The sequence below is a fragment of the Amycolatopsis sp. NPDC047767 genome (assembly GCF_040704195.1).
Lineage (GTDB): Bacteria > Actinomycetota > Actinomycetes > Mycobacteriales > Pseudonocardiaceae > Amycolatopsis.
Genome location: NZ_JBEYSJ010000003.1, coordinates 226,132 through 280,934 on the forward strand (window position 1 = coordinate 226,132; position 54,803 = coordinate 280,934).

General features: G+C 69.8%; 60 protein-coding genes (2 of these 60 only partly in view). 23 read left to right on the top strand and 37 right to left on the bottom strand.

Translation table 11 applies throughout. The annotated features are described in order from the left end of the window. On the top strand, positions 1–1,771 hold the 3' portion of the coding sequence (katG, locus tag AB0878_RS07195; RefSeq protein ID WP_366577367.1) for a catalase/peroxidase HPI. It extends 467 nt beyond the left edge of the window; the window shows 1,771 of its 2,238 coding nt (coding positions 468–2,238); its start codon lies beyond the left edge, outside the window; the stop codon is at positions 1,769–1,771. 18 nt (positions 1,772–1,789) lie between these two features. Here katG and AB0878_RS07200 read toward each other — a convergent pair whose 3' ends face one another. The 4 genes from AB0878_RS07200 to AB0878_RS07215 all read right to left on the bottom strand — a co-directional run bounded on the left by AB0878_RS07200 (position 1,790) and on the right by AB0878_RS07215 (position 6,036). After that, on the bottom strand, positions 1,790–1,996 hold the full coding sequence (locus AB0878_RS07200) for a recombination activating protein 1 (RefSeq protein WP_366577369.1): 207 nt from the start codon (positions 1,994–1,996) through the stop codon (positions 1,790–1,792). Between the two features lie 142 nt (positions 1,997–2,138). Then, positions 2,139–3,818: a PQQ-dependent dehydrogenase, methanol/ethanol family gene (locus tag AB0878_RS07205; RefSeq protein WP_366577371.1), complete on the bottom strand. Its 1,680-nt coding sequence runs from the start codon at positions 3,816–3,818 to the stop codon at positions 2,139–2,141. A 16-nt stretch (positions 3,819–3,834) separates the two neighbouring features. Next, positions 3,835–4,290: an MSMEG_3727 family PQQ-associated protein gene (locus AB0878_RS07210; protein ID WP_366577373.1), complete on the bottom strand. Its 456-nt coding sequence runs from the start codon at positions 4,288–4,290 to the stop codon at positions 3,835–3,837. Between the two features lie 351 nt (positions 4,291–4,641). Beyond that, a complete protein-coding gene (locus AB0878_RS07215; RefSeq protein WP_366577375.1) occupies positions 4,642–6,036 on the bottom strand; it encodes a LytTR family transcriptional regulator DNA-binding domain-containing protein in 1,395 nt (464 codons plus the stop codon). Between the two features lie 657 nt (positions 6,037–6,693). Here AB0878_RS07215 and AB0878_RS07220 point away from each other — a divergent pair. Next, on the top strand, positions 6,694–8,145 hold the full coding sequence (locus AB0878_RS07220) for a LytTR family transcriptional regulator DNA-binding domain-containing protein (RefSeq protein ID WP_366577377.1): 1,452 nt from the start codon (positions 6,694–6,696) through the stop codon (positions 8,143–8,145). A 25-nt stretch (positions 8,146–8,170) separates the two neighbouring features. Here the strand turns inward: AB0878_RS07220 and rpe are convergent, their stop codons facing one another. Further along, entirely contained in the window at positions 8,171–8,866 is a 696-nt protein-coding gene (gene rpe, locus AB0878_RS07225; RefSeq protein WP_366577378.1) for a ribulose-phosphate 3-epimerase, read from the bottom strand. 179 nt (positions 8,867–9,045) lie between these two features. On the opposite strand from rpe, the gene hxlA reads away from it, so the two are divergent. The 5 genes from hxlA (at position 9,046) to AB0878_RS07250 (ending at position 14,973) form a co-directional block, all read left to right on the top strand. Further along, complete coding sequence (hxlA, locus tag AB0878_RS07230; protein WP_366577379.1) at positions 9,046–9,675, top strand: 3-hexulose-6-phosphate synthase; 630 nt, start codon at positions 9,046–9,048, stop codon at positions 9,673–9,675. Between the two features lie 113 nt (positions 9,676–9,788). Beyond that, positions 9,789–11,918 (top strand): transketolase, encoded by a 2,130-nt coding sequence (gene tkt / locus AB0878_RS07235; RefSeq protein ID WP_366577380.1) that lies wholly within the window; start codon positions 9,789–9,791, stop codon positions 11,916–11,918. Between the two features lie 37 nt (positions 11,919–11,955). Further along, a complete protein-coding gene (gene hxlB / locus AB0878_RS07240) occupies positions 11,956–12,543 on the top strand; it encodes a 6-phospho-3-hexuloisomerase (RefSeq protein ID WP_366577382.1) in 588 nt (195 codons plus the stop codon). A 53-nt stretch (positions 12,544–12,596) separates the two neighbouring features. Further along, the gene (glpX, locus tag AB0878_RS07245) at positions 12,597–13,565 is read left to right on the top strand and encodes a class II fructose-bisphosphatase (protein ID WP_366577384.1); all 969 of its coding nucleotides are present in this window, start codon (positions 12,597–12,599) and stop codon (positions 13,563–13,565) included. A gap of 31 nt (positions 13,566–13,596) precedes the next feature. Beyond that, a complete protein-coding gene (locus AB0878_RS07250) occupies positions 13,597–14,973 on the top strand; it encodes an ATP-dependent 6-phosphofructokinase (protein ID WP_366577385.1) in 1,377 nt (458 codons plus the stop codon). Positions 14,974–15,017: 44 nt separating this feature from the next. On the opposite strand, the gene AB0878_RS07255 is transcribed toward AB0878_RS07250, so the two are convergent. The 4 genes from AB0878_RS07255 to AB0878_RS07270 all read right to left on the bottom strand — a co-directional run bounded on the left by AB0878_RS07255 (position 15,018) and on the right by AB0878_RS07270 (position 17,582). Further along, a complete protein-coding gene (locus tag AB0878_RS07255) occupies positions 15,018–15,728 on the bottom strand; it encodes a flavin reductase family protein (RefSeq protein WP_366577387.1) in 711 nt (236 codons plus the stop codon). After that, the gene (locus AB0878_RS07260) at positions 15,729–16,571 is read right to left on the bottom strand and encodes an MBL fold metallo-hydrolase (RefSeq protein ID WP_366577389.1); all 843 of its coding nucleotides are present in this window, start codon (positions 16,569–16,571) and stop codon (positions 15,729–15,731) included. 206 nt (positions 16,572–16,777) lie between these two features. Next, positions 16,778–17,032: a hypothetical protein gene (locus AB0878_RS07265; protein WP_366577391.1), complete on the bottom strand. Its 255-nt coding sequence runs from the start codon at positions 17,030–17,032 to the stop codon at positions 16,778–16,780. A 13-nt stretch (positions 17,033–17,045) separates the two neighbouring features. Further along, the gene (locus AB0878_RS07270) at positions 17,046–17,582 is read right to left on the bottom strand and encodes a CGNR zinc finger domain-containing protein (protein ID WP_366577393.1); all 537 of its coding nucleotides are present in this window, start codon (positions 17,580–17,582) and stop codon (positions 17,046–17,048) included. A 128-nt stretch (positions 17,583–17,710) separates the two neighbouring features. Between AB0878_RS07270 and AB0878_RS07275 the strand changes: the two genes are divergently transcribed. Both AB0878_RS07275 and AB0878_RS07280 read left to right on the top strand, forming a co-directional pair. Beyond that, positions 17,711–18,688: a zinc-dependent alcohol dehydrogenase family protein gene (locus tag AB0878_RS07275; RefSeq protein ID WP_366577395.1), complete on the top strand. Its 978-nt coding sequence runs from the start codon at positions 17,711–17,713 to the stop codon at positions 18,686–18,688. Positions 18,689–18,812: 124 nt separating this feature from the next. Beyond that, a complete protein-coding gene (locus AB0878_RS07280) occupies positions 18,813–19,829 on the top strand; it encodes an alcohol dehydrogenase catalytic domain-containing protein (protein WP_366577397.1) in 1,017 nt (338 codons plus the stop codon). 442 nt (positions 19,830–20,271) lie between these two features. On the opposite strand, the gene AB0878_RS07285 is transcribed toward AB0878_RS07280, so the two are convergent. The 4 genes from AB0878_RS07285 to AB0878_RS07300 form a co-directional block, all read right to left on the bottom strand. Further along, positions 20,272–20,850, bottom strand: a complete 579-nt coding sequence (locus AB0878_RS07285; RefSeq protein ID WP_366577399.1) for a hypothetical protein — start codon at positions 20,848–20,850, stop codon at positions 20,272–20,274. A 65-nt stretch (positions 20,851–20,915) separates the two neighbouring features. Beyond that, positions 20,916–21,452: a sigma-70 family RNA polymerase sigma factor gene (locus AB0878_RS07290; protein WP_366577401.1), complete on the bottom strand. Its 537-nt coding sequence runs from the start codon at positions 21,450–21,452 to the stop codon at positions 20,916–20,918. Positions 21,453–21,526: 74 nt separating this feature from the next. Continuing rightward, on the bottom strand, positions 21,527–21,934 hold the full coding sequence (tsaA, locus tag AB0878_RS07295) for a tRNA (N6-threonylcarbamoyladenosine(37)-N6)-methyltransferase TrmO (RefSeq protein ID WP_366577403.1): 408 nt from the start codon (positions 21,932–21,934) through the stop codon (positions 21,527–21,529). Positions 21,935–22,084: 150 nt separating this feature from the next. Then, positions 22,085–23,095, bottom strand: coding sequence for a carbon-nitrogen hydrolase family protein (locus AB0878_RS07300; protein WP_366577405.1), 1,011 nt, complete (start codon positions 23,093–23,095; stop codon positions 22,085–22,087). Positions 23,096–23,248: 153 nt separating this feature from the next. Here AB0878_RS07300 and AB0878_RS07305 point away from each other — a divergent pair, with 153 nt between their 5' ends. Next, positions 23,249–24,178, top strand: coding sequence for a helix-turn-helix domain-containing protein (locus AB0878_RS07305; protein ID WP_366577407.1), 930 nt, complete (start codon positions 23,249–23,251; stop codon positions 24,176–24,178). 4 nt (positions 24,179–24,182) lie between these two features. Then, complete coding sequence (hypF, locus tag AB0878_RS07310; protein WP_366577409.1) at positions 24,183–26,435, top strand: carbamoyltransferase HypF; 2,253 nt, start codon at positions 24,183–24,185, stop codon at positions 26,433–26,435. Here hypF and hypB read toward each other — a convergent pair. The 16 genes from hypB to AB0878_RS07390 all read right to left on the bottom strand — a co-directional run bounded on the left by hypB (position 26,365) and on the right by AB0878_RS07390 (position 39,552). Then, positions 26,365–27,009, bottom strand: a complete 645-nt coding sequence (gene hypB / locus AB0878_RS07315) for a hydrogenase nickel incorporation protein HypB (RefSeq protein WP_366577411.1) — start codon at positions 27,007–27,009, stop codon at positions 26,365–26,367. The two genes, hypF and hypB, sit on opposite strands and share 71 nt — an antisense overlap. An 85-nt stretch (positions 27,010–27,094) precedes the next feature. Beyond that, positions 27,095–27,424: a hydrogenase maturation nickel metallochaperone HypA gene (locus tag AB0878_RS07320; RefSeq protein ID WP_285971027.1), complete on the bottom strand. Its 330-nt coding sequence runs from the start codon at positions 27,422–27,424 to the stop codon at positions 27,095–27,097. Beyond that, positions 27,424–28,500 (bottom strand): hydrogenase expression/formation protein HypE, encoded by a 1,077-nt coding sequence (hypE, locus tag AB0878_RS07325; protein ID WP_366577414.1) that lies wholly within the window; start codon positions 28,498–28,500, stop codon positions 27,424–27,426. Before hypE ends, AB0878_RS07320 begins: the two co-directional genes overlap by 1 nt. Then, positions 28,497–29,624: a hydrogenase formation protein HypD gene (gene hypD / locus AB0878_RS07330; protein WP_366577416.1), complete on the bottom strand. Its 1,128-nt coding sequence runs from the start codon at positions 29,622–29,624 to the stop codon at positions 28,497–28,499. The genes hypE and hypD overlap by 4 nt, the downstream gene beginning before the upstream one ends. A 16-nt stretch (positions 29,625–29,640) precedes the next feature. Beyond that, positions 29,641–29,913, bottom strand: coding sequence for a HypC/HybG/HupF family hydrogenase formation chaperone (hypC, locus tag AB0878_RS07335; RefSeq protein WP_366577418.1), 273 nt, complete (start codon positions 29,911–29,913; stop codon positions 29,641–29,643). A 112-nt stretch (positions 29,914–30,025) separates the two neighbouring features. After that, a complete protein-coding gene (locus AB0878_RS07340; RefSeq protein WP_366577420.1) occupies positions 30,026–30,526 on the bottom strand; it encodes a hydrogenase maturation protease in 501 nt (166 codons plus the stop codon). Beyond that, positions 30,523–31,845, bottom strand: a complete 1,323-nt coding sequence (locus tag AB0878_RS07345) for a hypothetical protein (RefSeq protein WP_366577422.1) — start codon at positions 31,843–31,845, stop codon at positions 30,523–30,525. The genes AB0878_RS07340 and AB0878_RS07345 overlap by 4 nt, the downstream gene beginning before the upstream one ends. Beyond that, positions 31,842–32,480 (bottom strand): DUF6084 family protein, encoded by a 639-nt coding sequence (locus AB0878_RS07350; protein WP_366577424.1) that lies wholly within the window; start codon positions 32,478–32,480, stop codon positions 31,842–31,844. The genes AB0878_RS07345 and AB0878_RS07350 overlap by 4 nt, the downstream gene beginning before the upstream one ends. Further along, positions 32,473–33,090, bottom strand: a complete 618-nt coding sequence (locus AB0878_RS07355) for a DUF5947 family protein (protein WP_366577426.1) — start codon at positions 33,088–33,090, stop codon at positions 32,473–32,475. Before AB0878_RS07355 ends, AB0878_RS07350 begins: the two co-directional genes overlap by 8 nt. Next, positions 33,087–33,653 (bottom strand): NifU family protein, encoded by a 567-nt coding sequence (locus AB0878_RS07360; RefSeq protein ID WP_366577428.1) that lies wholly within the window; start codon positions 33,651–33,653, stop codon positions 33,087–33,089. Before AB0878_RS07360 ends, AB0878_RS07355 begins: the two co-directional genes overlap by 4 nt. Positions 33,654–33,656: 3 nt before the next feature. Beyond that, positions 33,657–35,453, bottom strand: coding sequence for a nickel-dependent hydrogenase large subunit (locus AB0878_RS07365; protein ID WP_366577430.1), 1,797 nt, complete (start codon positions 35,451–35,453; stop codon positions 33,657–33,659). Positions 35,454–35,466: 13 nt separating this feature from the next. Next, positions 35,467–36,516, bottom strand: coding sequence for a hydrogenase expression protein HypE (locus AB0878_RS07370; RefSeq protein WP_366577432.1), 1,050 nt, complete (start codon positions 36,514–36,516; stop codon positions 35,467–35,469). Further along, a complete protein-coding gene (locus AB0878_RS07375; protein WP_366577434.1) occupies positions 36,513–37,211 on the bottom strand; it encodes an SIS domain-containing protein in 699 nt (232 codons plus the stop codon). Before AB0878_RS07375 ends, AB0878_RS07370 begins: the two co-directional genes overlap by 4 nt. Before the next feature lie 19 nt (positions 37,212–37,230). After that, positions 37,231–37,419: a HypC/HybG/HupF family hydrogenase formation chaperone gene (locus tag AB0878_RS07380; protein WP_366577902.1), complete on the bottom strand. Its 189-nt coding sequence runs from the start codon at positions 37,417–37,419 to the stop codon at positions 37,231–37,233. A gap of 47 nt (positions 37,420–37,466) precedes the next feature. Further along, the gene (locus tag AB0878_RS07385) at positions 37,467–38,081 is read right to left on the bottom strand and encodes an SIS domain-containing protein (protein ID WP_366577436.1); all 615 of its coding nucleotides are present in this window, start codon (positions 38,079–38,081) and stop codon (positions 37,467–37,469) included. 418 nt (positions 38,082–38,499) lie between these two features. Then, complete coding sequence (locus tag AB0878_RS07390; protein WP_366577438.1) at positions 38,500–39,552, bottom strand: tetratricopeptide repeat protein; 1,053 nt, start codon at positions 39,550–39,552, stop codon at positions 38,500–38,502. A 272-nt stretch (positions 39,553–39,824) separates the two neighbouring features. On the opposite strand from AB0878_RS07390, the gene AB0878_RS07395 reads away from it, so the two are divergent. The 3 genes from AB0878_RS07395 (at position 39,825) to AB0878_RS07405 (ending at position 42,032) form a co-directional block, all read left to right on the top strand. Further along, positions 39,825–40,475 (top strand): HNH endonuclease family protein, encoded by a 651-nt coding sequence (locus AB0878_RS07395; RefSeq protein WP_366577440.1) that lies wholly within the window; start codon positions 39,825–39,827, stop codon positions 40,473–40,475. Between the two features lie 44 nt (positions 40,476–40,519). Then, positions 40,520–41,173, top strand: a complete 654-nt coding sequence (locus AB0878_RS07400) for an alpha/beta hydrolase (protein WP_366577442.1) — start codon at positions 40,520–40,522, stop codon at positions 41,171–41,173. Between the two features lie 112 nt (positions 41,174–41,285). Continuing rightward, positions 41,286–42,032 (top strand): 3D domain-containing protein, encoded by a 747-nt coding sequence (locus tag AB0878_RS07405; protein ID WP_366577444.1) that lies wholly within the window; start codon positions 41,286–41,288, stop codon positions 42,030–42,032. Between the two features lie 70 nt (positions 42,033–42,102). On the opposite strand, the gene AB0878_RS07410 is transcribed toward AB0878_RS07405, so the two are convergent. From AB0878_RS07410 to AB0878_RS07425, 4 genes are all read right to left on the bottom strand, one after another. Beyond that, a complete protein-coding gene (locus AB0878_RS07410) occupies positions 42,103–43,083 on the bottom strand; it encodes an aldo/keto reductase (protein ID WP_366577446.1) in 981 nt (326 codons plus the stop codon). 48 nt (positions 43,084–43,131) lie between these two features. Beyond that, positions 43,132–43,554, bottom strand: a complete 423-nt coding sequence (locus AB0878_RS07415) for an ATP-binding protein (protein ID WP_366577448.1) — start codon at positions 43,552–43,554, stop codon at positions 43,132–43,134. 67 nt (positions 43,555–43,621) lie between these two features. Beyond that, complete coding sequence (locus AB0878_RS07420; protein ID WP_364044307.1) at positions 43,622–44,395, bottom strand: SigB/SigF/SigG family RNA polymerase sigma factor; 774 nt, start codon at positions 44,393–44,395, stop codon at positions 43,622–43,624. Then, positions 44,392–44,808: an anti-sigma factor gene (locus AB0878_RS07425; RefSeq protein WP_366577451.1), complete on the bottom strand. Its 417-nt coding sequence runs from the start codon at positions 44,806–44,808 to the stop codon at positions 44,392–44,394. The genes AB0878_RS07420 and AB0878_RS07425 overlap by 4 nt, the downstream gene beginning before the upstream one ends. Positions 44,809–44,959: 151 nt before the next feature. Here AB0878_RS07425 and AB0878_RS07430 point away from each other — a divergent pair, with 151 nt between their 5' ends. The 3 genes from AB0878_RS07430 to AB0878_RS07440 all read left to right on the top strand — a co-directional run bounded on the left by AB0878_RS07430 (position 44,960) and on the right by AB0878_RS07440 (position 46,721). Next, a complete protein-coding gene (locus AB0878_RS07430; protein WP_326567734.1) occupies positions 44,960–45,268 on the top strand; it encodes a WhiB family transcriptional regulator in 309 nt (102 codons plus the stop codon). Between the two features lie 254 nt (positions 45,269–45,522). Then, a complete protein-coding gene (locus tag AB0878_RS07435) occupies positions 45,523–45,876 on the top strand; it encodes an STAS domain-containing protein (RefSeq protein WP_220245742.1) in 354 nt (117 codons plus the stop codon). Positions 45,877–45,935: 59 nt separating this feature from the next. After that, a complete protein-coding gene (locus AB0878_RS07440; RefSeq protein ID WP_366577904.1) occupies positions 45,936–46,721 on the top strand; it encodes a metal-dependent hydrolase in 786 nt (261 codons plus the stop codon). On the opposite strand, the gene AB0878_RS07445 is transcribed toward AB0878_RS07440, so the two are convergent. Next, a complete protein-coding gene (locus AB0878_RS07445; protein WP_366577453.1) occupies positions 46,687–47,481 on the bottom strand; it encodes a nuclear transport factor 2 family protein in 795 nt (264 codons plus the stop codon). The two genes, AB0878_RS07440 and AB0878_RS07445, sit on opposite strands and share 35 nt — an antisense overlap. A gap of 104 nt (positions 47,482–47,585) precedes the next feature. Here AB0878_RS07445 and AB0878_RS07450 point away from each other — a divergent pair, with 104 nt between their 5' ends. The 3 genes from AB0878_RS07450 to AB0878_RS07460 all read left to right on the top strand — a co-directional run bounded on the left by AB0878_RS07450 (position 47,586) and on the right by AB0878_RS07460 (position 49,836). Next, a complete protein-coding gene (locus AB0878_RS07450; protein ID WP_366577455.1) occupies positions 47,586–48,146 on the top strand; it encodes a TetR/AcrR family transcriptional regulator in 561 nt (186 codons plus the stop codon). Between the two features lie 844 nt (positions 48,147–48,990). Next, positions 48,991–49,359, top strand: a complete 369-nt coding sequence (locus AB0878_RS07455) for a hypothetical protein (protein ID WP_366577457.1) — start codon at positions 48,991–48,993, stop codon at positions 49,357–49,359. A gap of 36 nt (positions 49,360–49,395) precedes the next feature. Continuing rightward, positions 49,396–49,836 (top strand): hypothetical protein, encoded by a 441-nt coding sequence (locus tag AB0878_RS07460; RefSeq protein WP_366577459.1) that lies wholly within the window; start codon positions 49,396–49,398, stop codon positions 49,834–49,836. On the opposite strand, the gene AB0878_RS07465 is transcribed toward AB0878_RS07460, so the two are convergent. Further along, entirely contained in the window at positions 49,833–51,461 is a 1,629-nt protein-coding gene (locus AB0878_RS07465; RefSeq protein WP_366577461.1) for an ABC transporter permease, read from the bottom strand. The two genes, AB0878_RS07460 and AB0878_RS07465, sit on opposite strands and share 4 nt — an antisense overlap. Beyond that, entirely contained in the window at positions 51,458–52,351 is an 894-nt protein-coding gene (locus AB0878_RS07470; RefSeq protein WP_366577463.1) for an ABC transporter ATP-binding protein, read from the bottom strand. The genes AB0878_RS07465 and AB0878_RS07470 overlap by 4 nt, the downstream gene beginning before the upstream one ends. Before the next feature lie 94 nt (positions 52,352–52,445). On the opposite strand from AB0878_RS07470, the gene AB0878_RS07475 reads away from it, so the two are divergent. Next, positions 52,446–52,934 carry a MarR family transcriptional regulator gene (locus tag AB0878_RS07475; protein WP_366577465.1) on the top strand — a complete coding sequence of 163 codons (489 nt, stop codon included), beginning with the start codon at positions 52,446–52,448 and terminating at the stop codon, positions 52,932–52,934. 4 nt (positions 52,935–52,938) lie between these two features. On the opposite strand, the gene AB0878_RS07480 is transcribed toward AB0878_RS07475, so the two are convergent. Beyond that, positions 52,939–53,511: a TetR family transcriptional regulator gene (locus AB0878_RS07480; RefSeq protein WP_366577467.1), complete on the bottom strand. Its 573-nt coding sequence runs from the start codon at positions 53,509–53,511 to the stop codon at positions 52,939–52,941. Positions 53,512–53,601: 90 nt separating this feature from the next. On the opposite strand from AB0878_RS07480, the gene AB0878_RS07485 reads away from it, so the two are divergent. Together AB0878_RS07485 and AB0878_RS07490 are read left to right on the top strand one after the other, a co-directional pair. Next, positions 53,602–54,225 carry an NAD(P)H-binding protein gene (locus tag AB0878_RS07485; protein WP_366577469.1) on the top strand — a complete coding sequence of 208 codons (624 nt, stop codon included), beginning with the start codon at positions 53,602–53,604 and terminating at the stop codon, positions 54,223–54,225. A gap of 87 nt (positions 54,226–54,312) precedes the next feature. Beyond that, positions 54,313–54,803 carry the 5' portion of an SGNH/GDSL hydrolase family protein gene (locus tag AB0878_RS07490; protein WP_366577471.1) on the top strand. The gene runs 265 nt beyond the window's last position, so 491 of the gene's 756 nt are visible here — the first part of the coding sequence; it begins with the start codon at positions 54,313–54,315; its stop codon lies off the right edge, out of view.

Consider the following 54,803-nt stretch of genomic DNA (forward strand, 5'->3'; position numbering starts at 1 on the left):
GCGCAGGATCTCCTGGGCGGACCTGATGGTTTTCGCCGGCAACCGGGCACTGGAGTCGATGGGCTTCAAGACCTTCGGGTTCGGCGGCGGGCGGGCCGAGGTGTGGGAGCCCGACGAGACGTACTGGGGGCCGGAACGCAAGTGGCTGGCGGACGACCGGCACAGCGGCCGCCGTGACCTCGACGAACCGCTGGCGGCCAGCGACATGGGGCTGATCTACGTCGATCCCCAAGGCCCCGCCACCAACCCCGACCCGGTGCTCGCGGCCCGCGACATCCGGCAGACGTTCCGGCGGATGGGCCTGAACGACGAGGAGACGGTCGCGCTGATCGCCGGCGGCCACACGTTCGGCAAGACCCACGGGCTGGTGGACCCGGCCGTGCGCCTCGGTCCCGACCCCGAAGCCGCGCCGCTCACCGCGCAAGGCCTGGGCTGGGCCAACGAGCACGGCACCGGCAAGGGCCCCGACACCACGAGCAGCGGACTGGAGGGGATGTGGACGCGCACGCCCGTGACGTGGGACCACACCTTCTTCGAGACGCTGTTCGAGTACAAGTGGGACGTCGAGCTCAGCCCGGCCGGGCTGTGGCAGTGGATCCCGGCCGACGGCCAGGGTGAGGGCACCGTGCCGGACCCGTACGACCCGGACGAGAAGCACCACCCGGTCATGCTGACCACGGACCTGTCCCTGCAGGAGGACTCGGCCTACGAGTCGATCTCCCGACGGTTCCTGGAGCATCCGGACGAGTTCGAGGACGCGTTCGCGCGGGCCTGGTTCAAGCTGACGCACCTCGACATGGGCCCGATCGAGCGTTACCTGGGGCCGCTCGTCCCGGCCGAACGGCTGATCTGGCAGGACCCGGTCCCGGAGCCGGACCACGAGCTCGTGGACGCGGCCGACGTCGCGGCTCTCAAGCGCGAGGTCCTCGATTCGGGTCTGACGGTCGCGCAGCTCGTCGCCACGGCGTGGGCCTCGGCGTCGACGTACCGCGACAGCGACAAACGCGGTGGTGCGAACGGGGCGCGGCTGCGGCTCGAGCCGCAGCGCGGCTGGGCGGTCAACGAACCGGAGCAGCTGGCCGTCGTCCTGCCCGTGCTGGAGGCGATCCAGGAGCGGTTCAACGCCGCGCAGCCGTCGGGCAAACGGATTTCGCTGGCCGACTTGATCGTGCTCGGCGGGTGCGCCGCGGTGGAACACGCCGCCGCGGCCGCCGGCCACGTCGTCGACGTCCCGTTCCGCCCCGGGCGCACCGACGCCACGCAGGACTGGACCGACGTCGAGTGGTTCGACGCGTTGCGGCCCCTGGCCGACGGCTTCCGCAACTACCTCGGCGACGGATTCTGGATGTCGCCGGAGCACCTGCTGGTGGACCGGGCGAACCTGCTGACCTTGACCGCACCCGAGATGACCGTGCTGGTCGGCGGACTGCGCGTGCTGGGCGCCAACCACCGCCGGTCGCCGCTGGGCGCGTTCACCTCGGCGCCCGGGACGTTGACGAACGACTTCTTCGTCAATCTGCTGGACCTGGGCACGCAGTGGGCGCCGAGGCGGAACGCCGACGTCTGGACGGTCGTCTACGAAGGCCGCGACCGGGGCACCGGCGAGCTGAAGTGGATCGCGAGCCGGGTCGACCTCATCTTCGGGTCGAACTCCGAGCTGAGGGCGCTCTCGGAGGTCTACGCCGCCGAGGACGCCGGCGCGAAGTTCGTGCGCGACTTCGTGTCCGCGTGGGTCAAGGTCATGGAGCTCGACCGGTTCGACCTGCGCTGACCGGCCGACCCCGCTCGCTCAGCCGCGGAACTTGTGCACGTCGCACGCGCAGTACATGAGCCGGCAGGTGAAGCACGCGGGCCGGTCGACGCACGCGATGCACGGCCCGCAGTGCACCGGCTCGGTGTGCCGCGCGAGATCGCCGGACTCGTAGGACTCCCCGCAGTTGAAGCACGGCAGACGCTCGATTTCCGCGTCGTGGGTGGGTGTCGACGACTGGCTCATCGGATCGCCTTTCGTTGTGTTCCCAAAGACCGAGGGATTTTCCCGGCAACGCAAAGGAACCCGTCCGGTGATCGAGGAGCCTCGATCACCGGACGGGTGTCAGGGGGACCGTCGGGAAGTCACCCCGGGTTGCGCTTTCCGATCACAGGGAGAACGTGATCAGCGCGGCACCGTGACCCTGGCCGGACATGCCGGGGACGATGCCTTCGAGCCAGCCACCCCAGCCGACCGGGACCGAGATGTACTGCTTGCCATCAAGGGACCACGTCGACGGGCTGCTGTGGTGACCACTGCCGCACTGGAAGCTCCAGAGCTTCTCGCCGGTCTCGGCGTGCAGCGCCATGAACTCGCCCGCCGGCGTGCCGGCGAACACCAGGTTGCCCGCGGTGCTCAGGGTCGAGGCGGCCATCGGGAAGGGCAGCCGGTAGCGCCACTTCTCCTCACCGTGGGAGTCGAACGCGCTGACCGACCCGGCCATGTTGTCGACGTCGACCTCGACGGCGGCACCCCAGTAGGGCATGCCTTCCTTGAACTCGCGACGACGCCGGGTGGCCGTGGCGCCCACGTCGGCGACCGGAACGTAGAACAGGTCGTGCTCCGGGTTGTAGGAGGCGTGCGTCCACTCCTTGGCACCGGCGGGGCCGGGGTAGAAGTGGCAGGGCTCGCCTTCCTTGTCCGGGTACTTGCGCGGGGTCACCTTGCCGTCGCGGGTGATCACGCCCCAGTCGATGCGGTCGACGAACGGCGTCACGTGCTGCAGCTCGCCGTTGGTGCGGTCCAGGACGAACATGTACCCGTTCTTGTCGAAGTGGGCCAGCAGCTTCTTGCCGTCCCGCTCGAACAGGGTCATCTCCATCGTGGAGTCGTAGTCCCACAGGTCGTGCGGCGTGAACTGGTAGTGCCACTTGATCTCGCCCGTGTCGACGTCCAGCGCGACCACGCTGTCGGTGTAGAGGTTGTCCCCTTCACGGACCTCGCCGTCGAAGTCGGGAGCCGGGTTGCCGGTGCCCGCGTAGTACAGGTTCAGCTCCGGGTCGAACGTTCCGGTGACCCAGTGGTTCGCGCCACCGCGCTGCCAGGCCTCGCCGTCGGCGGGCCAGGTCTCGGAGCCGGGCTCACCCGGCTTCGGCACGGTGTAGGTGCGCCAGCGCCGCTCGCCGGTCTCGAGGTCCCAGCAGTCGATGTGCCCGCGGACGCCGTACTCGCCACCGGCGGAACCGGTGATGAGGGTGTCCTTGACGACCAGCGGAGCGATGGAAGCGCTCTCTCCGGCGCGCACGTCACCGATGGTCTTCTGCCAGACCTTCTGCCCGTTGGTGGCGTCGAGCGCCACCAGCTGGGCGTTCTGGGTCACCATGTACACCTTGCCGTTGGCCACCGCGCAGCCGCGGTTGACGTTGGCACAGCACAGGGTCACGTCGATCGGGATCGCGTGCTTGTAGCGCCACAGCTGCTCGCCGGTCCGGGCGTCGAGCGCCCAGAGCCAGCCGTCCCAGCCGGTGACGAACATGACGCCGTCGATCATCAGCGGGCTGGCCTCGAAGGCGTAGGTCGACGTGGAGGCGATCATGCCCGTCGCGCTCGCCTGGTGGATCCAGGCGACCTTGAGGTTCTTGACGGTGTCGACGTTGATCTGGTCGAGCAGGCTGTGCCGCTTGCCGTCGTAGGCGCCGTAGTACGTGATCCAGTTCTGGGATTCGTTGCGCGCGTCGAGGATGCGCTCGTAGTTGACGCCGCGCGTCACGTCCGGCGCGCTGTGCGGCAGGTTGGAGAGCTTGTTGTGGTTGAACGCCTTGCCGGCGTCGATGTATTCGAGGGTCATGGTGAGTCCTGCCTTTCTACGGCCGCGGCTGGGCGGGTCGGTCGAGCTTGGCTTCCGGCGGCACTTCGCCGGACACGACGATGGCGCCCTGCAGGCCTCGACCCTCGTCGTTGCCGGCCGGCGAGCCGTACCAGTAGCAGCCGGGACCGTCCAGCTCGAGCGTCGCGGAACCCTTCGAGTGGTTCAGCAGACCGATGAACTGCCGGTCGCCGTTGCTGGGCAGCAGACAGGCGTGGGTGTTCTTGTCGTCGTTGATGATCGTGAGCTCGAGGATGCCGCCGTGCGGCATGATCAGCACCCCCGGTTCCCACGCCATCGCGTCCTCCGGGATCCGGATGGTCCCCTCCATCGTCCCGTCCGGACGCTCGGTCGCCTTGGCGATCGAGCCGGTCCCGAGTACGGCACCGATGGTTGCCTTGTTCTGTCCGCTGAGCTCGGCCAGGAGATCTTCACGATCCTGAGTAGCCGTCATCGGACGTCACCTCCTCGTCAGCAAAAATGAAACTTCTGACAGATTTCGCGGGAGTGCGCACGCGAAAGCGCCGGCTCGTCGACGGCGAAATCGCATACTTTCCCAGTGCCGCGCCACCATTGGGCTCAGCGCGGCGGTTACCGGTGTAGATCGGGCTCCGTATTCCACTGCCCGGATCGTTTTTCTTACCCTGTAACGAGTTTGGACTCTACTCCCGGGCAAGCCGTTCCGATATGCGTCACCACAGATCGGCCGGACGCCGCCGTTCTCCCGGTGGGAGGTACCGTTCGTTCACCGGGAGAACTCCCGTTCTGCGGAAAGGGAAACCACGCCGGGCCACGACGGGGGCCATCAGATCTCCAGCGCCCGGCGCACCGCGGGGGTGTTCCGCCGGGAAACCGGCACCATCGTTTTCGCCTGGTCGTCCATGACGAGGACCAGCTCGCCCTTGTACCGGCGCTCGACTTCCCTGATGCGGCTGAGGTTCACCACGTACTGGCGGTGCACGCGCAGGAAACCGGAATCGCCCAGCTCGGTCTCGAGCTTGTCGAGGCCCGGCAAGGCGGATCGCAAGCGGCCCTGGTCGGTGGACAGCCACACGTCGCTGCCGTCCGATTGTGCGAACGAGACCTCGGGGAGCCGCAGCAGGACCATGCGGTTCTCGCGCGTCGCGACCATTCGGTGCGGCTGCGGCCGAAGCGGGCTGTCGCCTCCGGACCGGGGGAGCGGATCACCTTCGGACACGCCGAACGAGACCAGGGTGCCGACCAGGTGCCCGGACAGGAACACCGGCCGGATGCTGATCGAGGTCGGTTCGTTGGAGAGCCGGGTGAAGATCTGCGTCGAACCGGTCCAGTCGCGGTTGCGGGTCGCCTGCTTGGCGGCGTACCGGGTGGCCCGGATGAACTCCGGCAGCTCCGGCTTCCACCGCACCGCGGGATCGGGCGCCGGCGTGGAGCCGGGGATGCCGAGGAGCACACCTGCCGTGTCGTCGGCGAGCACCACCCGGCCGGCGGGATCGACGGCCGCGAGCGGCGCGATCGAGCGGGATCGGGCGTGGTTGAAGGCGGCCATCAGTTCGGCACCGTCGTCCTGGGCGCGCTGGCGCAGGATGCGCTGCGTCATCGTGGCGGCCTTGCCGAGCCACGCACCCGTCGCCGCGGGGGGCTCGCTGCGCCAGCACGAGATGTTGAGGACGGCGACCGGTTCCCTGGTCACGACGTCGCGGACCGCGACACCCGCGCAGGTCCAGTCGTGGAAAGCCTGGCACCAGTGCTCCGCACCGCGGATCAGCACGGGGGTGTAGGACATCAGCGCGGTGCCCATGCCGTTCGTGCCGGTGGCACCTTCCGCCCAGCAGAACCACGGCGCCAGGTTGGCGTCGGCGGCGACGTTGCGCGTGGCCTGGTCGCCCCACTGGGCCAGGACGCGGCCGGAGGCGTCGGTGATGGTCACGATGCCGCCGACGTTGCCGACCTCGCGGGCCAGCGAGGCGGCGCGGAAGCCGAGCTCCGCGATGACGACGTCGTGCTCCAGCGCGTGGTCGACTTCGGCGACGGCCACGGGGGCTTCGGTGAGGTACGGGTCGACCCGGTACTGGTCCCGGCACCGCTGCCAGGAAATCGCTATCTCGGGCCGCACCCCGCGCAGGTCGTCCTCGCCCCGCACGAACCGCTCCCACGCTCCGTGCACCGTGGAGTCACCGCAGCTGCGAGAGGTCGGGTCGAGCCGGCGTACCTGTGTCATCTGAGACCGCCTTTGGTCTGGTACCACCCCGGACGGCACCCCCGCGCTGGGGTGCCGCTGACCGCTCGGGTGCTGCCCGACGTATCGGGTCGCACCGCGTCGCTTCGCCGCCGACGCAAACTAAACTCTTCGCCGATTCGAGGGCAAGCAGCTTGTGCTGACTGTGGGCGATTGACGCACGAACGGTCGCGCGGCGGCGATTATCGGTGGCCATCCGCCCATCAACGGTCACCGGGTTTCGGCGCCGATGATCGCTGTTCCGTATTCTGCACAAGATCATTTTCGACAGGGCCGACTTCCGGGACGCGGCGCTTTGTCTTGTGGCTTTCCACAAACACCCTCGGCGAGCGGACCGGCGGCACGGTTTTCGCTGCTGACCAGGGAAAACCAAGGCATCCGGCCAGGTCGGATCGATCAATTGACGTTGTACCACAAGGTGTTTCAGGCCGGTAGGAGCCGCCCGCTTTGCCAGTTGTACAGCCGGATTGCACCGTTGATCCGGCGTGGTCGAGCTGGTCGTGTTATGTCTACAGCTATGTGGCTGAACGCTGCGAAGCTGTCTTGAAATGCTTGCGGCATCGCGTTAGTTTGTAACTTCCGTCACTGCCCGGGTGGTCCCGCTGGGGCCCCGGCGTGCCTGGCGACAAGGAGGTCGCGATGACCGGGAGAGTGCCGCCGCTGGCGATCGCGCCGAGCCGGCCGAGCGGACGTGCCGACGTGTCGGATGGTGCCCTGGTGACCACCTCGTCGGCGCGAGAAGTCGCTCGCGCTTGGGAAAGTTTTGCCGCAGGTGAAGACATCGAGACGGGGGTCCGGCCCGAGATCCTCGCTTCGTGGTACAGGTGCCGCGATCGGTACGAGGTGGATCGGCGGCTGGACGTCGCGCCGGGGGCACGGGGCGACGACGCCCCGAGGATCGACAACGGCGTGATCTTCACGGCGCTCGGCGGTCTCGGTGCGCTGGCCGGTCAGGAAGTGGAACGGGACGGCGCCGTCGTCACCGTCACGGACGGGGACGGGCGGGTCCTGGGGGCCTGGGGTGATCCCTCCGCGCTGCGGCGGGCCGAGCTGCACAACCTCGCTCCGTGGTCGTCGTGGTCGGAGGAGTGCACCGGCACGAACGGGATGGGAACCTCGTTCGAGGTGTCCGGCCCGGTGACGGTGACCGGGCCGGAGCACTGGTGCGAAGCCTTCCACCAGTGGGCCTGCGCGGGGATTTCGATCCGCGACGTGGTGACCGGAGTGCCGGTCGCGTCGATCAACATCTCGCGGTGGAACGCGTCGCTGTCCAAGCTCGTGCCGGCGTGGCTGACGACTGCCGTCACGTGCGTCGAACAGGAGATCTACCGGCGTGCCGTCTACGAGGCGGACAAGGTGATCGCGGAGTTCAACCGGAAGTGCGCCCAGGCCAGCGGTCCCTTCATGGCGATGGACCGGGGCGGAAACGTGATCACGGCGAACGAGGCCGCGGTCGCGTTGCTCGGGTTGGCCGGCGAAACCCCCATCGTCGCGGGCGCGATCGAGCCCGCACAACGCTGGATGCCTGATATTTCCGGGCTTCCCGAGGTGGTTCGCTGGGCCAAGGAGCGGGCGCAGGGAAGTACACAATGGAGCGGCTACGCGTATCTGCCGGTGAGCCCGGGGGAGGACGCGACGCCGGTGACCATGCGGCCCGTCGTCGACGCGAACCACGTGGTGGGCATGCTGTGCGTGTTCGGGGTGCAGGAAGGCGAGCCGTACGAGAGCACTTCGGCGTCGGACGTCGGGCCGCTGCCCCGGCGGGTGATCGGGATGCGCAACGACCGGCTGGTTCTGCTTGCCCCGTCGGAGATCCGCTACGCCGAGGCCGACCGGAACATCGTGTGGCTGGTCACGGAACGGGGGAGGATCCAAGCGGCGACCCGGGGCCTGGAAAACGTCGAGCGGTTGCTGACGCCCCACGGGTTCAGCCGGGTGCACCGGCGCTTCCTCGTGAACCTTCGCCGGGTGGCGGAGCTTGAGCGGGGCATCAAGGGCGAGCTGTTCCTGATCATGGATTCCCGCTCGCACGAGTTCGTTCCGGTTTCGCGGCGCCACGCGCCGGAGCTGAGGCGACTGCTGGGCGTCTGATCGAAACCGGCTCACGCCAAGGGAATCACCGCCGGGCGTGGGCGGAAACGGCCTCCGCCTGGCTGCGCAGCCCCGCCACGGCGCGGGCCGGATCGTCGGCGGCGTAGACGGCCGAGCCGGCGACGAAGCAGTCGACGCCGGCCTCGGCCGCCTGTTCGATCGTGTCGCGGTTGATGCCGCCGTCGATCTCCACGACCAGGTTCAGGTGGCCGGTGTCGACCATCCGGCGGGCCGTGCGCACCTTGGCGAGCACGTCGGCGATGAACTTCTGCCCGCCGAAACCGGGTTCCACCGACATCACCAACAGGGTGTCGTAGTGCTTGAGCACGTCGACGTAGGGCTCCAGCGGTGTGTTCGGCTTGATCGCCAACCCCGCCTTCGAACCCGCGGCGCGCAGGTCCTTCGCGAGCTTGACCGGGTCGTCGGCGGCCTCGACGTGCACGGTCACGTTGTAGGAACCCGCTTCCGCGTAACCGATCGCCCAGTGGTCCGGGTTCTCGATCATCAGGTGGCAGTCCAGCGGTAGGTCCGTGGTGGCCAGGAGCGACTGCACGACCGGCAGGCCCAGGGTCAGGTTCGGCACGAAGTGCGCGTCCATCACGTCCACGTGCAGCCAATCCGCGCCGTGGCCCGGTTTTCCTTGCACGGCAGCCACTTCGTCGGCGAGCCGGGCGAAGTCGGCGGAGAGGATGGACGGCGCGATCAAGGGCTGGTTCGACACGTCGCCAAGCGTAAGCAGCCGGGGCCGGTGGATGGGTATTTGTTGTGCGCATTGGGGGATTGGGTTTTTGCATGTGGTGAGGTGTTGCCGGTTTTCGGGTGGGTGGGGAACTGTTGTGGCAGTTGTTTACCGGTCTTTCGCTCGGCGGGTGTTCCGTCGCTGGTTGTGAGGAGTGGGTTGTGCGGTTGCAGGTGGCGTTGGATGTGCTGGATCTGCCGGCGGCGTTGACGTTGGCGAATCAGGTGGCCGAGCATGTGGATATTTTGGAGTTGGGGACGCCGTTGGTGAAGGCGGCGGGGATCGGTGCGGTGAGCGCGATCAAGGCGGCGCATCCGGACAAGCTGGTGTTCGTGGACTTGAAGACCGCGGATGCCGGTGAGCTGGAAGCGGCGCTGGCGTTCGAGGCGGGCGCGGACCTGGTCACCGTGATGGGTGCGGCCGATGACGACACCGTGCGTGGTGCGGTGGCTGCGGGACGCAAGTACGGCAAGCAGGTGGTGGCGGACATGATCACCGTGGTCGAGGGCCGGGTCGCACGGATCCGGGAAGTCTCCAAGCTGGGTGTGTCCTTTGTGGAGATCCACGCCGGCCTGGACGAGCAGGCCCGCCCGGGTTACACGATCGACACGCTGCTGGAGGACGGGCGTGAGGCGGGTGTGCCGTTCTCCATCGCGGGCGGCATCAAGATCGACACCATCGGCGCCGTCCGCGACGCCGGAGCCACCGTCGCCGTGGCCGGGGGCGCGATCTACAACGCCGCCGACCCGGGCGCCGCGGCCAAGGAACTCAAAAAGCGCGCCACCGCCTGACCGAACCCATTCGCTGTGTGCCGGGCCCTGGCTCGGCACACAGCGGAAATGACCCGAAATCACATTTTTGGCGCCGGAATGTGCCGAGTGAGAATTATCAGGAGTGCGCGTCCATGGCAGCAAACGGATCGATCTCCCGTTCCCGTGCGATCGAATCAGCCGAAGAGCTCGTTCGGTTGACCACCAAGCGACTCCCGGAAGACTGGACCGAGCTGGACCGGCGCGCGGTCGACACCGCCCGCGTGCTGGCGGCGGACGCGGTCGAGCACTGCGGGAGCGGGCACCCCGGCACGGCCATGAGTCTCGCGCCCGTCGCCTACGCGTTGTTCCAGCGGGTCATGCGGCACGACCCGGCCGACGCGCAGTGGCTCGGCCGCGACCGGTTCGTGCTGTCGGCCGGGCATTCGAGCCTCACCCTGTACGTCCAGCTGTTCCTCTCGGGCTACGGCCTGGAGCTCGACGACCTGAAGGCCTTGCGCAAGTGGGGTTCGCTGACCCCGGGGCACCCCGAGTACGGGCACACCAAGGGCGTGGAGACCACCACCGGCCCGCTGGGCCAGGGCCTGGCCAACGCGGTCGGGATGGCCATGGCCGCCCGCCGCGAGCGTGGCCTGTTCGACCCGGACGCCGAGCCGGGCAAGAGCCCGTTCGACCACCAGGTCTACGTGATCGCCTCCGACGGCGACATCGAGGAGGGCGTCACCTCGGAGGCGTCGTCGCTGGCCGGCACGCAGCAGCTCGGCAATCTCACGGTGATCTACGACAGCAACGAGATCTCCATCGAGGACGACACCCGCATCGCGTTGTCCGAGGACACCGCCAAGCGCTACGAGTCCTACGGCTGGCACGTCCTCACGGTCCACGGCGGGGAGGACGTGGCGGGGTTCCTCGCCGCGATCGAGCAGGCCAAGGCCGAGACCGCCCGCCCGACCCTGATCGTGCTGCGCACCGTGATCGGGTACCCGGCCCCGACCAAGATGAACACCGGCAAGGCGCACGGTGCCGCGCTGGGCGCCGACGAGCTCGCCGCGGTCAAGCGCGCCGTGGGCCTGGACCCGAAGCAGAGCTTCCAGGTCGACGACGAGGTGCTGCGCCACACCCGTGAAGTGGCCGAGCGCGGGCGGGCCGACCGCGAGAAGTGGCAGCTCGAGTTCGACGCCTGGGCGAAGAGCAACCCCGAGCGCAAGGCGCTGCTCGACCGCATCGGCAGGCGCGCGTTGCCGGCCGGCTGGGCCGACGATCTGCCCACCTGGCAGCCCGACGCCAAGGGCATCGCCACCCGCAAGGCGTCGGCCGCGGTGCTGGCCAAGATCGGCGCCGTGCTGCCGGAGCTCTGGGGCGGGTCGGCCGACCTGGCCGAGAGCAACAACACCACGATCAAGGGCGCGGATTCCTTCGGCCCGGTCGAGATCTCGACCAACGCCTGGCAGGCCAACCCCTACGGCCGCACGCTGCACTTCGGCATCCGTGAGCACGCGATGGGTTCGATCCTCAACGGCATCGCGCTGCACGGCGGAACCCGCCCGTACGGCGGCACCTTCCTCATCTTCAGCGACTACATGCGCCCGGCGGTGCGCCTGGCCGCCCTGATGCGGCTGCCGGTCATCTACGTGTGGACGCACGACTCGATCGGCCTCGGTGAGGACGGTCCGACGCACCAACCGGTCGAGCAGCTGGCCTCCCTGCGTGCCATCCCCGGGATGTCGGTGGTCCGCCCGGCCGACGCGAATGAGACCGCGTACGCGTGGAAGGCGGTGCTGGAGGACACCGCCGGTCCGGCCGGGCTGGCGCTCAGCCGCCAGGACCTGCCGACGCTGGAGGGCACCTCCGCCCAGGGGGTGGCCCGCGGCGGCTACGTCCTCGCCGAGGCGTCTTCGGGGCGCCCCGAGGTGCTGCTCGTCGGCACTGGCTCCGAGGTCCAGCTGGCCGTCGCGGCCCGGGAGGTGCTCGAGGCCGAAGGGGTGCCCACGCGGGTTGTGTCGATGCCGTGCGTGGAGTGGTTCGACCGGCAGGACCGGTCGTACCGGGACAAGGTGCTGCCCCCGTCGGTGCGCGCGCGGGTGGTCGTCGAAGCGGGGACGGCGCAACCGTGGCACCGGTTCGCCGGCGACGCGGGAGAAATCGTGTCGCTGGAGCACTTCGGTGCTTCGGCCGACTTCAAGACCCTGTTCAGCCGGTTCGGCATCACCGCCGAGGCCGTGGCCGAAGCGGCCCGGCGGAGCGTGCGGGCCGCGCGGTCGTGAATTCGTTGTCCTACTTGAGTTGTGGAGGAAGATCCCGGTGACGCACTCGATTTCGACCAAGCTCGACGCCGGCCTGTTCGTGGACGCAACGCGTGCGGTCATCGGCGAGGTGGACCGCGTGAGCACGGGGGTGCAGTCCCCGTCCTGGATCCGGGCCGGCGCGTTGCTGCTCAAGGCCCCGGCCGTGTTCACGATCGGCACCGGCCGCAGCGGGCTCGCCCTGCAGATGGCCGCGATGCGGTTCATGCACCTCGGCCTGCCCACCCACGTCGTCGGTGAGGTGACCGCGCCGGCCATCGGCTCGGGCGATGTTCTCGTGGCGGCCTCGGGCTCGGGGAAGACGGCGCGCGTGGTGCGAGCCGCCCAGACCGCCCGTGACCAGGGCGCGGACGTGATCGCGCTGACCACGGCGCCGGAGTCGCCGCTGGCCGAGACCGCGACCGAGGTGCTCATCATCCCGGCCGCGGACAAGCAGGATTTCGACGGGAACGCCTCCGTGCAGTACGCCGGCAGCCTGTTCGAACAGTCCGTGCTGCTCACCACCGACGCACTGTTCCACACGTTGTGGAAGACCACCGGCAGCCAGGCCCGCGAACTCTGGCGGCTGCACGCGAATCTCGAGTGACCGGCGCCGCGATCTCACCGTCCTGATGCTTCAGCCGAAAAGAGGAGTCCCCGATGCAGGGTCAGAGTGAGGTCGAAGCGCGGGCCTGCGTTGACATCCACACGTTGGAGGGGGCGGCGCTGGCCGCCACGTCCCGCGCCGCGGTGGCCAGCTACGCCTGGGTGGGCCGGCACGACCAGAAAGGCGCCGACGCGGCCGCGACCACGGCCATGCGCGCGGCGCTGGCCGACGCACCCGGGCGCGGGACCGTCGTCATCGGGGAGGGCGAGAAGGACGACGCCCCCATGTTGTTCAACGGTGAGGTCGTGGGTAACGGTCACGGCCCGGATTTCGACATCGCCGTCGATCCGCTCGAGGGAACGTCGTTCTGCGCGAAGGACCTGCCCGGCGCGCTGGCCACGATCGCGTTCGGCGAACGGGGAACGCTGTGGTCGCCCGGGCCGGGGTTCTACATGGACAAGATCGTGGTGCCCGCCGCGGCGAAGGACGTCATCGATCTCGACGACCCCGCCGAGGTCACCTTGGCCAACGTCGCCAAGGCGCTCGGCAAGCAGGTCAGCGAGCTGCGCGTGGTCATCATGGACAAGCCGCGGCACAAGGACCTGATCGCCCGGGTGGTGCGGGCCGGCGCGGCCGTGCAGACGCCGGCGGGCGGCGACGTCGGGGGAAGCCTGGCGGTGCTCCTGCCGACGCTCGACGTCGACCTGCTCATCGGTGTCGGCGGCACGCCCGAAGGAGTGCTGACCGCCGCGGCCGTCCGGGCACTGGGCGGCGGGATGCTGGGGCGGCTGGCGCCGCAACGCACCGAGGAAGCCGACGCCATCCGTGCGGCGGGCATGTCCCTCGACCGCGTTTACGAGTGCTCCGAGCTCGTGGCCGGCGACGCGTTTTTCGTGGCCACCGGCGTGAACGGCGGGCCGCTGGTCGGGCGTCCGCGCAAGGGTGCCGGGACGACCGTCACGGAATCGCTCGTGATTTCCCGCGGCCAGGTTCGGCACGTGACACACACGACCTTCGAATGACCCCGTTTCGCGACAAGATCAAGGAGATACGGTGACGTTGCACTTGGACGACCTCGGCGTGCGCCGCCTCGGCGAGTGCCGTTACGACTCGCCGTTCTCCGAGATGCTCTCCACCAAGCAGACCTCCCCGCACTACGTCGCGGAAGGCGACCGGGTCCTGCTCGAGGACACCGTGTCCATGCTCGCCGAGCACAGCCTCCCGCCCGGCGAGGTGCCGAGTTTCGAAGCCGCCGGGCCGCGGCGGAAGATCTACTTCGACCCCGCACGCGTGACCGCCGGAGTCGTCACCTGTGGCGGGTTGTGCCCCGGGCTCAACAACGTCATCCGCGGTCTCGTGCAGGAACTCGCGGTGCACTACAAGGTCAAGCGGATCCTGGGGTTCCGCAACGGTCTGCAGGGCCTGACGGAACAACACCGCTACGACACCATCGAACTGACGCCCGAGCGCGTTCGCGACATCCACAACGCCGGCGGCACCATCCTGGGCAGCTCACGCGGCGGCCAGGACGCCGACGAAATGGTCGACAGCCTCGTCCTGCGCGGCGTCGACATCATGTTCGTCATCGGCGGCGACGGCGGGATGCGCGCGGCGACCTTCCTCGGCAAGGCGATCCGGGCGCGCGGTCTGGACATCGCCGTCATCGGCGTGCCGAAGACGATCGACAACGACCTGCCCTTCACCGACCAGTCGTTCGGGTTCCAGAGCGCGTTCGCTCGCGCCACCGACTTCATCTCCGCGGTGTCCGTCGAAGCCGCCGCCAGCCCCAACGGCGTCGGCATCGTGAAGCTGATGGGCCGGCACTCGGGGTTCATCGCCAGCTACGCCGCGCTGTCCGCCAACTCCGCGGACATCGTGTTGATCCCCGAGGTCCCCTTCGCCCTCGAGGGTGAAGACGGCTTGCTGGCCCACGTCGAGCAGCGCGTGAGAGCCAAGGGCTACGTCGTCATCGTCCTCGCCGAGGGCGCGGGCCAGGACCTCCTCGAACAACACGGCCTGCCCCAGCTCAACGGCACCGACGCCTCCGGGAACGTCAAACTCGGCAACATCGGGGAACTGCTCAAACAGCGCATCACCGCCCACCTCCAATCGGTCGGCCTTCCCCCCACGATGCGCTACATCGACCCGAGCTACGCGGTCCGCAGCATCGCCGCCAACGCCTACGACGCCGTCTACTGCCTGCGCCTCGCCCACGCCGCGGTCCACGCCGCCATGGCCGGCCACACCGAAGCCGCCGTCGCCCGCTGGCGACGCCGCTTCGTCCACGTCCCCCTGTCCCTCATGACCAGCCGCCGCAACCAAGTCGACCCCGACGGCGACCTGTGGATGTCGGTTCTGGAGACCACCTGCCAACCGGCGGAGTTCGGTTCGGCGCCGGATCGGGTACGGGTGCGTTCAGGGTTCTGCTGACGTTCCGGAACCGGGTTGTGGCAAGGGGAACGAGCGCTGAAACCTCAGGCTTGCACGGAGCCCGACGCCGACCACGTCGGGGACTCGACCGCGGAGTATTCCTCGCCCTGGCCGTCGAGGCGGCGCATGCGGCGGGAGGCGCGGTCGGTGAGGACGGTGGGGTCCAGGGGAGGCACGAAGGCGTTGTCCACCACCGTGTATTCGGCGGCGAGGCGGCCGATGGGGGCGATGGCGCCGAAGTCGATGCGGCCGTTGAGGTACAGGTCGTCGCGGACGTAGAAGTTGACGACTTCGCCCCAGACGACGTGGTGGAGGCCGTCGGGGGCGGAGAAGATCTGGTCCACTTTGCACTCCAGCGCGACGGGTGCGTCCTTGATGCGTGGGGGTTTCACGAGGGCCGAGGCGACCTTCTCGACGCCCACCGCGTCGAACTCGTCGACGTCGGGATCGAACTCCTTGGCGCTGCGGTGGAGGGCGAAGGCCTGGGGCAGCGTGGCCATGTTGGTGACGAACTCGCCGGTGTCGCGGATGTTGACGAAGCTGTCCTTGAGGGTGGCGCCGTCGGATTTCGGTTGCATGGACAGGGAAACCTTGGGTGGTTTGCGGCCGATGCAGGTGAAGAACGACACGGGCGCCAGGTTGCCGACGCCGGACGTCGACTCCGTGCTGATCCACGCGATGGGCCGCGGGATGACGCTGCCGATGAGGAGCTTGTACGCGGACTTCGCGTCCAGGCCGGCGGATTCGATGTTCATTCAGTCCCCCAACAGCGCGACGGCGCCGTACCAGACCGGGCCCGGGTTGAGGCGGTCCGGGTGCAGGCGCAGGATTTCGTCGTAGAACTCGCGGGCGGTCGGCCGCGTGTCGAGCAGGCGGATGACGTCGTGCAGGTAGGCGCGCGTCCGGTCGATGGTGAGCGGGTCGTCGGGCAGGGCCTCGTTCTTGTGGCCCGCGACGACGGCGCGCGGCTCCAGCGCGGCGATCCGGTCCAGCGCGCGGAGCCATTCCTGCAGGCCGCCGTCTCCGCCTTCGAGGATGTACTGGTGGATTCCGTTGTAGACGGTGTCGCCGGCGACGACGAGGCCGAGGTCCGGCACGTGCAGCACCGAGGTGGCGTCGGTGTCGGTGTGGCCGACGTCCACGGCGCGGACGACGTGGCCCTCCAGCAGAAAGCCGTCTTCGGGAATCGGGTGCGCCAGCACGGGTGACGGCGGGATGTGGCCGGGGAAGTCGAGGTCCCACATCTGCGCGCGGCCGTCGGTGGCCTGCTTGTGCATCACGTCGATGGTGCCGGGCGTCGCGTAGACCTGGGCGCCGGGGAACCGCTTGAGCAGCTCGGCGGTGCCGAACCAGTGGTCGCCGTGGCCGTGGGTGGCGAAGACGTGGGTCAGGCGCTTGCCGCTGCGGGCGACCCAGTCGGCGACCTCGCGGATCTGGAAGTCGAGGAACGGCGGATCCACGAGCACGGCGTCCTCGGCCCCGGTGATGAGCGTCGTGGAGACCGGCGAGGAGATGATCGGCTCGCCCGTCGGCAGCGTCTGGCCGCGTTCGCGTCTCGCGCCGGCGGTGACCAGGACGTCGTAGGACAGGGTGGTCATGGGGTTCGCCTCTCGACATATCCGTAGCTCAGTTAGCTCTGTCTAAACACAGTATGCATCCAGGTGAACACGACGGAAGGACGGAGTGACCGAGGTAACTGCTGACAGATATGACAGTGGTCAGCGAACTACAGCTCTGTCTTCGACCTCACGAGGTAACCCGCTTGACTACGTCGGCCACGGGCTGATCTGTCCACAAGGGACAATCAGTGTCGCGTGACCTCCGCCAGCTCGAACTCCATCAATCCGAGTGAGACGAACGGCAGCTGGGCCAGCTTGGCTTCCGCGTCTTCGCGTGAGGCGGCTTCGACGACGTTCACCACGCCCGGGCCGGGCTGCAGGAAGAAGACTTCCTGGATGAAGCCCTCGGCGCGCAGGCGGTCGAACACGCGGACCTCTTCGGGCATGTGGGCGGCGGTGTCTTCGGGACGGAGGATCCGGCCCGTCGCGAGGAAGTGCATGGGTTTCTCCTGGTCAGTGGTCGGACTTGCGCGCGCGGTGGTTCGCGACGTTGGCGCGGTTGCCGCACAGCTCGTACGAGTGCCAGCGGCGCGTGCGGCTGCGGGTGGTGTCGTAGAAGACCTTGGTGCACTCGTGGTTGGCGCAGATGCGCAGGCGGGACCAGGTGCCGTTCGCCACGAGTCCGGCGACGTGCAGCGTGATGCCGCCGACGACCGTGTCGCCGGTGATCTGGTGGGGGACGACCTTGCCGGGTGTTGAGAAGTCCTGCGTGAAGGCGGCGCCGGACGTGCGTTCGGTGAACATCATCCAGGCGGCCGGATCTTCGGTGGTCAGGAGCGTCATCAAGTTGCCCCGCAGGCCGCGGACGAGGTCCAGGCGCTGGGGCGGGATCGTGCCGGCGTCCTGGCCGAAGGGGGCCAGCAGGGTGTGGGCGAGGGCGGGGTCGTCGAGTTTGTCGGTGTGGATGGCGTAAGCGCGGGAGTTGAGCAGGTCCACGACCGCGGCCGCGGTGGCCGGGACGCTCGCCTCCGAGGCGGCAGTGGTGGTCATGGCGCCAGCGTACGTGAAAGGGTCTTTTATGAAAAGACCTTTACAGGTTCGCTGGAAAGCTGCTAGAACGGTAATCGTCAAAGTTCCGAAGACGATTACGGAACACCTTCACTGCAAGGGGAACTCCCATGAGTCAGCTCATCCTCACCGGCGTCGGCGAGGCCAACATCCGCATCGAGCGCGACGCCGATCTGACGCTCGGCGACGGCGACGTGCTGGTGACCCTCGAGGCCGCGCCCGTGAACCCGGCCGACTTCCTGCTCGCCAACGGCTGGTACGGCGTGCAGCCGCGGATCCCGAGCGTGCTCGGTTCGGAGGGCGTCGGCCGCGTGGTCAGCGTCGGCCCGAACGCGGACGCGGCGCTGGCCGGCAAGCGCGTGGTCATCCTGCCGACGTACGAGCAGGGCACCTGGGCCGACCAGGCTGTGGTGCCGGCGCGCAACGTGGTTGTCGTCCCCGACGACGCCGACGCGCGGCAGCTCGCGATGCTCGCCATCAACCCGGCGACGGCGTACCTGCTGCTCGGCCGCTACGTCGACCTCAAGCCGGGCGACTGGATCGGGCAGAACCTCGGCAACTCGGCCGTCGGGCAGGCCGTGATCGCGCTGGCCAAGCGAGCCGGCGTGAAGACGCTCAGCGTCGTGCGGCGCGAGGACGCCGCCCAGCAGTTGCGGGACCTCGGCGGCGACGTCGTGCTGGTCGACGGCGACGACCTCGGCGAGCGCATCGCCGGCGCGTTGGACGGTGGGCAGCTGAAGCTCGTGCTCGACGGCGCGGCCGACGCCACCGTCGGTGCACTGGCCGCGGCGCTCGAGTCCGGCGGCACGGTCGCCGCGTACTCGTCCGCGACGGGCACGGCGGCCCAGCTGCCGCTCGGCGACCTGATCTACCGCGAGCTGAACCTGCGCGGCTTCTGGCTGATCAACTGGATTCGCAGCGCGCCGCGGGAAGAGATCCAGCGCGTGTACAGCGAGCTGGCCGACCTCGTCGCGAAGGGTGTGCTGAGCGCGAACGTCGAGGCGACGTACCAGATCGAGGACTACCAGGCCGCGTTCGACCACGCCCGCAAGCCCGGCCGGGCGGGCAAGGTGCTGTTCACGTTCTGAGAGTGGTGCTTCGGATGTCGGGATCTCCTTGACATCCAGCAAGACGACCGGTCATATTTAATCCCGGTGCGGGCGCGGCCGACCTCCAGCGGCGGCGCCCGCACCCACCCTTCACGGAGAAGAAATGCCTACCTACCAGGCGTTCCAAGTCACCGGGACGCGCCAGTTCGAGCTGGTCGAGCGCGCTCTCGTCGAGCCGTTGCCGGGCCAGGTCCGGATCCGCGTCGAAGCGTGCGGCATCTGCCATTCCGACGTCGCGGCCGTCGAGGGGATGCGCGAAGACCCCTCGACGCCGATCGTGCCGGGCCACGAGGTCGTCGGCGTGATCGACGCGGTCGGGGCCGGGGTGCACGCGTGGCATGTCGGTGACCGCGTCGGCGTCGGGTTCCTCGGCGGCCACTGCGGCGAATGCGAGCGGTGCCGCCGTGGCGACTTCATCAACTGCACCGACCAGCCCTACACCGGGACCACAGTGGACGGTGGCTACGCCGAATACGCGTACGTGCGTGCCAGCGGCCTGGTGCGCGTGCCCGAAGGGATGGACGCGATCACCGCCGCGCCGCTGCTGTGCGCCGGACTGACCACGCTCACCGCGCTGCGCTTGGCGGGTGGGCGCCCGGGGGCTTTGGTTGCGGTGCAAGGGATCGGCGGTCTGGGGCACCTCGCGGTGCAGCAGGCCAAACACCTCGGCTTCCGCGTCGCCGCCATCGCGCGCGGCACGGACAAGGCCGAGCTCGCGGCCGAACTGGGCGCCGACGTCTACCTCGACAGCACAGTCGAAGACCCCGGCACGGCCCTGCAGAAGCTGGGCGGCGCGGAAACGATCGTCGCGACGGCGGTCAGTGGCGCGTCGATGTCTCCGCTGGTCACAGGCCTCGCGCCGCAGGGCCGTCTCATGGTGGTCGGCGCCGCACCCGACCCGATGTCCGTGCAGACCATGGACCTGATCTTCGGCACCCGCACGATTGCCGGCAGCCTCACCGGCAGCGCGATCGACAACGAGGACAACCTCGCCTTCAGCCTCGCGCAGGGCATCCGGCCCTACACGGAGGTCCGCCCGTGGGCCGACGCTCCGAAGGCGTACGACCACATGATGACGGGCCACGCCCGGTTTCGGGTCGTGCTCGACCACGCTGCTTGACCGGCTGGTCGGGAAACCGCGGGGACGCCTGAGGTTCCCGACCAGCGGAACGCGCCGACGGAGTGACCGCACGGGCATGGCGTCGGCGAGTCCCACGACCGTGCCGGCTCAGCGGCCGGCCGGGGCATTCCGCGGACGCCCGGAATTTCCGGTCGGGGGAGTGACCTGCGTGGGTGTGGTGTCGGGGAGCACCAGACCGCGTTGCACAGCCCGCAGGCCGGAGAACCACGGGGACGCCTGGGGTTTCCCGGCCGGCGGCGTTTCAAGCCGTTGCGCGAGGCGCATCGGTGGTGGCCGTGACGTTGCCGCGGAGTGCCGTGGGCCGAGGTGCCCGCCTGCGGTGGTGCGCCAGAGGCTTCGCCGCTCGGGAGGTGCGGCCGACCCTCGACCATCACCGGCCCGCGAGCCCGGTTTCTCCGGCGGACTGCGACGAATCGCCGACTCACACCCCCGTTCGCACGAACTCGTGGCCCGACATGTCCTCCAGGGTCACCGCGGCGACTTCGGACGCGGGCATGCTGGCGGAGCCGTACAGCTCGGCCCCTTGACCCGTGGCCGACGCCGAGAACTGCCAGCCGCCCGTGAGCTGGCGGGTGCCGTCCTTGCCGAGGACGACCAGGCGGCACTGGGTGCCGTCCGGAAGGCCGCGGACGTGGGCTTCCACGCGGACCCAGCCGCGCGCCGGGGTGACGGCGGCGGAGAGGTGCATGGGGCCGGCGGAACCGGTGAGCATCAGCGGGTCGGGCCGTGGTGCGACGGCCAGGTCCGGGTCGGGGGCAGCGGCCGGGAGCAGGGGCGGCGCGGTGCCGGCGTGGCCGATCAGCGCGCCGAGGCCGAGCGCGGCGGCCGCCACGGCCACGGCAGCCGTGGCGGCCAGCGTTCTGCCGCGCCGGCGCGCGCCCGACGCTTCGGCGCGCACCTGCCGCAACGTGCGTTGCAGCAGGAGGTCCGCGTCGTCGGGTGGGCCGTCGAGGAGCAGTTCGGGCGGGATCGCCTCGAGGAACTCCTGCATCTCGCGCACTGATTCCACCTCCTTCCGGCAGTGCTCGCAGGTCAGCGCATGGGCGGGGTCGAGAGGGTCGTGGTTCACGCGGCACCCGCCGGCTGCGGGCCGCCGAACGATTCGCGCAGCAGGCGCAGGGCGCGGTGCGAGCGGGACTTCACCGTGCCCGCCGGGATGCCCAGCTGCGCCGCCGCCTCGGGCACCGTGTGGCCGCGCAGGTACACCTGCTCCAGCACCTCGCGGTGTTCGGGCGACAGGCCCTCGAGCGCCTCGCGCACCACGATCGAGTCGACCACCGCCGACGAGTGGTCGCGCGAGACCGGCACGGTCGTCGGCGATTCGGCGACCTCCGTCGGCCGGGCCGCGCGCGCCCGGACCTTGTCGACGACGAGGTTGCGCACCACCGTGAGCAGCCACGCCCGCACGGAACCCTTGCCGTTGACCAGGCTGTCCGGGTTGCGCCACGCGCGGACCAGCGCCTCCTGCACCACGTCCTCCGCGGCTGCGCGGTCGCCGAGCAGCCGCGTGGCGTAGGCGAGCATCGCCTTGCCGTGTTCGGCGAACAACGTCCGCACGAGTGCCTCGTCGGCCACCTGCCGGCGGGCTCGCATCCCGGTCATCCGTCACCACCCTCTCGTCCGTTGCTCTGAAAACGGACGCCGACCTGGGGGCGGTTCACCGATCGCGAAGATTTCTACCCGTCGTCCGGCGAGCGCACCGGCTTCACGTCCACCACGGGGGTGCCGTCGATCGCTTCGAGCTGCGAGACGAGCACCCGCAACCCGTCGACCTCGATGATCTCCACGCGGTGCAGCCCGATCGGGTTCGGCCGCGCGGGCGAGCGCGTGCTGAACACCCCGGCCATCGCGCGCGTCGGATCGCTGCGCGGGCGCACCGACAGCACCGAGCGGTCGGCCAGGTGGAGCCAGGTGAACACCAGCACCTGCTGACCGGCCTTCAGATCACGCAGGCCTTCGCCGACAGACGGAGAAAACACGAGCCACGCCGAAGGCGCGCCCTCATCAGGTTGTTTCGGCGCCCCGTCGAGGTCCTTCAGCGAGGATTCGACGTGGGCGATCGGCCGGAGCTCGAAGTGGGTCATGCCTCGGAAGCTACCGCCGCCGCCCGACGACAACCGGCCCCCAAGGCGAAATGGACCAAGGTTGTCCACAACACCGGAACGGCTGTGGACAACCTTGGGAACCCGGTGGTGACGGGGGATGAGCGCGCCACCGCCGGGGGGTCGAAACGGTCAGACGGCCGCCGGCTCGGCGGGGATTTCCTCGATCTGCTCAGGCGCCGGCCGCGTTTCCTCCACCGGACGACGCGCGGTGCGGTTCAGCAGCAGCCGCGTCACATCGGGGCGCGAGTAGTGCCCGACCGGGTCCGCGGCCGCCTTCGCCAGCGGGATCGCCGAAAGATCGATGTCCGCGTACAGAATTCCTTCCTCGTCCTCCGCCAGCGGCTCGGCGAGCGGGCTGCCGTCCGGGCCGAAGATGCGCGCGAACCCGCCGCCGCGCTGCAGCAGCTGCTCCTTCATCGGGGTGTCGCAGAACAGCTCCATCCCGGCGTCACCCACGAGCGCGCACGGAGCGATCACGAAACACTGGCCCTCCACCGCGTACATGCGCGAGGCCGACGTGTTCACCTCCGGCCCGAGCGCGTACGCCGCTCCCTTGTAGACGGAGAAGCTCGGCCACGAAGCCACGTGCACCTGCTCGTCCATGCCGTACATCGCGTACTTCGTGAGCGGCTGCAGGTGCTCCCAGCAGCACAGCGCGCCGACGCGGCCGATGCCGGCGACGTCGTGCACCACCAGGTCGGAGCCGTCGCCCTCGCCGTACACGGTGCGCTCCACGTGCGTCGGCTTCAGCTTGCGACGTGCGCCCACGAGCTCACCTTCGGCGGAGATCGTGGCCTGCCCCATGTACAGGCTGCCGCCCGACTGCTCGGAAAAGCCCATCACCACGTTGATCCCGTGCTGCTTCGCGCCGTCGAGCAGGCGCTGGAAGCGCGGGCTGTCGAGGCTGACGGAGTTCTCGTGGTACCGGCCGACGAACTGCATGCCCCACGCGGGCGAGTCGAGCCACAACCACCACGGGTACCCCGGGACGAAGGTCTCCGGGAAGGTGATCAGGCCGGCGCCGTTGCGCGCGGCCTCGGCCATGAGTGCGATCGACTTGTCGATGGTCGCGTCGGCGTCCAGCCACACCGGCTCCGCCTGCACGGCCGCTGCCTTGAAAGAGCCCGAGTAGGTGATCACGCGCTGTCCTTCCCTTGGTTGGGCTGTTCGGCCGAAGGTAGGAGCACCCGAACCCAGTGGCTTGCCTCACAGTGCACCGGGGGTTGACGCAGAGCGCACGGCTGGTGTGTCGCGCCCGGATCGGCGCATACTTGCTGCTCAGGTGGTGGTGCGATGAGCATGGTGCTGACAACCGACACGCAGCCGGAGGCCGAACGCGTGGCCTTCTGGCACGAGGTCGTGTGCCGTTCGTTCGTGCCGCTGACCGTCGCCACGCCTGACGCCGAAGCGTTTTCCGGCTCCGTCGCCAACGACCGGCTCGGCCGCCTCCAGCTCTCCACCGTGCACGCCGCCGCGCAGCGCGTCCGCCGCACTCCGCGGCTCGTGGCCGAGGCCGGCGACGAGTTCGTGCTCCTCGGGTTGCAGACGCTCGGCCCCGGCGTGGTCACGCAGGACGGCCGCCGCGCCGTGATCCGCCCCGGCGACCTGGTCTTCTACGACGCCGCGCGCCCGTACGAGCTGTGGTTCCCCGGCGAGTTCGAGATGAAGGTCTTCATGGTGCCGCGCCGCTTCCTCGGCGTCGCCGACGCGGACCTGCACCGCGTCACGGCCACCACGCTCCGGCCCGACGCCGGCGTGCCCGCGCTCGCCTCGCCGTTCCTGGCGCGCCTCACCGCGGCCGAAGGCGCCGTGGGCGAACGGCTGGCCGCCTCGGCGTTGAACCTGCTCGAATCGCTGGTCCTCGACGGCACCGAGACGCCCGAGCCGACGCTGCTGCTGCGGATCCGCACGTTCATCGCCGACCACCTCGGCGAGCCCGACCTGTCGCCGGCGACGATCGCGGCCGCGCACCGGATTTCCGTGCGCTACCTGCACAAGCTCTTCTCGGCCGAAGGCGTGTCCGTCGTGCGCTGGATCCAGCAGCAGCGGCTGGCCGAATCGCGCCGCGACCTGGGCCGGACCAGCGCGACAGTCGCGGCGATCGCCCACCGCTGGGGCTTCTCCGACGCGGCGCACTTCAGCCGTTCGTTCAAGGCGGCCTACGGGGTTTCGCCACGGGAGTGGCGGATCGCTTCCGCTCCCGGCCCGGGCGGCGCAGACTGAGCCGATGGCGCTCGGGCGCTTCGCGGTGCGGGTCGACGGGGTGGTGCAGGGCGTGGGGTTCCGGCCCTTCGTCCACGGGCTCGCGCGGCGGCTCGGGCTCGCCGGCTTCGTCGGCAACGACAGCCGCGGGGTGTTCATCGAGGTCGAGGGCGCTTCGGTCGACCTGACCGCCTTCGTCGTCGCGCTGCGGGCCGAGGCGCCGCCGCTGGCTGTGGTCGACGACGTGCGCGTGACCCGCGTGCCCGCCAAGGGGGAGCCGGGCTTCGAGATCGTCGCCAGCCCGGCCGGCGGTGAGGCGGCGACGCTGGTGTCCGCGGACAGCGCGACCTGCGCGGACTGCCTGGCCGAGCTGCGGGATCCGGGGGACCGGCGGTACCGGTACCCGTTCGTCAACTGCACCAACTGCGGCCCGCGGTTCACGATCGTGCGCGGGGTGCCCTACGACCGGCCGTTGACGACCATGGCCGGGTTCGCGTTGTGCGCGGAATGCAAGCAGGAGTACGAAGATCCGGGTGACCGGCGGTTCCACGCGCAGCCCGTGTGCTGCCCGGTTTGCGGGCCACAGCTCGTGTTCTCGGGTGGCGGAGAGCCGATCGAGTCCACTGTGGACGCGCTCCAAGCGGGTGCCGTGGTCGCGGTGAAGGGGCTCGGCGGCTACCACCTCGCCGTGGTCGCGGCCGACGAGACGGCCGTGGCCGCGCTGCGCGGCAGGAAACACCGCGAGGACAAGCCGTTCGCCGTGATGGTCCCCGATCTCGCGGCGGCGCGGGAGATCGCGGAAGTCGGCGACGTCGCCGCGGCCGTGCTGACCGGGCACCGGCGGCCGATCGTGCTGCTCCCCCGCGTCGCGAACGGCCCGCTCGCGCCCTCGGTGGCGCCCGGCAACCGGCGGATCGGGGTGATGCTGCCGTACACGCCGCTGCACCACCTGCTGCTCGGCGACCTCGGCCGGCCGATCGTGCTGACCAGCGCGAACGTGTCCGACGAACCCATCGTCTACCGCGACGAAGACGCCTTCGCGCGGCTGTCCGGGATCGCCGACGCGTTCCTCACGCACGACCGGGCCATCCACACCCGGACCGACGACTCCGTCGTGCGGGTGTGGCGCGACCGCGTGCAGCTGCAACGCCGTTCGCGTGGTTACGTGCCCGAGCCCGTGCCGCTGCGCTCACGGCTCACCGAGCACATCCTCGGCTGCGGCGCGGAGCTGAAGAACACGTTCTGCCTGGCCAAGGACACCCACGCGTTCCTCTCCCACCACATCGGTGACCTCGACAACTACGAGACGTTCAAGGCTTACGAGACCGGCATCGCGCACTTCCGCGAGCTGTTCGACGTGACGCCGACGGTGGTCGCCCACGACCTGCACCCCGAGTACCTGTCCACGAAACACGCGCTGGACCTGGAGCACGTCGAGCTCGTCGGTGTGCAGCACCACCACGCCCACATCGCCTCCTGCCTCGCCGACAACGGCGAAGCCGGCCCTGTCCTCGGCGTCGCCTTCGACGGCACCGGCTACGGCACCGACGGCACCCTCTGGGGCGGGGAGTTCCTGAAGGCCGACCTCACCGGGTTCGACCGCCTGGCCCACCTCGCGCCCATCCGGCTGCCCGGCGGCACCACGGCCATCCGCCAGCCGTGGCGCATGGCCGCGGCTTACCTCGACGCGGCCGGCGTGACGACCAAGGCCCTGCGAGACCGCCACGAAGACCAGTGGGACGACGTCCTCCACCTCGCCCGCACCGGCCTGGCCTCCCCGCTCACGTCCAGCGCCGGCCGGCTGTTCGACGCCGTCGCCGCGGTGCTCGGCGTCCGTGACGAGATCAACTACGAGGGCCAAGCCGCCGTCGAGCTGGAGCAACTCGCCGACCCGGCAGAACGCGCCGCCTACCGTTGCGGGCAGACCCCGACGCAACTGTCCGGTGTGGACCTGCTCCGCGCGGTCGTCGAGGACCTCGACCACGGCACCCCACGCGCGGTCGTCGCCGCCCGCTTCCACAACGGCGTCGCCGAAGCCATCACCGAAACCTGCACTCGCCTGCGCGACACCACCGGACTCGGGACGGTCGCCCTGTCCGGCGGCGTCTTCCAGAACCTCCTGCTCCTGGAACGAACCGTGGAGTCCTTGGTGCGCACCGGTTTCCGCGTCCTCACCCACTCCCGCGTGCCGACCAACGACGGCGGCATCAGCCTCGGTCAGGTCGCTGTCGCAGCCAGCCGTACCACTCGTCCAGGCCGTCACCGCGGGTCGCGCTGATCTCCACCACCCGCGCGTCCGGGTTGACGTGCCGCAGGTCGTCCAGGAACTCCGGCACCGAGAACGCGACGTACGGCAGCAGGTCGATCTTGTTGAGCAGCACCAGATCCGTCGACGCGAACATGTGCGGGTACTTCAGCGGTTTCCCCGGCCCCTCCGTCACGGACATGATCACCACCCGCGCGGCCTCGCCGAGGTCGAACAACGCGGGGCACACGAGGTTCCCGACGTTCTCCACGAACAGCACCGAACCCCGCGCCGGCGCCAGCGTGTCGAGCGCGCGCGACAGCATCGTCGCGTCGAGGTGGCAGCCGGCGCCGGTGTTGATCTGCACGACCGGCGCGCCCGAAGCCTTGATGCGGTCGGCGTCCAGCAGCGTCTCCTGATCACCTTCGACCACCGCGAGCGGCACCGACGTGCCCAACGCGTGAACGGTCTGTTCCAGCAACGTCGTCTTGCCCGCCCCCGGTGAGCTCATCAGGTTGACCGCGAAGACCCCCAGCTCGGCGAGCCGGGACCGGTTGTGCCCGGCCAGGTGATCGTTCTTGGCCAGCACGTCCTGCTCCAGCAGCACCGTGTGAGAACCCTCCGCGTGCGAATGACCATCGGCGTGGGAATGGACCGCCGCGTCATCCGAACAACCACACGTCGCACACACCTCAAACCACCTCCACGGACTTGATGCGCAGCTGCCGCCCCGCCAGCACCTCGACGTTCGCGCTGCCGCACGCGCACAGCAGGATCGGGTCGTCGATCCCGAACTCCGCCCCGCAGTCCCGGCACGCGGCCCGCCCGGGCGGCTCGTCGATCTCCAGTTCCGCACCCTGCAACGACGTCCCCGCGCACACCACGTCGAAGCAGAACCGCACGCTGTCCGGCACCACGCCGGACAGCCGCCCGATCTCCAGCCGCACGCTGCGCACTTCCGCGTCGCCGAGCCGCGAGACGATCGCGTCCACGACGCTCTGCGTGATCGACATCTCGTGCACTAGCAGATCCTCGGCAGCGGATCGCCCACCAGCATGTCCACGATCCGCGTGCCGCCGAACGCGGTGTTCAGCAGCACCAGGCCCGGCGGGTCGTCGGCCACGCGGCCGATCACCGCCGCCTCCGCGCCGAGCGGGTGCGATCGCAGTGCCGCCAACGCGTCGTCGACCTGCGCGCCGTCGACGAACACCACGATCCGGCCCTCGCACGCCACGTACAGCGGATCGATGCCGAGCAGCTCCGACGCGCCGCGCACCTCGTCGCGCACCGGCACCGCGTTCTCGTCGACGATCACCGAAACCTGCGCGCCGGCCGCGACCTCGTTGAGGATCGTCGCCACGCCGCCGCGGGTCGCGTCGCGCATCGCGCGCACGCCGGGCACGGCGGCGAGCAGCCCCGCCACGAGGCCGTGGACGGGCGCGGTGTCGGACTCGATGTCGGCGTCGATGTCCAGCTCGCCGCGCGCCAGCATGATCGTGACGCCGTGGTCGCCGATCGGCCCGGACACCAGCACCGCGTCGCCCGGCCGGACCGAGGAAACCCCCAGTCCCGAACGGATCGAGACGCCGATGCCGGCGGTGTTGATGTACACGCCGTCGCCCTTGCCGCGCTGCACGACCTTCGTGTCCCCGGTGACGATCTGCACGTCGGCCGCGAGGGCCGCCGCCTTCATCGAGTCGACGATCTTCAGCAGGTCCTCGACGGGGAAGCCTTCCTCGAGGATGAACCCGGCCGTGAGGTAGAGCGGCCGCGAACCGGACACGGCGAGGTCGTTGACCGTGCCGTTCACGGCCAGGTCACCGATGTCGCCGCCGGGGAAGAACAGCGGCGACACCACGAACGAGTCCGTGGTCAGCGTCAGCTGCGCGCCGCCGATGGCGAGCGCGGCCGAATCCTCCATCGGCTCCAGCAGCGGGTTGCGGAACGCGTCGAGGAACACCGCCTCGATCAGCGTGTGCGTCGCCTTGCCGCCCGAGCCGTGGGACAGCGTGATGCGCTCCTCGCGCACCTTCGCGCGCCGCCGCCGGGCACGTTCGATGCGGTCGAGCACCTGCTGCTCGCGTTCCGTGGTGGTCATGCGTGGCTCGCCTCCCGCACGCGTTTGCGGCTGAACCGGCCGAAGTTGTAGTACGCCGCACACGCGCCTTCGGGCGAGACCATGCAGGTGCCGATCGGCGTCTCCGGCGTGCACGCCGTGCCGAACACCTTGCACTCCCACGGCTTCAGCACGCCCTTGAGCACCTCACCGCACTGGCACGCCTTGGGATCCGCCACGCGCACGCCCGGCACGTCGAAGAGGCGCTCGGCGTCGAACGCCGCGTACTTCTCGCGCACGCGCATCGCCGAGTGCGAGATGAACCCGAGGCCGCGCCACTCGAAGTACGGCCGCAGCTCCATCACCTCGTTGATCACCTTGAGCGCCACGAGGTTGCCGTCCCACGGCACCACGCGCGCGTACTGGTTCTCCACCTCGGCCCGGCCTTCGGACAGCTGGACCATCAACAGGTAGATCGACTGCAGGATGTCGAGCGGCTCGAACCCGGCCACCACCACGGGCTTGCCGTAGTCGCGCGAGATGAACTCGTACGGCCGGCAGCCGATCACCGTCGACACGTGGCCCGGGCCGAGGAACCCGTCGAGCCGCAGGTCGGGTGAGTCGAGAATGGCCTTGATGGCGGGCACGATCGTCACGTGGTTGGCGAAGATCGAGAAGTTCGGGATGCCTTCGTCGGCCGCGCGCAGCAGCGTCATCGCGGTCGACGGCGTGGTCGTCTCGAACCCGATGGCCATGAAGACCACCTGCAGGTCGGGGTTCTGCCGGGCGATCTTCAGCGAGTCGAGCGGCGAGTACACCATGCGGATGTTGGTGCCCTCGGCGTTGGAGTCGAAGAAGTTCCCGCCCGAACCCGGCACGCGCATCATGTCGCCGAACGACGTCATCAGCACCCCGGGCCGGCGCGCGATGCTGATCGCGTCGTCGATGCGGCCCATCGGGATCACGCACACCGGGCAGCCCGGGCCGTGCACGAGCTCGACGCTCTCGGGCAGGTAGTCCTCGAGGCCGTGCTTGTAGATCGTGTGCGTGTGGCCCCCGCACACCTCCATGAACTTGTAGTGCCTGCCGGGCTCGCACAGCGCGGTGATCTTCGCGGACAGCGCCCGCGCCTTCTCCGCGTCCCGGAACTCGTCGACGAACCGCATGGTTCCTCCTGGTCGATCAGTCGATCCGAGATTCGAGGAGGGCGGCCATCTCGTCCTCGTACGCCTTCCCGATGCTCTCCAGGAACTCCAGCGCCGCGGCGGCCTCCGCCTCGTCTATTTTGGACAGTGCGAACCCGACGTGGATGAGGATCCACTCACCGGGTGCGGGTGGGTCGTCGGCGAGCAGGCCGATGTTGATGGCCCGCTTCACCCCGCACACCGAGACTTTCGCGAGGTCCGGACGTTCCTCGCTGATCTCGATGATCTCGCCCGGGATGCCGAGGCACACGGCTATTTCCGGCTCATGTCGACATAACGCTGCACGTCCGGCTTCACCAGCCGGGCGACCCACGCCACCACACCGATGAGCACGATCAGCAGCAGCAACCGCTTGAACATGGTCAGACCTCCGTCTTGAGGGTGTCTTCCGGGAGACGCGGGGTGGTGCCCCACGCCAGTTCCTTCACCGCACGCACGGCCGCGGGCACGGCGGCCGCGACCTCCTTGCTGAGCCCGATCCCGGACTCGACCGACTTCGGCTCGCAGCCCACGATCAGCACCCGCCCCGCGTCGCCGCCGAGCAGGCGCAACAGGCGGAACACGGCCTCGGGCTGCATGCCGTGGGCGTCGATCACGGGCGCCGCCGCCATCGCGTCGACGTCGGCCTCGATCAGCGACAACGTGCCCGGCTCGACCCCGTGCGGCGTGGCGTCGAGCAGGATCGTGGTGTCGTAGCCGCCGAGCAGGTCGTAGGCCAGGTGCAGGCCGGAGACGCCGTAGTCGGCGATCTGCACCCACTCCGGCAGCTCTTCGTGTTCGAGCTGCTTGAGCACTTCGACGCCGAAGCCGTCGTCGCCGAGGAAGATGTTGCCGATCCCCGCCACCATCACCTGCGGTCTCATGTCGGCTCCAGCTCGTCGGGGGAGAAGTAACGGAAGCGGCCGTGGGCGTTCTGCAGGTCGGCGCCCGGGTCGTCGTCGAGGGTCACGGCCACGTGGGTGGTTCCGTCCACATCGGACAGCACCGCGCGCACGGTGGCGACGCGGCCGGTGAGGAACATGTCCTGCGCGTCGGCGCCCCGCAGGTTCGGGTGCAGCCGCACGCGCGAGCCCGCGGCGACACGGGTGCCGGCGACCACGACGCCGTCGGTCTCCGGGGACACGGAGGCGTCGGCTCCCGGGTCCCACCAGGGCACCTCGGGGTTCGCCGGCAGATCGGTCTGTTCCCCGGTCACCGAACGCAGGTACCGGACGGTGCCGTGCAGCCGGTCGAGCAGCTCCTGCGGCAGGTCGTCCACGCGGTCCACCAGTGCCGCCGCCCGGGGATCCGTGGCGCGGGCCTCGCGCTTCTCGTCGTCGGTGAGCGCCATCGTGCGCAGCGTGAGGATCTCGTCGATCTCGGTGCCGTCGAACAGCTCACCAGGGCTTTCGGGCGCGATCGACGGGTCGTCGTACAGGATGATGGGGGACGCCAGCATCACCCCGCTTCGTGACGACCCGCCGATCAGCACCGGCCACACGCGCTCGTTCACACACGCCTCGACGGCCGGCTTCGCCCACTCGGGCGGGTCGAGCATCGAGAGGAAGTGACCGGAGTCCACCGCCAGGATCACGTGCGCGGCGAGCAGCGCCCTGCGCAGCGCCGATTCGCGGACGCCGTCCGACGGCCACGTACTCGTGTTGCGCAGGTCCAGTCGCAGCCGCGTGCCGCCGAAGGGGCCGTCGAGCGCGTCGAGGCGAGCCGTGAGCACGCCGGTCAGCTCGCCGGAGCGGCGCACGAGCGTGCAGTGGTCGCCGACGCACTCGCGCGTTTCGGCCGGTGGAACCGAGAATGGCAGCTCCACCGGCTGCGCGAGCAGCTCGGCCACGGGGACCACGAAGTTCAGCTCGTGCTCCACGGCTTCGTCCCACGTCGTGTAGTCCTTGCCGGCCACGGTCACGGAGTCGACGAACCCGTGGCCGTCGTGCACCAGGCGTTCCTGGGCCTGCAGGAACCGCAGCGTCAGGTGTACCGAAGTGTGCTTGCGGGGCTCCAGCAGGCACTCCGTGCGTGAAGTCGCGTACTCGCCGCGCTCCTCCGACGCATACGTTGGCGGCATCAGCACGCCCCACTGCCAGCGCACCCGGTTCTTCCGCGCCGACGCACGGTAGGGGTAGAGCAGGTAACCCTCGTACAGCACGGCGTCGCCGACGGCGCGGGCCTGGTCGAACACGCTGGTCACAGGTCATCACCCACGTTCGCCAGCAGGTGCTCCATCGCCGCGTCCCACGTCGGGATGGCGTGGCGCGACTTGTACCGCAGCAGCGCGTCCACGGTCTCGCGGTGCAGCTTCAGCCACGCGACGTTGGGGAAGTACTGGTTCATCAGCTCCTCCCACGCGGCGATCGGCATACGGCACTCGGCTTCGGTGTGCCACGGCACGGGCTCGACCCAGAACCCCGGGCCGCCCTTCGCGAACACCGTGCCGCTGAAGAGCAGCACGAGCGGGACCACGCCGTCGGCGAGCGCGTGGAAGTACTTGCCGGCGGCCACTTCCAGGTCGTACGTGCAGGGCACCTCGAGCTGGAACTCCGTGGTGCGCGTGAAGCTCGGCACCATCACCGCCACGGTCGCGAACTGGAACGGCTTCAGCGTCTCGCCCCAGCGCGAAGGGTCGCCGAACAGGTTCGTGAGCAGCTCCGCCTCCCCGCTGCTGTAGCGGCGCCGCTGCGGTTCGATCCGCAGCTGCACCCGCAGCACCAGCGCGTGGATCGGCTGGGCGGTGAGCTCGGTGATCTTCATGCTGAACGCGAGCGTCGGCGACGCCGCGTACTTCACCGGGCGCACGTCCAGGCAGTCGAAGGTCAGCTCAGCCATCCGCGGCGACCTCTCCGCGGGCGCGAAGGTCGGCGAAGAACCGGTCGATGGCTTCGTGCGCTTCGGAGCCGCCGTCGAAGCCGCGCCAGTGCAGGCGGACGAGGCCGACGAGTTCGTAACACACGTCGATCGGCACGAGGAACGCCTCGAAGCCGACGTCGTGCTTGTTGACCAGCACCGCTTCGACGTCGGGGGCCACGGTGGCGAACTCGGGCTGCTCCTGCAGCAGCTCCGTCCACGTGTCCAGCGGCAGCAGCGACTCCGTCGCGCCGGCGGGGCTCGGGTAGAACGCGACCGCGCGCTCCTGCACCGAGTTGTAGAACAGGAACGCCATCCGCACGGGGATCCCGGCCGTCTCCCACAGCGTCGCGCCGGCCGGGAACCGTGCGGTGTGCCGGTAGCGCGTCGGCACCGCGCGGTGCCGTTGGCCGCCGGCCCCGGTGTGCGTGAACAGCAGGTAGCAGCCCCGGCAGGTGCACATGATGGTGCGAGATTCCAGGTCGATCACGTGCCCGTGGCCGACGCCGACCGGCTCCGTGCACAGCTCACACCGTTCCCCGGGCGCCGGGCGCTCGGCGGGCGTCAGGAACTTGCGCAGACCGCCCGTCATGCCTGCTCCACGGGGACGGGGCACTCGATCGCTTCCAGCGGCAGCAGCGGACGTCCGCCCGGGCCGGTCTGCTCGGGCACCACCCCGGCCACGATGACGTCGGTCAGCTCCGGCGCGGCCTCGCGCACCACGCGTTCGATGGCCAGCTTCGCCGTGACGGTCGAGGACGGGCAGCCGTCGCACGTGCCCTGCAGCTGCAGCCGCAGCACGCCTTCGGCGTCGATGCCGACGATGTCGACGTCTCCGGAGTGCGAACCCAGGTACGGCCGCACCTCGTCGAGCGCCTCGGTTACGCGGTCCAAAGTGGACTTCGGGTGCAGGTCGTGGAGCACCAGCAGCCCGCGCACGTGGTCGTCGCCGGCGAGGCGCTCCAGCAGCACCTCGCCGGCGACGTCCTCTCGCAGGACGGACACGATCGTCGTCAGGCCGGCGCCGTAGAACTCGAGCAGCGTGTGGACGAGGTCCTCAGCCCTGTCCGCCACGGTGCTGCCCGCCTCCGCCGCGAGCTCACCGAGGAGCTGCTCGATTCGTTCGCCTACCTGGCCGATGTCGCGTTCCGTCATGGTTCAGAACACCTCTCCGCCGAACGCGTGGGGGGTGTGGATCCGGTCGAGCGTCTTGCCCTTGCCGGTGTACATGTGCACGCCGCAGGGCAGGCAGGGATCGAAGCTGCGCACGGCGCGCATGATGTCGATGCCCTTGAAGTTCTCCTGCGTGTTCTCCTCGAAGATCGGGGTGTTCTGCACCGCGTCCTCATACGGGCCCGGCGTGCCGAACGAGTCGCGCACGCTGCCGTTCCACGGGGTCGGCGGGTACGGGTGGTAGTTCGCGATCTTGCCGCCCTTGATCACCATGTGGTGCGAAAGGACCCCGCGCACCGCCTCGGTGAACCCGCACGACACGCCTTCCTCGGGCACCTTGAACGGCTCCCACGTCTTCGTGTTGCCACCGCGGACCTCCGCGAGTGCGCGTTCCGCGAAGTGCAGCGCGAGGCCGGCCGCGTACGCCTGGAAGTACGTGCGGGCGCGGTTGCGTTCGAGCGCGTTGCTCCACTTCGGGATCTTCCACTCGAAGCTGACCTCGGGTTTCGTGGCCGTGCGCGGCAGGTTGATCACCACGCTGTGCCCGGTGGACTTCACGTAGTCGGTGTCCACGAGCCCGGCCAGCGCCGTGACCCACAGCCGGGCGATCGGGCCGCCGCCGGTGTCGAGCGCGAGGTGGTCGGTGCCGTCGAACCAGCGCGGCGACATCGTCCACGAGTACTTGTCGTCGAAGTCGCGTTTCTGCGGACGCGGGATCGTGTGCTGGTTCCACGGGTGGCGCGAGTCCACGGGGTTGCCCAGCGGGTCGTGCGTCACGAACTTGTCCATGCCCTCCCAGTCCTCGTAGAAGGACGAGCCGAGCAGGATCCGGATGCCGAGGTTGATGTCGAGCAGGCTCGTGGTGACCAGCTTGCCGTCGACGACCACGCCGGGCGTCACGAACATCTTGCGGCCCCACGACTCCATGTTCTCGTAGGTGAAGTCGCAGTACTGCGGGTCGTTGAGGCTGCCCCAGCAGCCGAGCAGGATGCGCCGGCGCCCGACCTCTTCGTAGCCGGGGATGGCTTCGTAGAAGAAGTCGAACAGGTCGTCGTGCATCGGCAGACAGCGCTTCATGAACTCGACGTAGCGCATCAGCCGGGTGAGGTAGTCGGTGAACAGCTGCACCGTCGCGATCGTCCCGACGCCGCCCGGGTACAAAGTGGACGGGTGGACGTGCCGGCCTTCCATGAGGCAGAACATCTCGCGCGTGGACCGGCTGACCTGCAGGGCCTCGCGGTAGAACTCGCCCTCCAGCGGGTTGAGCGAGCGCATGATGTCGCCGATGGTCTTGTACCCGTGGTCACCCGCGTGCGGCGCCTCGGTGCGGTTGGCCAGCTCCAGCACGCCGGGGTTGGTCTCGGCCACCATCTTCTCGCAGTAGTCGACGCCGACCAGGTTCTCCTGGAAGATGTTGTGGTCGAACATGTACTCGGCGGCCTCGCCGAGGTTGATGATCCACTCGCCGAGGTGCGGCGGGCGCACGCCGTAGGCCATGTTCTGGTTGTAGACCGAGCACGTGGCGTGGTTGTCGCCGCAGATCCCGCAGATGCGGCTGGTGATGAAGTGCGCGTCGCGCGGATCCTTGCCCTTCATGAAGATGCTGTAGCCGCGGAAGACCGAAGACGTGCTGTGGCACTCCACGACCTTCTTGGCCGCCCAGTCGATCTTCGTGTAGATCCCCAGGCTGCCGACGATGCGCGTGATCGGGTCCCACGCCATCTCGACGAGGTCGGTCCGGCCCTTGGTGCTGACGGCCTTGTCGCTTTCGGTTCGCGTCATGTCCCCAGTCCCTTCAGCGCCAAGAGGAGCGGTAGCCGGTTTCGAGCTGCTTGCCCTTGTGCCGCCACTTGGGTTCGGCGTCGGCCTTGCGTTCGGTGATCTTGCGCAGGCGCCGGATCACCGAGCCGTACGCGCCGCTCGCCAGCGAGGAGACGTGGGCGCCGGGCGGTTCGTCCATGAACGGCATGAACTTGTCCGGGAAGCCGGGCATGGTGCAGCCGATGCAGATGCCGCCGACGTTCGGGCAGCCGCCGACGCCGTTGATCCAGCCGCGCTTGGGCACGTTGCACTTCACGACCGGGCCCCAGCAGCCGAGCTTGACCAGGCACTTCGGCGAGTCGTACTCCTCGGCGAACTGGCCCTGCTCGTAGTAACCGGCTCGATCGCACCCCTCGTGGACGGTCGCACCGAACAGCCATTGTGGACGGAGGTGGTCGTCGAGCGGGATCATCGGCGCGTGGCCGGCGGCCTGGTAGAGCAGGTAGGTGAGTGTTTCGGAGAAGTTGTCCGGGTGCGTCGGGCAGCCGGGGATGCACACGATCGGCAGGCCGGCGCCCGATTTCCAGTCCCAGCCCAGGTAGTCGGGCACGCCCATCGCGCCCGTCGGGTTGCCCTCCATCGCGTGGATGCCGCCGTATGCGGCGCAGGTGCCGGCCGCGACCACGGCGAGCGCCTTGGGAGCCAGGCGGTCGAGCCACTCGCTGGTGGTCATGGGCTGGCCGGTCTCGGGGTTGTTGCCGAAGCCGCACCAGTAGCCCTCGGCCTTGATGGCCTCGTTGGGGATCGAACCCTCGACGACCAGCACGAACGGTTCCAGCTCGCCGCGATCGGCTTTGTAGAACCACTCGATGAACGTGTCGGCGCCCTTGTCCGGACCGCACTCGAAGTCGATCAGCGGCCAGTGCACCTGGATCTTCGGCAGGCCGGGCAGCGCGCCGAGCACGATCTCCTCGATGCTCGGCTGCGTGGCGGCGGTCAGCGCGACGGAGTCGCCGTCGCAGGACAGTCCGGCGTTGATCCACAGGATGTGGATGGGCTTCTCTTCTTCTCGGGCTTGGGTCACGGCTGTTCACCCTCGAGGTCGTCGAGCGCACCGAGGGTGAGTTCCCACAGTGCGTGGTAAAGGGTCGTCTGGGCTTCTTGGATGCGGTGCACGGAAGGCGACGGCACGACGAAGAGGTGGTCGATGCTGGTGAGCTCGGCCATCTTCCCGCCGTCGTACCCGGCGATGCCGACGGTGACGAGGCCGCGGCGCGCGGCCTCGTCGAAGGCGGCCAGCAGGTTCGCCGAGTTCCCGCTGGTCGACAGGCCCACGGCGATGTCGCCGCGGCGGCCGAACGCGGCGACCTGCCGGGAGAACACGACGTCGAACCCGATGTCGTTGGACAGGGCGGTGACCACGGCGATGTCGTTGGTGAGGCCGAAGGCGGGCAGGGGCCGCGCGTTTTTGCGGCCGTCGCCGGCGGGGCTCTCGGGGCTGAGGAACAGGCTCGCGAGGTCCTGCGCGTCGGTGGAGCTGCCGCCGTTGCCGAAGGCCAGCAACCGGCCACCGCCGGCGAACGCCTTCGCGAGGTCCCGCGCGCACGCGGCGAGGCGCTCGCCGTCGGTCTCGAGAACCTGACGGCGCAGCGCGACGATCTCGCCGGCTTTCTCCACAGTGGACTGCCGGACCTGGGTCAGGACGGCGTCGAGGTCGCTCTTACCCGCGTACAGGAACGGGTACAGCTCCTCGAGACCACTCGCGCCCACGGAATCCATGGCCGCTCAGCTCCCTCGGCTACTCGGAAATCTCCAGACGTGCGATGGCTTCGCCGGCGTGGACGAGGATTCGGTCGCCGACACCGGCATCCACCAGTGCCACGCTCACTTCTTCCCTGCCCTGGCCGGTATCCACGACTGCGAACCCGAGGTCCAGGAGTTCGACGACGGTCACTTCGACCGCGGTATCGGAACAGGTGATGCACACCCCGTCATGACAGGCGGGGGCCGGTGCTCTGTCGGCGTCATGGGCGTTCACGACGCCACCTCCGGTGTGAGGACACCGGGCTGTTCGAAGAACACGTGCACGAGTTCCCACAGGACGTGGTAGGTCGTGACGTGGATTTCCTTGACCACGCGGGGGTCGTCGGAGCGTGCGTGCAGCACGTGGTCGGCCGTGATGGTGCCCGGCCCGGTTCCGCCCGTGAGCGCGATGGTGAGCATCCCCAGCTCACGGGCGGCTTCGAGACCGCGCCGGACGTTGATGCAGTCCCCGTCGGACGAGATGCCGAGCGCGATGTCCTGCGGCTCGGCGAGGAACTTGATCTGGTAGGCGAAGATCTCGTCCAGGCCCTTTTCGTTCGCGACGCTGGTGAGCGTGGCGACGTCGGCCGTCAGCGAGATCGCCGGCAACGCGCGTTTCCCCACGATCACGGGGTGCACGAACTCCACGGCCACGTGCTGCGCGTCGGTGCCCGCGCCCCCGTTGCCGAACACCACGAGCTTCCCGCCGCGGTGAAACCGCCGCGCCATTCCGTGACACGCCTGCGCCACCGCCTCCGCTTGCGAGCGCAGCTCTCCACCCGGCACGACGCGGCGCTCGAACAGCGCCGCCACCGCACCGGTAGAAGTACTCGGAAAGCCGACCATGGCGGCACTTCCCTGCGCTCGGTGGTGGGAGCAGTCTCGTCCCACACTAGAGCTGTGAGTTGGATCACACAATAGATCGCGGGAATGGGCAGTAATTCACCCGAGTGGCGTCTGGTCATGATCCGCGCGGCGGTGCGCGGAACCGGGTCCGGCGTTTCTTGCGAACGACGTGGGGATGGCTGCGGATTTCGGCGGGTGATGTTGCGGTGGAACCGGGTTCGGGCGGCTGCGGGGTTCGGTCGGGGATTCGGCGCTGAGCCACGGGGCGCTTTCGTTTTTGCGGTCTGTCCACAGGCCACTCCGAGTTGTGGACAACTGGGCGGGGGTGGCGGCGATTTCTCAGAACTGTCGGTGGTGGCCGACAGAATGGGACGGGGACGCCTCCCAAAAAAGCGGCGGCTGTATGTCCGGTTGGGGTTCAAGCCCGGTCATGCTCCCCTTGGGACTCCTCCGCCCGCGACAGCCACGTGTCCGCCTCCTCCGCCGCACCCCTCGCCTGCAGCATCCGCGCCAAGCTCAACATCCCCTGCACATCCCCGGTCTCCGCCGCCGCCCGGAAGAACCGCTCCGCCTTCGCCAGCTCATCCCGCGCCTCGGCCAGGTGCCCGAGGTTCGTCAGCGCCGGGATGCTTCCGTGCTCCGCCGCCTTGCGGTACCAGGCCGCGGCTTCGCCCTCGTCGCCGCGGTTGCGGGCCAGGACGCCGAGGTTGGTCATCGCGGCGGCGTCGCCGGCTTCGGCCGCGTCGAGGTACCAGGCTTCGGCCTCGTCGACGTCGCCGCGGCGGTGCAGGAGCAGGCCCAGGCGGACGGTGGCCTCGACGTTGCCGGAGGTCGCACCCTGGCGGTACCAGGATTCGGCGTCCTGGAGCTTGCCGAAGCGTTCGGACTGGCGGCCGAGCAGGCAGGTCGCTGAGAGGTCGCCGTCGGCGAGGGCCTCGCGCCACCAGCGCGTGGCCTCGCTGTAGCGGCCGCGTTCGCGCATGACGATGCCGACGTCGATCATCGCGGACGTGTTGCCCGTGCTCGCGGCGCGGCGGCACCAGTCCTCGGCCTCGTCGTAGCGGCCGCGTTCGGCGAGCAGGTGCCCGAGCGCGCCCATCGCGTCGGCGTCACCGGTCACGGCGGCCTCGTGGAACCAGTACTCGGCGTCCTCGACGCGGCCGCGCCGTTCGTACGCGCGGCCGAGGCCCAGCATCCCGTGCGGCTCGCCGGCGTGAGCGGCCTCGTGGTACCAGCGTTCGGCCTCGTCGAGCACACCGCGCTCGGCCAGGAGGTTCGCCAACGCCGTCATCGCGATGCGGTCGCCGCCGGCCGCCGCGCGGCGGAACCACGTCTCGGCCTCCGCCTGCTCGCCGCGTTCGCGCAGCGCCGCGCCGAGGCGTGTCATCGCGACGACGTTGCCGCCCTCCGCGGCCTTGCGCTGCAGGTAGTCGTCGACGCGCGAGTTCCACTTCCGCAGCCGCCCGCTCATCGGCAACGCTCCCTTCCGCCTACCCCCACCCCAGTAGTCGCTCGACGCGCCGCGGACGTGACACCGTGGTCCCGGACACGGTTCGCGCGCAGCTGAGAGTGTCGGCGCGATCACGGGCCTCGCGCCGGGCATACTGCGCCGATCATTACCAATCCGACCACAGTCACGGCCGAATGGCTTCGTAGCAACGGCTACGCGCCGCTTGGGGGTCGGCCTACTTTGGTCGGATCGGTACTGCCGCCTCCTGAACCCGTCGAGAGGATCACGCGCGCATGGCCCGGACGTCTCCCACCCAGCGAATCCTGCTGGTCGTCGTGGTTCTCGTGGTGGCCGTCGCGGGGATCTGGTACGCCGGACGGCCGAGCGGCGCCGAGCCCACGGGTGCCGCACCCGCCGACGTCACGCAGCAGCTGGCGGAGCTGAAAATCGCGCCGCGCACGTCGATGTCCGGCTACTCCCGTGACAAATTCCCGCACTGGGACAACCAGGGGCACAACTGCAACACGCGCGAGCTCGTGCTCAAGCGCGACGGCAAGGACGTCAAGGCCGGCACCGACTGCAACCCGACGTCCGGCACCTGGTTCAGCGTGTACGACGCCGAGACCTGGACCAAGCCCGGCGACGTCGACATCGACCACATGGTGCCCCTCGGCCAGGCCTGGGCCAGCGGCGCGCGCGACTGGCCGCAGTCCAAACGCGAGCAGTTCGCCAACGACCTCACTCGCCCCCAGCTCTTCGCCGTCACGGACAACCTCAACCAGCAGAAGGGCGACAAGGCGCCCGACGAGTGGAAGCCGCCGCTGGTGTCGTTCTGGTGCACCTACGCGACGGACTGGGTGACCGTGAAGCACTTCTACGGCCTCACCATCACGACGGGGGAGAAGACGGCGCTGCAGGACATGCTGCGCCGCTGCCCGGCCTGATACGCGGGCCGGAACTGTCGGACCCCTCGGTTACTGTCCCTGGCATGGCGACCTTCCTCCTCATCCACGGCGGTGGCGGCAGCGGCTGGGAATGGCACCTCGTCGTCGACGAGCTGCGGCGGCGCGGCCACGAAGCCGTGGCGCCGGACCTGCCGCTCGGCAACCCCGAGGCGAAGCTGGCGGAGTTCGCGGCCACGGCCACCGCGGCGGTGGAGGGAAAGCCGGACATCGTCGTGGTCGGGCATTCCTACGGCGGATTCACCGCTGGGCTGGCCGCGGCGCGGCTGGAAAACGCGCGGCTGCTCGTTTTCCTCGCCGGCATGGTGCCCGCGCCGGGGGAGCCGCCGGCCCAGTGGTGGGGCAACGTCGGGTTCGAAGGCCCGGGCGCGGACCTCACCGACACGGAGATCTACCTCGGCGACGTGCCGCCGGAGCTCGCCGCCGAAGCCCTGAGCCGCAGCCGCGACCAGCTCAGCGCGGAGTGGGACGACCCGTGGCCCGACGCGCAGTTGCCCGACCTCCCCACGCGCGTGCTCCTCTGCCGCGACGACAAGTTCTTCTCGCCCGAGCTGCAGCGGCGCGTCGCGCGCGAGCGGCTCGGCGTCGAGGCCGACGAGATCGACGGGTCCCACGGCGTCGCGTTGAGCCGTCCGGCTGAGCTGGCCGAGCGGCTCGAGCGGTATTTCGCCACGCTCTGACACCGCGGCGCCGCCAAATGGTCCAGACCTATTGACCGCTGGCTCGGTGCTCCCTAACGTCGGTCTCCCGTGCACGGTTCCTCCACCCCGGTCCCCACTGGAGGTTCCGAAAGTGAAACTCAGAGCCCTCAGCGCCGCCGTGCTCGCGCTCGGCGCGCTCGTCACCGTCCCCGTCGCGACGGCCAGCGCCGCGACTTTGCCCGCGTGCCAGCACTTCTACACCGGCCCGATCCCCGACCGCCCCGTCTCCGGCGGCCACGGCCCGGGCTCCCTCGTCGGCGCGGTCAACGTGAGCAACCGCCTGCCCGCGCCCACCGGCGTCACCGGCGGCCTCGGCGGCGACGGCAAGGTCACCTTCACGTTCTCCCGCGTGCCGGGCGCCAAGGCCTACCGTGCATTCCGCAACGGCCAGGCCCTGCAGTGGATCAGCGACTGGGGCCAGCAGACGCTCCAGGTCACCGACGCGAGCCCCTGCCAGAACGCCAGCTACCAGCTCTACGCCATGACGGCCGAGGACAACTCACCCGGCTCGCTCGGCCAGATCTCCACCGCGTACCGCGTGGGCTCGTCCGGTCAGCTGGCGCCCTACGCCGTCGCCAAGGGCACCACGCTCAACTACCGCGTCACCGCCTACAACGACGTCGCCCAAACCGCCCTCGGCTACCAGGCCGGCCCGGGCTTCTGCGCCGTCGACGCCCGCAACATCCCTTGGGGCACCAGGATTTCCGTCCCGGGCTACGGCCACTGCTACGCGGCCGACATCGGCAGCTGGATCAAGGACGACATCCTGGACGTCTGGCTGCCGGGCAACCAGGCCAACGACTGGGGAGTGCAACGCCTGACGCTCACGGTGGAATAGCGAGCCATCGAACAGAAGAAAGGGCTTCCTCGAGTGAATCTCCGCTCGAGGAAGCCCTTTTCCTAGCCCGTCACCACTTGTCGTGCACCAGTGGCCGGATCAGTTCGTCGTACGTGGCCCGCACGCCGGCCGCCGCTTCTTCCGGCAGCGGGGCCAGCCCGGCGGCGACGGTGTTGCCCCGTGCCTGCTCCGCGTTGCGCGCACCCGGGATCACCACGGAAACCCCGAGCTGATCCAGAATCCACCGCAACGCGAACTGCGCCAGGGTCTGCCCCTCCGGCACCAGCCCGCGCAGGCGCTCCACGGCCTCCAGCCCGACCTCGAACGGCACGCCCGAGAAGGTCTCGCCGACGTCGAACGCCTCGCCGTGCCGGTTGAAGTTGCGGTGGTCGTCGGTCCCGAAGGTCGTCGCGGCCGTGTAGCGGCCCGACAGCAGGCCCGACGCCAGCGGCACCCGCGCGATGATCCCGGCGCCCGTCTCGACTGCCTTGGGCAGCACGCGCTCCAGGGGCTTGAGCCGCAGGCAGTTCAGGATGATCTGCACCGACGCGACGTTCGGCCGCGAAAGTGCCGTCAGGGCCTCGTCGCACGTTTCGACGCTGACGCCGTAGGCCTTGATCCGGCCTTCGTCGACCATGCGGTCCAGTGCGTCGTACACGGCGTCCGACGAGTACACGGCGGTCGGCGGGCAGTGGAGCTGGACGAGGTCGAGGGTGTCCATGCCGAGGTTGCGGCGGGACCGGTCGTTCCACTCGCGAAAGTTCTTCTCGACGTAGTTCTCCGGTACCTGCTCGGCGCGGCGGCCCATCTTCGTGGCCACGAACACGCCGTCGCCACGTTCGCGGCGGAAGCGGCCGACCAGCGTCTCGCTGCGGCCGTCGCCGTAGACGTCGGCGGTGTCGAAGAAGGTGACGCCTTCGTCGGCCGCCGCGTGCAGCACGCCCATGGCCTCGGATTCGTCGACGGTGCCCCAGTCGGCGCCGAGCTGCCAGCACCCGAGGCCGACGGCGGACACCTCACGCCCCAGCCGGGTGATCTTGCGAGTCTCCATACGAGCGATCCTAAGCGGACCCGGATCAGCGCCGAGCGGTCAAGGCACTCACGCGACCGGTCCCACCGCGAACGCTGCCCAGACGTACTTCCCGCCCGCGCACGGCTCGTAGCCCCACTCCTGCGACAGCACGTGGACCAGCTGCAGTCCCCGGCTGCGCGCGGCCTCCGGTGAGGGTTCCTTGAGGCGCGGCACCTCGTGGCCGGCGTCGAAGACGCAGACCACCAGCCGTCCCTCCGAGAGCCGCAGCTCCAGCCGATCCGGCCGCTCACCGTGCTCGAACGCGTTGGTCACCAGCTCGGACGTCGCCAGCAATACGTCGTCCCGCCATTGGTCGCCCACAGCCAGCTCTTCGAGCGCGGCGCGGACAGCGTGGCGGGCGATCGCGGGCGCGATGACGTCGTCCGGGAGCGCCAGGCGCACGGTGGCGGGTGTCGTGGTGCCTCGCGTCGGCATCTTCGACGTCGTCATGGCTTCCACACCTCCCGACCTGTCCGTTACTCGCACCGGCTTACTACCCAAGCGGGGGGACCCCGAATCAGGTGCCCTCGGTGATGTCGGTCTCGACGAGTCCGGTCCGCAGTTTTTTCAGCGTCGACGCGAGCAGGCGCGACACCTGCATCTGCGAAACGCCCACGCGGCGCGCGATGTCCGACTGGCTCATGCCCGACCCGAACCGCAGCGCGACGATCTTGCGCTCCCGCTCCGGCAGGCTCTCCAGCATGGGCCGCAGCGCCTCGCGCAGCTCCGCCTGGCTGAGGTTCGCGTCGGGCGCGCCGAAGCGCGTGTGCGCGGAGTTCTCCAGCAGGTTGTCCAGCGAAGCGCCGTAGCGGCCCTGGCCGGCGCGCAGGCCTTCGTACACGTCCTCCATCGGCACGCCGAGGTGCTGCGCGATCTCACTCGGGCGCGGCGCGCGCGAGAGCCGCACGGTGAGCTCCTCGCGCGCGGCGGAGATGGACGCGTTGAGCTCTTTCAGCCGCCTCGGAACCCGTACCGACCAGCTGTTGTCCCGGAAGTGGTGACGCAGTTCACCCGAAATGGTGGGGACGGCGAACGCCAGGAAGTCGGTGCCCTGCGTCGGGTCGTAGCGGTCGACGGCGTGGATCAGGCCGACCGTCGCGATCTGCACGAGGTCGTCCATGGCCTCGTCGCGGTTGCGGAACTTCCGCGCGAGGTTGCGGGCGAGCTCCAGGTGCTCGCGCACCAGTCTGTCGCGGATCTCCTCGCGGCGCGGCGAGCCTTCGGGCAGCTGGGCCAGCTCGTCGAACAGCGACGCCACATCGGTCTCGCCGCCTTCGGCGGGGGTGGTCACGGGCGCGCCACCTCGCTCTCCCGGACGAGCTGAACCCGGGAGAGGTACCGGCCCTCGGCCGGGGTCACGGTGCGGCGAGCCGACGTGGCCAGCGCCGTGAGCAGCTGCCAGGACAGACCGGTGTCGTCACCGTGGTCCGGGGTGTCGGCGACCACCGACACGGTGACCTCGATGCGCCCCTCGATCCACGAGAAGACGCAGGTCAGCTTGCCGTCGGCCGAGGACGGCAGGAGCATCGAGCACGCCTCGTCCACCGCCATCCGCAGGTCTTCCACCGCGTCGAGGTCGAAGTCCTGGCGCATCGCGATGTCCGCGACGATCGTGCGCAGCGTGGGCACCACGTGCGGGATGGCCGCCGTCCGCACCTCGATGAGCTGGGCGTCCTCCCGATCGAGCGGGGCGTTGTCCTCCACGTGCGGTCCTCTCTCCGGCTCACTCGGCCGTGTCCTGTGCTGCCCGGTCTGCTCATGCCCGGGGTGTGAGCAAACCAAACCCGGGTTTGATTCGCGCGACCGGCGGGCATGTAGCGGTCGAAGTGCTGATCCCGGGAAAGGTGGGGACGAGATGGCTGACGTGAGCCGGCTGCCCAACGTGGTCGCCGAGGAGTGGGAGTGGCAGCTGCAGGGTTCCTGCCGCGGCGCGGACAGCAGTCTGTTCTTCCACACCGACAACGAGCGTGGGTCCGCACGCGAGCGTCGTGAGTCGCGCGCCAAGGCGATCTGCCAGACCTGCCCCGTGCTGGCGCAGTGCCGCAAGCACGCCATGACCGTACAGGAGCCGTACGGCATCTGGGGCGGCCTCGGCGAGATCGAGCGCCGTGAGCTGTTCATGCGGGAACGCCGCGCCGCCAAGCGCGACCCGCTGTCCGCCTGACCCAGCCCCGAACCCGCCCCGCGTGCCCCGACGGCACGCGGGTCGATGTGTGCGCGGCCGTTCGCCTGAACGCCCTTGCCGCCGTCCGGCTCTTGCTCTCCTGCGCCGTTGTCCGGGACAGTGGCGGCCGACGCGGCGGCGGTCACCCACTGGGTTAGGGTTGGACTTTCCAGATGCCTGGAACCGTGAACGGTTGCCGCTTGAACTACAGGCGCGTACCGGCGCAGCAGCAGCGCCTGACGAGGAGAAACTGCATGCCCGCAGCCGACCAGAACGCCACCCCTCCGGGGTTCGGCATCACGCTGGACACCGAGGCCGCCGAGCCGCGGGTGGTGGTCAACGGTGAGCTCGACCTGCTCACCAGCCCGCAGCTGCAGGAAGCCCTTGCCGGGTTGATCGCGGACAAGAGCTCGCAGCGCGTGGTGGCCGACTTGACCGGGGTGACCTTCTTCGACTCCTCGGCGTTGAACGTGGTCCTGCACGCCCAGCGGCAGGCCCGTGAGCAGGACGTCGAGCTCGCGGTGGTCCCCAGCTCGGCCGTGAGCCGCGTCATCGAGCTCACGGGAGTGGCCGAACACCTGAGCGTGTCGGAGGAACCGCCCGCCTGATCCCCGATACGGTCGCGCGGACCTGAATTCCGCTCGCGACCTGGGGGAGATCCACGATGATGGGGCGCACCCACGCCCTGACCGGCTGGTGCGCGGGGCTCGCCCTCGCGCCCGCGGTCGGCGCCGGTTCCGTGCACCAGGCGGTGGTCTTCGCCGCCACCACAGCCGGCTTCGCGTTGCTCCCCGACCTCGACCACCCCGGCGCCAGCGCGTCCCGCCTCCTCGGCTGGCTGACGGGCGCGCTGTCGTGGCTGCTGCGCCGCGTTTCGGCGGCGGTGTATGCCCTGACGAAGGGGCCGCGCGACGAGAAGGTGACCGGCAAGCACCGCCACCTCTCGCACACGGTGCTCTTCGCCGCCGGTCTGGGTGCGCTCGCATCGTGGGGGGCTTCCGCCGGCGGTCCGTGGGCCGTGTTCGGTGTGATGCTCTTCGGTCTGCTGCTCGCAGAAGGCGCCCTGGGCGACTGGCTGCTGCCGGTCATCATCGGCGCCATCCTGTGGTGGTACCTCACCGCGCCGCCCGATCACGTCGCGCAGCTGCAGCAGATCTCGGGCTGGCTCGGCATCGCCGTGGCGGCCGGCTGTCTGGTCCACTGCCTCGGCGACTCGCTCACCGAGTCGGGCTGCCCGTTCCTCTTCCCACTGCCCATCGCGGGCGAAACCTGGTACGAGATCCGGCCGCCGAAGATCTTCCGCCTGCGCACCGGCAAAAAGGTGGAGACACGGCTGGTGTTCCCGATTTTCGTCGTCGTGGGCGTGCTCCTGGTCCCCGGCGTGTGGGGCTGGACGACCTCGACGGCCGAACGCCTGTTCAGCCCACCGGCGGCACAGACCGCGACGCAGTGATCCGCTTCGCCGCCGCCGCGGTGTCGGTGTAGTCGCGGGTGTGGGAGATCTTGCCGTCGCGCACGGTCAGCACCATGACGTACGACGAGACGAACGGCTCGCCGCCGAAGTCGCCGTGGAGGTCGAACTCCGTGACGAGCACGGACGGGTCGGTGGTTTCGTGCACGACGACGTTGTCCGCCTTGGTCATGCGGCGCACCGACGCGGCCGCGCGGAAGCGTCGGCGCAATTCCTCGCGCCCGTGCGTCACGCGCGGCACGCCGACCGGGGTGAAGGGCATTTCCAGCACCACGTCCTCGGCGTAGAGGTCGGCGAGGTCGTCCCAGCGGTTCTCCACGGACGCGTCCAGGAACTGCCGGAACACCGTCGCGGCACCGGTCATGGTGTGCGCGGCCGCGGTGTTGGGGAAGTCGCGGTACGCCGTTATCTCTCCATTGTGGACGGTCACCAGCCCGACCGACGACGGGAACCCGTAGCTCTCCCCGGTGTGCGGGTTGCGGCCCTCGACGGTGAGCTCCGCGACGAACCCGTCGGCCAGTTCGCGGATGCCGACTTCCACGGAATCCAGCCCGAGCGCTCGGGCGCGGACGGCGCCGTCGCCGAGCGTCGCCAGGATCGCTTCGCGGCCCTCGACGCGGTGTCCGTGGAAGGGCAGTTCGTACACGGCTTCGGCGGCGAAGACGTCGGCGAGCGGCGCGGGGTCGAGCGTCTGCATGCTGCGGACGAAGAGCTGCGAGATTTCGGACACGGTTCGGCTCATCAGGAGTTCTCCGAGGAAGAATGAGGTTTAATCGGAACGGTGCACCCGGTTCCCACGATACGGAGTGTGCGCTCCGGTTGTCAACGAGATCGAGGAGGACGCCCGTGGACAAGCCAGTGCTGCGCGCCGACGCGCGCCGCAACCGGGCCCGCGTGCTGGCCGCCGCCGAGGAGGCCTTCGCGGCCGACGGCCTGGCCGTGCCCCTCGACGACATCGCGCGGCTCGCGGGCGTCGGCGCGGGCACGGTCTATCGACATTTCCCCAGCAAGGAAGCGCTTTTCCAGGCCGTGGTGCTGGAGCGGCTGGAGCAGTTCGCGGCCGAGGCCCGCGAGCTCGTCGACGCCGAAGACCCGGGCGAGGCCTTCTACGACTACTTCGCACGCGTGATCAAGCAAGCCTCCCTCAACCGCGCGATCTGCGAAGCCCTCGGCGCCACCACGGGCTCCGCGTACAAGGCAGACGTCGGCACGGAGTTCCGCGCGAACCTCGCCGCCCTGCTCGAACGCGCGCAGGCCGCGGGCGCCGTCCGCACCGACCTCGACGGCGACGACCTGCGTGCGCTCATCGTCGGTGCGTTGGCGGTGGAGCGCTATTCGCCCGGCAGTCATCACTTGGTCCGCGTGCTGCTCGACGGCCTCCGCACCGTCACCCCGGCAGGTCCCTGAGCTTCCGCAGCGGCGACGCGAGCAGGATCGCCGTCGACAACACCAGCCCGACGCCGACGACGTACGGCGTGGTGCGCATCGACGTCACCGTGGCTCAGGCCGCCACCCGCCAGGCTGCCCAGCGGCGCGGTGCCGCGGATCAGCGTCGTCGAGGTCACGCGACCCAGCAGCCGCCTCGGCGTGACGGCCTGGCGGAAGCTCACGGCGTAGACGTTGACGAGGATGATCCCGAACCCCCGCGCCTGCACCGCCGGCGACGTACCCGCCCAGGCCGTCTGGCGCCTGTCGCCGCTGCCCTGTGGTCGACCTCGGCCCTCTGCCGACCTCAACTCTCTGTGACCTGCCCTCGTGATCCGCCGATGTCCGCTGCGTGACCTGCCCGAGTTGTCCACAGCGGCATCGAGTTGTGGATAACTCGGGCCTCTGCGCAGCTTTTCAACGGTCCTGTCGGCGCTGGCCGGTAGAATGGAGAGGGGACGCCCCCCTTGGGAGGGCGGGGGTTTTGCCTGGTGAGCGCCTCGCAAAGGGCGATTGTCGAGCGCCGAGCCGGGCGCTGGGGCGGCGGGTGGCTGCGGAGCCGGCGCGAGTGTCGTCAGAGCGATCGGGCCGCGAGGGTGGCGCTGCTGGTGAGCGGAAAGCGGCAGAATCCGGTGGCGCCGCACAACGTTTGCTCGTGGGAGGCCGGCCGGGGCCGGTCGCGGCGAGCCCTTGGACCTGCGGCGCAGTGTCATCTGATCGAAAACTTGAGTTTATTCGGCTCAACTTGCACCGTCTGTAACGGGGCATAAGATCAACGCGACTACTCCTCGTACCCGCGCGTCGGCTCGGCGAGGGAGGTGCCGGTTTGTCCAACACGGCTCCGACCTGGGGTTCTGTCGTCGTAACCGGGCTCGCCGGCTTCGCCGTCGGCCTGCTGGTGGCGGCACTCCTCGTGGCCGGGAACTCGCCGGTGCGTCCGGCTGATTCGTCGGTCCCGTCGTCGCCACCGCCCGCGCAACCGGTCACGGTGACGGTCACGGGTCAGCCGCCACCCCCGGTGACTGTCACGCAATCGCAGTCCGGACAGTCCGAACCCGCGCCGCCCCCGCGCACGACGACGTCGACGGTGTCCGTGACCCGCGAGCCGCCGGCGCCCGTGTCGGAGTCGGGCTCGCCGACGTCGCTGGGGCCGACGTCGGCCATCGCGCCGAACGTCGCCTCGTCGCAGTGGTGATGCAACCGGCCGGGCGCCCCCGTACGTCTGGCTGACGTGCGAAGACACCTGGCCGTCGCCGTCCTCCTGCTCAGCCTCGCCGCCTGCAGCCCACCACCGCTCATGTGCCCGGCGATCGCCGCGCCCGACGGCCTCGCCATCGACGTGCCGGCCGGGCAGTTCAGTCGAGCGGAAGTAACGGCGTGCTGGTCTGGCCACTGCACCCGGCGCCAGGTGGAGCTCCAGAACGCCACCACTGCCGGCCCCACCACCTGCACCGCCACGGCCTGCGCAGCATCGGCCACGCCGACCGGCGGGCGGTACGGGTTCGTCGAGATCCCCGGACTGCCCGCCGCGCCCGTCGAAGTCGAGCTCGCCTTCGACGGTGGCCGGCCGCAGCGAACGACCGTCCACCCATCGACGCCGAAAGCGAGCCGGTGTGGTGAGCCAGGAGTCCAAGTCCACCTGGTCGTCGGGCCCGACGGGACCGTTCGCTAACCCACGTCCCGCCGGCGCCAGCCGAACAGGCCGACCACCAGGCACGCCACCGCGATCACCAGCAGCCACACGATCGGTGTCGCCGTGAAGGCCGCGCCCGGGAGCTTCGGCGGGTGCTGGAACGGCGAAACATCCAGCACCGCCTGCGGCGCGTTCACCACCGGCCCGAAGAGGCTGATCAGCAGCCCCAACGCACCGGCCGCCCAGGCCAGGCCGGTGAAGCGCGGCAGCAGCCCGAAAAGCAGCGTGCACACCGAAACGATCACCCACGTCGCCGGCACCTGCACCAGCACGGCCGTCAGCATGTCGGCCACGGAACCCCCGACGTCGCCGGAGCGCAGCCCGTGCGAAATGCCCAGCAGCACTCCGCCGACGAGCACCAGCAGGGCTGTCCCGACGTACGCGAACACGAGGTGGCTCGCCGCCAGCCGCAGCCGGCCGACGCGGGTGGCGAGGAGCGGTTCGAAGCGCACGCCCGTCTCCTCGGTGCGCATCCGCAACGTCGCCTGCACGCCGTAGAGCGCGCTGAGCATGGCGAACAGGCTCACCATCGTCGCGAGGAACGCGTCGACGATCGCATCGGAACCGCCGAGGCGCTCGAAGATCTGACGCGTCTGCTCGGTGTCGCCGACGAGGCCGGAGATGCCGCTCGCGATGGAGCCGAACAGCGCGCCGCCGACGGCGAAGCCGATGACCCAGCCCAGCAGCGGGCCGCGTTGCAGCCGCCACGCCAGCGCGAACGGCGTGCGCAGCGAGGCCTTCGCTCCAGGCGGTCCCGGACGGGGCGGCACCAGGCCGGTGCCGACGTCGCGTCGCGGCAGGAGGGCGTAGCCGGCGGCGCCCAGCACGAAACTCAGCACGACGGGCAGGAGCAGCACCCACCACCGTTCGCCCGCGAAGGGGCGCACCTGCTGCGACCAGCCGATCGGCGAAAGCCACGAGAGCCAGTGGGCGTCGGACGTCGAGTCGCCCGCGCCGCGCAGCAGGAAGGCGACGCCGATCACCGCGGTGCCGATGCCGTTGGCCGTGCGCGAGTACTCGGCGAGCTGCACGGCCACCGCCGCGACGCCCGTGAACACCAAGCCCGCCAACGCCGTGCCCGCGCCGAAGGCCAGCGCACCGTCGGCCGGCAGCTTCGCGCTGATCATCGTGCCGACCTGGATCACGCCGATCAGCACGCTCGCCGCGCCGGAGACGAGGACGGCCGCCGTCAGCGCCGCGTAGCGACCGACCACAGTGGACGCCAGCAGCTCCGCGCGACCCGAGTCCTCCTCGGCGCGCGTGTGGCGCGTGACCGTGAAGACCGCCATCAGCCCGATGAGCAGCGCGAGGAACCCGCCCATGCGCCACGCGATGAAGCCACCCGCCGTCGTGAGGTCGAAGGCGGGGCCGTAGAGCAGGGAGAACGACGGGTTCGCGGCGGCACCCGCGGTGAGTGCCGCGCGGCTGGCGGCGTCGGGGTAGAACTGGTCGTAGCTCGACACCGTGGCGGCCGGGACGATGCTGAGCAGCACGATCCAGATCGGCAGGATCACGCGGTCGCGCCGCAGCGCGAGCCGCGTGAGGTGCCAGGTGCCGACGAGCGCCGTGTTCGTGGCCGGCGCCCGCGTGAGGGTCGCGGTCATTTCCCGGTCCCCTCGGTGTAGTGGCGCAGGAAGAGCTCCTCGAGCGTCGGCGGCTGGCTGACCAGGCTGCGCACGCCGACCTGCGTGAGCTGGCGCAACGCGTCGTCGAGCGAGCGCGTCTCGACGTCGAACTTCACGCGGTTGCCGGTGACCTCGAGGTCGTGGACGTCGGCGAGATTGGCCAGGCCGTTGGGCGGCCCGGCCAGCTCCGCGGTGATCGACGTGCGGGTCAGGTGGCGCAGCTCGGCCAGCGTGCCGGACTCGACGGTGCGGCCGTTGCGGATGATGCTCACCTTGTCGCACAACGCTTCCACCTCCGCGAGGATGTGGCTCGACAGCAGCACGGTGCGCCCCTGCGCGCGTTCCTCCTGGATGCACTCCTGGAACACCGACTCCATGAGCGGGTCGAGGCCCGAGGTCGGCTCGTCGAGGATCAGCAGGTCCACAGTGGACGCGAGCGCGGCCACGATGGCGACCTTCTGCCGGTTGCCCTTGGAGTACGTGCGGCCTTTCTTGCGCGGGTCGAGGTCGAACCGCTCGATGAGGTCCTTGCGCCGGCCCTGGTCGAGCCCGCCGCGCAGGCGGCCGAGCAGGTCGATCACCTCGCCGCCCGAGAGGTTGGGCCAGAGGTTGACGTCGCCGGGCACGTAGGCGAGGCGGTGGTGCAGGCACGCCGCGTCGCGCCAGGGATCGCCGTCGAGCAGGCGCACCTCGCCCGCGTCGGCGTGCAGCAGCCCGAGCAGAACCCGGACGGTGGTGGACTTCCCGGCGCCGTTCGGGCCGAGAAAACCGTGGACTTCCCCCACGGGAACCTGGAGATCGAGGCCGTCGAGGGCCATCGCCGCGCCAAACGACTTGTGGAGGCCGGAGATCGAGATGGCGTTTCCCATGTTTCGGAAGCTACACTTGTTTCACGAAGTTGTGAAGTTAAGAAAATGTCTGGATCTAGTGATCATGGCCTGGGGCGTGCGAGAGGATGGACGAATGACGACGCAGCGAGACGAGGACGCCGTCCGCCGGTACGTCGAGAGCCTGGGCCTCGTGCTGTCGCAGATCGGGATGCAGCGCATGGCCGCCCGCGTCTTCGCGGCCCTGATGACGACCGACGAAGGTCAGCTCACGGCCGCCGATCTGGCGTCGCAGCTGTCGGTGAGTCCCGCGGCCGTTTCCGGTGCCGTGCGGTACCTGGAGCAGGTGGGGCTCGTGACGAAGGTCCGCGAGCCGGGCGAGCGGCGCGACCACTACCGGCTGTACGACGACCTTTGGTACGCGACATTCCTCAAACGCGACCGGTTCCTGATCATGTGGCGCGACGCGGCCGAGGAAGGCATCGACGCGCTGGGCGCGGACACGCCGGCCGGCAAGCGGCTGGCGGAGATGCAGGACTTCCTGTCGTTCGTGCTGAAAGAGGTCACGAACCTCTACGACCGGTGGCACGAGGAGCGGTCCCGGCAGCGGGCGGCCGAAGCCTGATGGTCTAGCGGAACCCGGCGATCAGCGTTTTCGCCAGGCGGGCCGCGACGGCGGTGCCGCTGTCGGTGTCTTCGAAGGAGTCCAGGAAGGCCTGCTGGAAGCACGCGCCGAGCAGCAGCCGTGCCGCCGCGTCGAGGTCGGTGTGGGCGGGGATGCGGCCGAGCGCGGCTTCGGCCCGCAGGTACGTCTCCACCAGGACGATCGGCTGGTCGGGGCCGTGTTCGGCGTCGAGCGCGGCGCGGTGGGTGCGCAGCAGGTCGCGCGAGGAGAAGATCGAGACGGAGATCGGGAAGCTCGCGCGGTAGAACTCGAGCGCGGTGCCGGCCAGCTCGGTCAGGTTCTGTTCCAGCGACGCGTCGGCGGCGTGGCGCGTGAGGCGCGCGGCCGTGGCGCCCAGCGCCGGCAGCTCCTCGCTCAGCACGGCGAGGAACAACGCCGTCTTGTCGCGGAAGTGCTTGTACAGCAAGGCTTCCGAATACCCCGCGGCCTGCGCGATGGCCTTCGTGGTCGCGTGTGCGTAGCCCTGCTCGCGCATGACCTTGGCGGCTGCGGCGACGAGGTCCTGACGGCTTCCCAACGGTGCTCCCTGAGGACGTTCTCAGCGTGGTGAGTGTTTACTCACCCTACCTGGTGAGTAAACACTCACCCCTGGGTCGGAGGAGTCGCCATGAAGATCACCGTTCTCGGCGCGAGTGGACGGATCGGCACGCTGGCCGTGCGGGAGGCGCTCGCGCGGGGCTGGCACGTGACGGCCGTGGTCCGGTCGCCCGAGCGGCTGCACGTCGCGAGCCATCCGCGGCTGGACGTCGCGGTGCACGCGCTCGACGATCCTTCGCTGGGTTTGGCGCTCGAGGGACGCGACGCGATCGTCCTGGCGCTCGGGGCGCGCGACCGCCGTCCGACCACGGTGAACGCCGACGGTGCGCGAGCCGTGATCGCGGCGGCCGGGACCACGCGGTTCGTCGCGGTGAGCGCGATCGGCCTGACGACCGAGGGCGACGACCCGTTCACGCGGTTCGTGGTCAAGCCCATCCTGGGTGCGGTGCTGCGCAACGGTTTCGACGATCTGCGCGTGATGGAGTCGGCGATCCGGGCCAGTGACCTGAAGTGGACGATCGTGCGTCCGCCTCGGCTCACCGACGGTCCGGCCACGGGCCGGGTGCGGTCGAGTTCGCGAGGCGCTTTGCGGGGCGGCTTCAGCATTTCGCGCGCGGACGTCGCGACGTTCCTGCTCGACGCGGCGGAGGATACGGCGTTGGTCGGGGAAACCGTCGGGATCGCGCGCGGTTGAGGACGAGTTGTCCACAACTCGCTCTGCCTGTGGACAACTCGGCCTCGCGGGCCGGAACGGTCGGTGATCGTGTTTAAGGTCGGTGGCATGGCTCTCCTCCGGCTCTTCCTGTTCGCCGCGCTGGCCCCGGTCCTCGCGGTGCAAGCGCTGCGCGTCCGCCGCGGCACCCCACGCCTGCCCGGCGCCGGCGGGCCGACCTCGGGCGTCCTCGGCGACGGCCCGGTGGTCCGGCTCGTCGTGCTCGGGGAGTCCACCGTGGACGGTGTCGGCGTGGCCGCGCACGCCGACGGGCTCACCGGTCAGCTCGCGAACGAGCTCGCCCGCCGTGGTCTGCGGGTGCGCTGGCAGGCGGTGGGTCTGACGGGGGCGACCGCCGCGGTGGTCCGGCGGTCGCTGGTCGCGCGGCTGGCGCCGGCCGACGTCGTGGTGGTCGCGCTGGGGGTGAACGACACTCTCGAGCTGCACTCGGCCGCGCGGTTCCGGCGCGACCTGCTGGGGGTGGTCGCCGACGTGCGGCAACGGCTGGGGCCGGTGCCGGTGGTCCTGGCCGGGGTGCCGCCGATGGCGAGCTTCCCGTC

Excerpts from the sequence above, each read along its gene's own strand:
- hypE (WP_366577414.1), bottom strand. The coding sequence starts at position 28,500 with ATGACCACCACGGAACGCGAGCAGCAGGTGCTCGACCGCATCGAACGT.
- AB0878_RS07205 (WP_366577371.1), bottom strand. The coding sequence starts at position 3,818 with ATGACCCTCGAATACATCGACGCCGGCAAGGCGTTCAACCACAACAAG.
- AB0878_RS07445 (WP_366577453.1), bottom strand. The coding sequence starts at position 47,481 with ATGAGCCGAACCGTGTCCGAAATCTCGCAGCTCTTCGTCCGCAGCATG.
- AB0878_RS07275 (WP_366577395.1), top strand. The coding sequence starts at position 17,711 with ATGAGTCAGCTCATCCTCACCGGCGTCGGCGAGGCCAACATCCGCATC.
- AB0878_RS07475 (WP_366577465.1), top strand. The coding sequence starts at position 52,446 with ATGACGACGCAGCGAGACGAGGACGCCGTCCGCCGGTACGTCGAGAGC.
- tsaA (WP_366577403.1), bottom strand. The coding sequence starts at position 21,934 with ATGACCCACTTCGAGCTCCGGCCGATCGCCCACGTCGAATCCTCGCTG.
- AB0878_RS07485 (WP_366577469.1), top strand. The coding sequence starts at position 53,602 with ATGAAGATCACCGTTCTCGGCGCGAGTGGACGGATCGGCACGCTGGCC.
- tkt (WP_366577380.1), top strand. The coding sequence starts at position 9,789 with ATGGCAGCAAACGGATCGATCTCCCGTTCCCGTGCGATCGAATCAGCC.
- AB0878_RS07395 (WP_366577440.1), top strand. The coding sequence starts at position 39,825 with ATGGCCCGGACGTCTCCCACCCAGCGAATCCTGCTGGTCGTCGTGGTT.
- AB0878_RS07265 (WP_366577391.1), bottom strand. The coding sequence starts at position 17,032 with ATGCACTTCCTCGCGACGGGCCGGATCCTCCGTCCCGAAGACACCGCC.
- AB0878_RS07365 (WP_366577430.1), bottom strand. The coding sequence starts at position 35,453 with ATGACGCGAACCGAAAGCGACAAGGCCGTCAGCACCAAGGGCCGGACC.
- AB0878_RS07340 (WP_366577420.1), bottom strand. The coding sequence starts at position 30,526 with ATGAGACCGCAGGTGATGGTGGCGGGGATCGGCAACATCTTCCTCGGC.
- AB0878_RS07355 (WP_366577426.1), bottom strand. The coding sequence starts at position 33,090 with ATGACGGGCGGTCTGCGCAAGTTCCTGACGCCCGCCGAGCGCCCGGCG.
- AB0878_RS07280 (WP_366577397.1), top strand. The coding sequence starts at position 18,813 with ATGCCTACCTACCAGGCGTTCCAAGTCACCGGGACGCGCCAGTTCGAG.
- AB0878_RS07465 (WP_366577461.1), bottom strand. The coding sequence starts at position 51,461 with ATGACCGCGACCCTCACGCGGGCGCCGGCCACGAACACGGCGCTCGTC.
- AB0878_RS07440 (WP_366577904.1), top strand. The coding sequence starts at position 45,936 with ATGGGGCGCACCCACGCCCTGACCGGCTGGTGCGCGGGGCTCGCCCTC.
- AB0878_RS07220 (WP_366577377.1), top strand. The coding sequence starts at position 6,694 with ATGACCGGGAGAGTGCCGCCGCTGGCGATCGCGCCGAGCCGGCCGAGC.
- AB0878_RS07200 (WP_366577369.1), bottom strand. The coding sequence starts at position 1,996 with ATGAGCCAGTCGTCGACACCCACCCACGACGCGGAAATCGAGCGTCTG.
- AB0878_RS07210 (WP_366577373.1), bottom strand. The coding sequence starts at position 4,290 with ATGACGGCTACTCAGGATCGTGAAGATCTCCTGGCCGAGCTCAGCGGA.
- AB0878_RS07390 (WP_366577438.1), bottom strand. The coding sequence starts at position 39,552 with ATGAGCGGGCGGCTGCGGAAGTGGAACTCGCGCGTCGACGACTACCTG.
- AB0878_RS07415 (WP_366577448.1), bottom strand. The coding sequence starts at position 43,554 with ATGACGACGTCGAAGATGCCGACGCGAGGCACCACGACACCCGCCACC.
- AB0878_RS07260 (WP_366577389.1), bottom strand. The coding sequence starts at position 16,571 with ATGACCACCCTGTCCTACGACGTCCTGGTCACCGCCGGCGCGAGACGC.
- AB0878_RS07290 (WP_366577401.1), bottom strand. The coding sequence starts at position 21,452 with ATGACCGGGATGCGAGCCCGCCGGCAGGTGGCCGACGAGGCACTCGTG.
- AB0878_RS07270 (WP_366577393.1), bottom strand. The coding sequence starts at position 17,582 with ATGACCACCACTGCCGCCTCGGAGGCGAGCGTCCCGGCCACCGCGGCC.
- AB0878_RS07360 (WP_366577428.1), bottom strand. The coding sequence starts at position 33,653 with ATGACGGAACGCGACATCGGCCAGGTAGGCGAACGAATCGAGCAGCTC.
- AB0878_RS07375 (WP_366577434.1), bottom strand. The coding sequence starts at position 37,211 with ATGGATTCCGTGGGCGCGAGTGGTCTCGAGGAGCTGTACCCGTTCCTG.
- glpX (WP_366577384.1), top strand. The coding sequence starts at position 12,597 with ATGCAGGGTCAGAGTGAGGTCGAAGCGCGGGCCTGCGTTGACATCCAC.
- AB0878_RS07430 (WP_326567734.1), top strand. The coding sequence starts at position 44,960 with ATGGCTGACGTGAGCCGGCTGCCCAACGTGGTCGCCGAGGAGTGGGAG.
- AB0878_RS07470 (WP_366577463.1), bottom strand. The coding sequence starts at position 52,351 with ATGGGAAACGCCATCTCGATCTCCGGCCTCCACAAGTCGTTTGGCGCG.
- AB0878_RS07385 (WP_366577436.1), bottom strand. The coding sequence starts at position 38,081 with ATGGTCGGCTTTCCGAGTACTTCTACCGGTGCGGTGGCGGCGCTGTTC.
- AB0878_RS07215 (WP_366577375.1), bottom strand. The coding sequence starts at position 6,036 with ATGACACAGGTACGCCGGCTCGACCCGACCTCTCGCAGCTGCGGTGAC.
- hypD (WP_366577416.1), bottom strand. The coding sequence starts at position 29,624 with ATGCGGTTCGTCGACGAGTTCCGGGACGCGGAGAAGGCGCGGGCGCTG.
- AB0878_RS07410 (WP_366577446.1), bottom strand. The coding sequence starts at position 43,083 with ATGGAGACTCGCAAGATCACCCGGCTGGGGCGTGAGGTGTCCGCCGTC.
- AB0878_RS07255 (WP_366577387.1), bottom strand. The coding sequence starts at position 15,728 with ATGAACATCGAATCCGCCGGCCTGGACGCGAAGTCCGCGTACAAGCTC.
- AB0878_RS07435 (WP_220245742.1), top strand. The coding sequence starts at position 45,523 with ATGCCCGCAGCCGACCAGAACGCCACCCCTCCGGGGTTCGGCATCACG.
- hypF (WP_366577409.1), top strand. The coding sequence starts at position 24,183 with ATGGCGCTCGGGCGCTTCGCGGTGCGGGTCGACGGGGTGGTGCAGGGC.
- AB0878_RS07400 (WP_366577442.1), top strand. The coding sequence starts at position 40,520 with ATGGCGACCTTCCTCCTCATCCACGGCGGTGGCGGCAGCGGCTGGGAA.
- AB0878_RS07350 (WP_366577424.1), bottom strand. The coding sequence starts at position 32,480 with ATGGCTGAGCTGACCTTCGACTGCCTGGACGTGCGCCCGGTGAAGTAC.
- AB0878_RS07305 (WP_366577407.1), top strand. The coding sequence starts at position 23,249 with ATGAGCATGGTGCTGACAACCGACACGCAGCCGGAGGCCGAACGCGTG.